Raw genomic sequence first — 57671 nt, 5'->3', positions numbered from 1 at the left:
TGGCCGGGGCGCACGCCGCAGGTGTTCACGATGGTGCCCACCCCAGTCATCACCGCACAACCGAACAGCGCCGCTTCCACCAGCGGGAAGTCGCGGTCGATCTTGACCATGGAGCGGCGCGAGATCACCGCATATTCCGCAAAGGCCGAGACCCCGCAATGATGATAGGCGTCGGTGCCATCGTCGCAATGCAGCCGCTGCGCACCGGACAGCAGCAGGCCGGCCCCATTGGCCGCCGCGCCGGGCGCGCAGAGCTGGGCGCGGCCTTCCGCGCATGGCAGGCAGTGACCGCAGGTGGGCAGGAAGCTCATCACCACATGATCGCCGGGGACAAGATCGGTGACGCCGGCCCCGGTTTCCACCACCACCGCGGAAGCCTCATGGCCCAGCACCATGGGGATCTGGCGCGGCCGATCGCCATTGATGACCGACAGGTCCGAATGGCACAGGCCCGCAGCCGCAATCTTGACCAGCACCTCGTCGGCGCCCGGCGGGTCTAGCTCAATGGTTTCGATGCGCAGGGGGCGGGTCTCGGCATAGGGCTTGGCAATGGGGGAGGCGTGAAGCACGGCGGCTTTGATGCGCATGGCGTCCTCGGGCTTTTGTTGGGGACGCGTGCCTCATCCCGCCAACGGCGCGGACGGAGATGGGGGCGTCCCGGTGCCGCCCAGTGATGCACTCCGCCGCGCCAGACGCAACCGAGCGAGCGGCGCGGAAGGCGCAGGCCATGCGTTCGGCGCATGCCCTGTTGCGCGGCGCGTCTGTTGTTCAAGCAGGCATGCCCTGCATCCATTCAGCGGCGGCATCCAGGAGTTGCGCCAGCACCTCTGTATCCCTGCAACCTGTTTTCGCAGGCACATGGAAGGCATGGTCCGCGTCCTGAGCCAAAACCAAATGCGCCCGCGACCCGAGCCCGCCCACCACGGGCTCGAGGAGATCACGTTGCGCCAATGCGTCCCGCGTCCCCTGCACGAACAGCATCGGCACCTGCACGTCCTCCAGATGGTCCGCGCGGGTGACTGCCGGCTTGCCGGCCAGATGCAGCGGGAAGGCGAAGAACACCAGCCCCCGGACGCCGGGCAGCGGGAGGAGCGCCTGCGCCTGCGAGGTCATGCGTCCGCCAAAGGACCGCCCGCCGGCAAACAGATGCAGAGCGTCGGCGCGGCCGGCCGCCGCGGCGACAGCGGCACGCACCGCCGCGTGGGCCACGGCCGGCGCATCGGGCCGCTTGGAGCCGCGCTCCATGAAGGGGAAGTTATAGCGCAGCGTGGCAATGCGGCGCTCGGCCAACCCTAGGGCGAGCGCGGTCATGGCCGGATGACCCATGCCAGCACCGGCGCCATGGGCGAGAACAAGGCAGGCACGCGCATCGGCAGGCCGCATCCAGAGCCCGGAAAGGGAGGATTGCCCTGTCATCGGAATCGTCACCGGCTCAGCGATGCTCATAGCCACACCTTTTTACTAAATGAGATCATTCAGACGCACCTGAATACCGCCCCACATGTGCCGCCTCCGGTCTCCGCACGGTCGCGCCACCCACCGGCCAGCTGATGCCACCTCTGCGTAGGACAAATGGACCGTGTGGCCGGGGGACGGCGGCGAATCTGTTCCATCCACCGCCTGTGCCGGATTGCCGCCGCCGGGCGATGCCGATGGGCACTGCATTCTGAGCGGGGGGCTGGACAAATGAGGACTTAAGGGCTTGAAATGTCTATTAGAGAGCCCCGGACAAGCTCCGCGGTCCTTGGTGGCGCTGGCGGTTGGTCGGTCGTGATCGGCTTCACAATCCCGCCTTCGTGATTTGGTTAAGGTCGCATCGTAAAGGGAATAGTCACCAAGTTTCGGCAACGTGCACACACAAGGCAGGGCCGACTGGCGCACGGCGGGGACGCACGGACACGAGCCGTAAGCGCGCCGCTTGAATCAGGCCGCAGTTCGTTTGAGTCACGAGGATCATGACGTATTCGGCTTGGATCGACGATGAGGATGACGTTTCGTTCGGGAGCGATCAGCCGGCTCACGTGCGGACTTTGCTGCCCATCATCGGGACGATTGCCGTCGGTCTGTGCGCCACTGCAGCGGCCGTGATGGTTGCGGCGATTGTGTTCAGCTGGAGCGGGCAAAAGGCCACCATCGCCGATCCCGCCCTGCCCGATACCCGCATGATCCGCGCCGAAGACCTGGCCGCCCTTGCGGAAGATATTCCGCCGGTGGATCTCAACGACATCGGTTCCTTCCGCTCTGCGGGCCTGGTGGCAGCGACGCCCAACGTGATCTTCGCGCCGGGGCTGGACGCCAAGCCCTCCGTTTTCCTGCGCACCGCCACCGCCGAGCCGTCCATCGCCGACGAGCCGCTGCCACGGGCGCCGACGGTGGAGATCGTGCGGGTCGTCCCGCTGCCCTCCGCCAATCCGCTGGGCGCCCGTCGCGGTCTGCCGCCGGATGAGTCGCTGCGCGCGACGCCGCCGGACGTTGCTCAATTGTCAGCGGCCCCGCCCCTGCCCAGTCGCAACCCGCTGTTGCAGGCAAAGCCGCAGGTGGCCAGCCTCGAGCCGGCGGACCGGCCGCTGGAGAAGGAACCCACGCCCGCGGGCCAAGCCCTGCTGCCCGGCCCGGGCGACCGCTTCGCGCTCTATGACATCAAGGGCCGCGTCGTCTACATGCCCAATGGCGACAAGATGGAAGCCCATTCCGGCTATGGCGAGATGTTCGACGACCCGCGCCATGTGGCCAAGAAGATGGTCGGCCCCACACCGCCCAACACCTATGACCTGACCATGCGCGAGGCCCGCTTCCATGGGGTGGAAGCGCTGCGCATGAAGCCTGTGGGCGGCAACCCGATGTATGGCCGCGACGGCTTCCTGACCCATCCCTACATGCTCGGACCGCGCGGCGATTCCAACGGCTGCGTCTCGTTCAGGGACTATGACAAGTTCCTGGCTGCCTATAAGCGCGGCGAGGTCACCCGCCTGGTGGTGGTGGCCAGCCTGCCCACAAAGCCGGAACCGGCCAACCCCCTGCTGTCCTGGCTGACCTCCGCCGCCGCACGCTGAGTGCTGCGGCGAGGCTGTTGGCGCAGATTAGTCCGCGCTGCCCATTTCCTCCAGGGCCCCAAGGGATTCGGGCAAGATCTGCCCGCCGTCGATCACCATCCCCTGCCCCGTCACATAGCCCGCCTCCTCGGAGGCGAAGAACAACGCCGCATTGGCGATATCCTCCACGCCGCCCAGGCGCTTGAAGGGGATCGAGGCCTCCATCTTGGCGATGTAGTCGGCACCCAGCCCATCCAGCCCTTCGGTGCGGATATTGCCCGGCATCACCGCGTTCATGGTGATGCCCCATGGCGCCAGTTCGATGGCGGCGGTGCGCATGAAGCCCAGTTGCGCAGCCTTGGATGCCCCATAATGTGACCATCCGGGGAAACCGGTCACCGGGCCGGTAATGGATGAGGTGAGCACGATCCGCCCCCAGCGGCGCGCCTTCATCGCCCCGAGCACCGCCTGCACCGACAGGAAGGTGCCCTTCATGTTGGTGTTCATCACCAGATCGAAGTCGGCCCCGGTCATGACGTCCAACTTGGCCGCCGGAAAGATGCCCGCATTGGCACACAGCACATCGATGCGGCCATAGCGCTCCAGTGCCGCCGCGGCGAAGGCCTGACAGTCTTCCACCTGCGTCACATCCGCGGAAAAGCCCGAGGCGTGCGGCCCGATTTCGCCGGCGACCCGCTCCGCATCCGCGAGCGAACGCGCCACCACCAACACATTCAGCCCCGCCGCGCCAAAGCGCTGGGCTATGCCGCGACCGATGCCCTTGCTGCCGCCGGTGACGATGACAGTGCGACCTGCGAGCGCTTTGAACATGCGCTTCTCCCCATGATCTGGATGGCATTACGCGCGATGGGCGGGACGCCGTCGCGGCAGGAGCGGCAAAAATTGCTGCGCCGCCGATGAAAGAATGCGGCGCAAAAAATATGTTGTAAAGCCCAACATTTGAGGCCTAACATCCAACATAGAACAACATAACTCCAACACTCATTTGTTTGGCGGCATGCGTCCTGTCCCCTCCGCCCGCGCGGTAGGCGAGGGCTGCGCCGTGCGAAACCGGTGAGCGATTGGAGCACGGCCATCCAGAACGACCGGCATCGACGAACGGCCGGACAGTGCCGTTCGCACGACCACTCCAGGGGATCGACCATGACCATTTCCAGACGGTCTTTGCTCAAAGGCATGGGGGCCGGTGGCCTCGCCATGGCCGGCGGCCCATTCGCCCTGTCCCGCAGCGCCTTCGCCGCCCGGGAGAAGGAACTGAACATCCTGTGCTGGGAGGGCTACAACGCCGCCCAGGTGCTGGACCCCTTCCGCAAGAAGACCGGCGCTACGGTCAAGGCGGAGAGCCTCACCAATGACCCCACAATGATCAACCGACTGCGGGCGGGCGAGATCAATGTGTGGGATCTGATCAACGTGAACAATCCCTGGGCCCGCAAGGTGATGTGGCCGGAAAAGCTGATCAAGCCGCTGCCCATCGCCGAGTTCGAGCCGTTCTTCGACAAGATGCTGCCCATGTTCAAATGGCCCTACAAATGGGCCATGAGCGATGACGGCAAGGAGCTTCTGGGCTCGTGCCAGCGCTTCGGGCCCTACTCCTTTGTGGTCAACACCAAGAAGATCGACCGCAAGACCGCGGAGACCACCGGCTGGGACCTGTTCAACGACCCCAAGCTTTCGGGCAAATACGGCATCCTGGAATCCGACGACTGGAACGTATTCAACATCTTTTTGGTGGCGGGGATCGACCCGTTCAAAGTCCACACGCCGGAGGACTTCGCCAAGTTCGAGGACACCGCCAAGCGCATCTTCAAGGGCGCCAAGCTCATCGGCGACATCGCCGCCATGAACCAGGCCCTGGTCTCCGGCGAGATCGACCTGCAATTCACCGGCGGCACCTATTCGGTCTCCGCGGCGCGCGCGGACGGCTACCCGGAATTACGCGGCATCACCCCGCTCAAGGGCCCTCTGCCCGGCGGCAAGGGCGGCGTCTCATGGATTGAAATCACCTCCACCGTGAACAATCCCAACCTGTCGCCGCTGGCGGTGGAGTTCCTCAAATACGTGCAGGCCCCGGACATCGCCCACACGGTCGCCTTCGCGGAAGGCACCTTCAATCCCGTGGCCCAGATGGGAAATCCCAAGTGCTTCGATCTGTTCACGAAAAAGGAGCTGGACGCCATCCAGTGGGACAGCCTGGATGAGGAGATGGCCCGTTCTGTCGAGTACGACATCGTGCCGGATTACGACAAGGCGCTGGACCTGATGAATGCCGCCAAGCGCGTGCGCGGCTAACGCGCCCGAACCGTCCGACATCGGCGCCGGCGGGCATCGCCCCCGGCGCCCCCGGGGCACCGCTTCATGCGGTCGAGAGATGTGACATGCTGCAGGACAAGGTGAAGCCGCCCATTCTTCAACTGGTCGGCGTGCGCAAGACGTTCAATGAGTTTGTCGCCGTCGAGCGCATCGATCTTGATGTGATGGACGGCGAGTTTCTCACCATCGTCGGCCCGTCCGGCTCGGGAAAGACCACCTTGCTGCGCATGCTCGCCGGCATGGATCAGCCCAGCGAGGGCAACATCACCTTGCACGGCGAACGCATCAACGATGTGCCGCCCAACAAGCGGCCCACCTGCCTGGTGTTCCAGTCGCTGGCGCTGTTTCCGCACAAGACCGTCGGCGACAACATCGGCTTCCCGCTCAAGATGCGCGGGGTGGACACCAAGACGCGCCGGGCGCGGGCACTGGAACTGATGGCCATGGTGCGCCTCCCGGCGAACTATCTCGACAAGAATGTCATGAAGTGCTCCGGCGGCGAGCGTCAACGGGTCGCGCTGGCGCGGGCGCTGGCCTATGACCCGGAAGTGCTGTTCTTCGACGAGCCGCTATCCGCCATTGACTACAAGCTCAAGAAGGTTCTGGAGAAGGAGCTGAAGGACCTCCACAAGGAGACCGGCAAGACCTTCATCTACATCACCCACTCGCTGGAAGAAGCCATGGTGATGTCAGACCGCATCGGCGTCATGCGCGCCGGCCGTCTGGTGCAGGTGGGCACGCCGGAGGAGATCTACAATCGGCCCGTGGATCGCTTCGTGTGCGAGTTCCTCGGCGAGGTGAACGTCATCGAAGTGGCAAAAGCGGCTGCGGACGCGCCGTGGCGGGGCTTGGACGTGCCCGGCATTTTTCAGGTCCGCCCGCCTGCGCCGGCCCCCCATGCGGACCACGCCTTCGTGGCGATCCGCCCGGAATCCCTGCGCTTCCTGGTGCCCGGAGAGACTGCGGAGAACCGCCTGCAAGGCATTGTCTATAACGAATACGCCCTCGGCTCGCGCATCCAGTATCAGGTGCGGGTGGGGGACAAGGTGATGCTGGTGGAGCTTCCCCGCTCCAAAGCCCTGCCCGCAAGCGCGGACCGCAGCGTGGTGGTGGGCTGGGACGCCGCCGACGCCATCACGGTGGAGGCCTGAGCCATGTCCGAGGCCTCGCTTCCCACCGCTCTGCTATCCGCGGCCCCGTCTGCGCGGGCGCGAACCGGGCGTTTCAACCTATCGGCGGGCGGTCGCTGCGCCCTGCCGGTCATTGTGCTGTTCGGGCTCGGATTTATTGCCCCGCTGGTTGCGATCTTCGCCTACTCCTTCGCGCAGCCCCGCACATTCTCGGTGTTTCGCTCCTTCACCTTGGTGAATTATGCGGACATTTTCAGCCTCTCCAACACCGTGTGGCTCTCATTCCTGTGGTCGCTGGGCCTGGCATTTGCCACATGCGCAGCGCTGGCGGTGATCGCCTATCCCATCGCCTATGGCCTCAACCGCGTGTTTGGACGCTGGTCGCCCCTGGTGTCGATCCTGTTCGTGTTTCCGTTGTTCGTGTCGGAAAACGTGCGGCTCTATGGCTGGGTGCTGTTCTTCATCAAGAATGGCGTGCTGGACGGTAGCCTGAAGGCCCTGGGCTTTGCCGGCGGGCCGCAGGTCCTCTACCAGCCGGCCATGATCCTGGCCGGGATGATCTATGTGTATCTGCCGTTCATGCTGTTTCCCATGACTTTGGGCCTCGCCATGGTGCCGCGCGACCTCATGGATGCCGCCCGCGATCTCGGCGCCAACCGCTGGCAGATCTGGCGCGAGGTGGAACTGCCGCTGGCCATGCCCGGCATCCTCATCGGCCTCCTGCTCACCTTCGTGCTGGGCATTGGCGCCGTGGCGGAAGCCAAGATCCTGGGCGGGCAATCGGTCATCGTCATTTCCCACGACATCGAGATCGCCTTCACCTATTCGCAGAACTGGCCGCTGGGATCGGCCTTGGCGGTGGTGGTGACCGTATTCATCGGCGCCCTCACCCTGGCGGTGTTCTCGCGCCTTGATCTCGACCGCCTGCTGGGACGTCGCTGAGCTATGGAACAGCACAAGGCCCGCACCCACTTCTTCATCTGGCTCTGGACCGCTTTGGTGGTGATCCTGCTCTATCTGCCCATCGCCTGCGGCGCCTTGGCCAGCCTGTCCAAAGGGCGCTATTTCGCCTTTCCGGTGCGTGCCTTCACCACCGAGTGGTGGGAACGGACCCTGGACTCCATCGAGATCGGCATGCTCGTGCGCAACTCCCTGGCCGTGGCCGCCCTGGTGACGGTGATTTCGGTGCTGCTCGCCTTCGGCGGCGCCCTGGCTTTTGCGCGCTACGACTGGCGGGGTCGGCGCCTGTTCCAGAAGCTGGTGATCCTGCCCATCTTCTTTCCCCAGCCGGTGCTGGGGCTGGCGCTGCTGTTATGGTTCAGCGCGCTGGGCGTGCAGACCTCCTGGATGACGGCGGTGCTCGCCCATCTGGTCTGGATCGTCCCGGTGGTGACGCTGATCATCGCCATCCAGGTCTACAGCTTCGATCCCGCCTTGGAAGAAGCCGCCTTCGATCTCGGCGCCAGCCGCTGGCAGGTGCTGCGCGAAGTCACTTTGCCGATCCTGTGGCCAGGCATCTGGTCGGGGGCGTTGTTTGCCTTCCTGCTGTCCTGGGGCAACTTCCCGCTGTCGCTTTACACCGCGGGCGCGGATTCCACCGTGCCGAAATGGCTCTACTCCAAGATGGTGGCAGGCTATAGCCCCATGGTCCCCGCGCTCGGCACCATGAGCACCCTGGGGGCCGCCACCGCGCTCCTGCTCGGCGGCGTCATCTTGTGGCTCTATCGGCGGCGGGCCGCGGCATGACCGCATCCCCCGCCCCCAGACGTGAGACGATGAAACGGTCCAAGACAGCGCGCCATGAGCGCATCCTCGCCGAGATGATGGCCAGCCCCACGCTGCGCGTGTCCGAACTGGCAGCGGAACTGGACGTCTCCACGGAGACCATCCGGCGCGACCTGCTGGAACTGGGCGAACGCGGCCTCATCAACCGCACCTATGGCGGCGCCGTGCGCCCGCTGGGCACCGAGCCCTCGGTGAGCGAACGCCATCGCATGATGGTGGAGGAGCGCGAGGCCATCGCCGCCGTTGCGGTGAAGATGCTGCGCCCCAATGAGGTGGTGGCCATCGGCGCCGGCGCCACAACCACCCATGTGGCCCGCCGCATGGCCGCCGAATGCCGCGACATCACCGTCATCACCCATTCCTTTTCGGTGGCCACGGTCCTGGCGCCCAACCCCACCATCTCGGTGCTCATGTGCCCCGGGCGCTATGATGGCCGCGAGGGCATGATCGTGGGCGCGGAGACCATCGAATTCCTGCAGTCCTACAATGCCAACTGGGCAATCCTGGGCGCCACCGGCATTACCGCCGAAGGCTTCTCCGACGCCTCCGCCGCAGCCGCCTCGGTCTATAAGGCCATGATGCACCGGGCGGTGCAGACCATGGTGGTGGCGGACCATTCCAAGTTCGATCAGCAGGCACTTGCCATCTGGGGACGCTGGCACGATGTGGGGCGGCTGGTCGCCGATGCCCTGCCGCCGGAGGCCATCGGCCGCGCCCTGCAGCGGGCGCGGGTCGAGGTCACCATCGCCCCGACGCGCGGCCGGTGAGGCCATGACAGGATCGCTCCACCGCACCGGCCCCCAGCCATGGCGTGAACCCGCGAACAAGGAGCGGACCCGTGCTCTATGACGGCGATTTCCTGACCGGCATCGAAAATGGCCTGCGGCAGGCATTGCCGCTGTGGGATGTGGCGCCGGGCACGCAGTTGCAACTGCTCACCATTTCGGAGAATGCCACCTTCAAGGCCAGCCAGACCGGCACCGGAGGCGACCTCGTCTTCCGGGTTCATCGGCCCGACTATCACACCCGCGCTGAAATTGAATCCGAGCTCGCCTGGATCGAGGCCCTGCGGGCGGCTGGGGACATTCGCACGCCCCGCCCCATCCCCCTGCGCGACGGTAGCCATATCGCCGATCTGAACCATGACGGCAGCATCCGCCACGTGGTGGCGTTCGAGTTCCTGCCCGGCCGCGAGCCGGCGGAAAGCGATGATCTGGCCGGCTGGTTTCACAAGCTGGGTGCCATTCACGCCGGCCTTCACACGCAAGCCCGGGCCTGGGCCCGGCCTGCGGGCTTTACCCGCAAGATCTGGGCCTATCACACCACGCTGGGCGCCACCCCCCTGTGGGGAGATTGGCGCGCCGGCCTTGGACTGACTAAAGACGGACGGGCAATCCTGGAGCGCACGGCACAGGTGCTGGAACGGGAACTGGCCGCCATCGGCACCAGTGACGATACGTTCGGGCTGATCCATGCGGACCTGCGGCTGGCCAACCTGCTGGTGGATGGCGACGCCCTGGCCCTGATCGATTTCGACGACTGCGGCTTTTCCTGGTTCCTCTACGATTTCGCCGCCGCCATCAGCTTTCTGGAGCACGAACCCTATGTGCCCGCGCTCATGGAGGCCTGGATCGCGGGCTATCGCACCCGTGCGCCTCTCTCTCAGGCGCAGGCGGAGCAACTGCCCGTCTTCATCATGCTGCGCCGCATGCTGCTGACCGCATGGGTCGCCTCCCACGCCGAGACGCCCACCGCCCAGAGCATGGGGGTGCCCTATACCCAGGGCACGGTCGCCCTCGCCCAAGCCTTCCTCGCCGCCCGCGCATGACGCGCCCCACGCCGCGCAGGCGGTCGGCAAAACCGGAACACAGTCGATGACCACCCAGCAGATCCTCTCCCTCAATGCCTTCCAGCCGGAGGAAGGCGTGGGGCTCGCGGACGACGTGGCCCGCCTGGTGGCCCGGCGGCAGCGGAGCTTCGGCGCTTCGTCCGTGCTGTTCTACCAGCAGCCACTGCACGTGGTCAGCGCGTCCGGCGCCATGATCCGCACCGCCGATGGGTCGGAGTATCTCGACCTTTATAACAACGTGCCGTCGGTGGGACATTGCCACCCCAAAGTGGTGGCCGCGGTGCAGGAGCAGGTGGCGCAGTTGAACTGCCACACCCGCTATCTGTTCGACAACGTGCACGACTATGCCGAGCGCCTGCTCGCCACCTTCCCGACCCCCCTGTCCAATCTGGCGCTCACGTGCACCGGCAGCGAAAGCAACGATCTGGCCCTGCGGATCGTCCGTCAGGCGACGGGCGGCGCCGGCTTCATCGTCACGGAAACCGCCTATCACGGCAACACCGCCGCCGTGACCGAGGTGTCACCCTCCTCCTACAAGCAGGGGACTCCGCCGCGCCACGTGCGGATGGTTCCGGCGCCGGATCCCCGCAACTTCCCCGGCGATCTTGGCGCCGGCTTTGCCGCCGCTGTGCGCGCGGCCATCGCCGGCCTGGAAGCGGACGGCATCCGCTTCGCGGGGCTGTTGGTGGACACGATTTTCTCCAGCGACGGCGTATTCGCCGATCCGCCGGGCTTCCTGAAGCCCGCGGTGGAGGCGGTGCATGCGGCGGGCGGACTATTCATTGCCGACGAGGTCCAGCCCGGCTTCGGCCGCACGGGGAGCGGCATGTGGGGCTTTGCCCGTCACGAGGTCGTGCCCGACGTGGTCACCATGGGCAAGCCCATGGGAAATGGCATTGCCATGGGCGGCGTGGTGACGCGGCCGGAGCTGCTGGCCGGCTATTGCGACGCTTTCGGCTACTTCAACACCTTCGGCGGAAACCCGGTCGCGGCAGCGGCGGGTCTCGCTGTGCTCGACGTGATTGCTGAGGACGGCTTGATCGACAACGCGGCGCAGGTTGGCGGGCACATCGCCGAACGGCTGGCCGCAGCCCGGGAGCGTTGCCCCGCCATTGGCGACGTGCGCGGCGCCGGTCTCTATCTCGGCGTTGAGATCGTCAGTGGGGATGCTCCCGATCCCGAAGGCGCAAAGCGTCTGATCAATGCGCTGCGCGACCGGCACATCCTGATTGGCGCCGCTGGAGCGCTGGGCCATGTCCTGAAAGTCCGCCCGCCGCTGTGCCTGACCTTGGAACAGGCGGATCGCTTCGTGGATACACTTGAGGATCTAATATCGGCCTGAATGCCCGGCGGAGGAGTCGCGCGCCGAATCCCCTTACCCTTCATCACAGCCCCGCCGAAAAGGCCCGGGCGCGCCCCATTTACGAGGGCAGGGCCATCGCAACTTGCACTACATGTAGCGGATCCCTGTTCGAACAGGATAAGCAGTCGTTGAATTCACCTCAGAAAAAATCAAACAGACTCATAATCTATACATTAATTTGATTAATGCAGATAAAGTGTGAATTATAGAAACTTGGACAGTATTCCCCGCATGCCCAGAACTTGCAAACCTGTCGAAATATAAGACACTCGAGCTCTGAGCTAATCATGCACGCAACACAAAGAGCCGACCAAAGCGTACCCATACGCCATTCGAATGAGGTACTCCACAAGACTTAAGTGGAGGCCTCACCACTCGCAACGACCACATTGTAACGGCCGCCCTCTCTCATCCAGATCAAGGACGAACGTCACATATTGGAAGAAGGCATGAAAAGTTGGTTATCTTTTCATAAAAAACAGACGCCACACAATTAAAACGGAACATAATACGAAAAATGCTCTGACTATTAATTCAATATTTCGCCCAACAAAAATGCCGTTATCTCTCAAAAATAAAAACAAAATAGATACCGCGACCGCACTACAAAATGCTGCGATAAAATAAATTACAACCATTCTAAAAAACGCCATAGCCAGTCCATTGTAAATTGAGATCGAACGAAATCACCAAACATTCGATCTTAAAAATAACGCTAATTCTATGGATCATAAATAGCCCGGTCAAGACAATCTGAACCTCACCGTTGGTGAATGGCGTGGTGAACATTACCAAACAACGGCAGATCCCTATCTTGCCTATTCTCGCGAAGGTCATTGAGCCTCCCCCAAGCTGGGAAAGATGACATTCGTCGTCACCGGGGGCGATCGGCCATTCACGACCAATGACTTCGGCAACTGCCCCCCCCCCAAACGCTGCGGCGAAGCCGGCCTTCCTCAACAGTCGGCGCCTGGACTCCGCTAGGCGGACGTGACGATCGCGGCCGAGAACGGCGGGACCAAGCACCAGTTCATGGCCGAGTCCGGTTCGGAGAGCCCAAAGCAGCCGGCGCTGTCCGCCCAGCGGTTGAATCGGAAGAAGTTGGCAGGCGTCGGAATGCCCCCCTGATCGAGCTGGGCAATCTTGACGGCATCCAGGATGTCGAGGACGCCGACCCAGCGGGCTTCCGCGAGGGCGAAGAGTGAACAGATTATCCTAACCTAGTGCCCAGGTTGGGATAAATCCGACCGTAAGTGTTTGATTTTTTTGACCTTCTAGAGGTCATGGTGCCCGGGGACGGAGTCGAACCGCCGACACTGCGATTTTCAGTCGCATGCTCTACCAACTGAGCTACCCGGGCATCCGCAGGAAGTCTTACGACCTCGGGGGAGCGGCGTGTGTATAGTCAGTTCGCGCAGGGCTGTCCATAGCCCGCTAATCGCCGAGGCGCTCCCCTGTGGATAGCCTCGCTCAGGTGTGGCGTGAGCGTGTCCGTTCAAGCCGGCGCCCGAAGGCGGAAAGCCCTGTAAGCCCGGCCGCACCGGTGCGAGAATTTTGCTTGCGTGCGGGCTCCCGGTGGGGCACCCCGAAACAGGCATCAGTTAAGGATGTAGGAGCGGTGGCGGAACGCAGACAGAAAATCGCTCTGGACAAGGGCGGGCAGCCCCTGGCCGGCGCGCCATCGCTTGCACCGGCCGATCCCGCGGACCTCGCCACCGGCTCCGGCGCTCCCGCTGCCAGCGCGGCGACCCTGGAACAGGCCCTGGGCGTGCAGGTGCGCGCCGTCCGCCGTCAACTGGACCTCACCGTCTCCGATCTCGCCAGCGCCGCCGGCATCTCCGTGGGTATGCTGTCGAAGATCGAGAACGGGCAGATCTCCCCCTCCCTCTCCACACTGCAGGCGGTGGCGCGGGCGCTCAATGTGCCGATCACCGCGCTGTTTTCCACCTTCGAGGAACGGCGGGATTGCTCTTATGTCCGCGCCGGTCAGGGGGTGGTGATCGAGCGGCGCGGCACCAAGGTGGGCCATCAGTATGAACTGCTGGGGCATGGCCTGGGCGGCGATATCGTGGTGGAGCCGTATCTCATCACCCTGACGGAGGAAGCGGTGCCCTACACAGGCTTCCGTCATGCGGGGGTGGAGTTCCTCTACATGCTCAGCGGCGAGGTGATCTATCGCCACGGCGACCGCACCTACCATCTACGGCCGGGAGATTCGCTGATGTTCGATTCCGGCTCAGCCCACGGCCCCGAGGATCTGGTGGTGCGGCCGATGACCTACCTCTCGGTCATCGTCTACAGCCGGGATCCGCGCTAAAGCGGTTTCCGGAGCAGTTCCAAAGCGGTCACGGGGCCTTGCGGCTCTTCCCGGACTCAGCCGCTTCCGCTAGACAGGATCCAGTTTCACAAGGTCACGGCCCTTCATGTTTGCGACCTATCTTGCAGGCTTTCCGGCCTTTCTTGGTTATTTTTCCATTTCCCTCATTCTCGTGGCCGCCTTCATCACCGCTTATTCCGCGACCACGCCGCACCATGAGTTCCGGCTCGTGCGGGCGGGCAATGGCGCGGCTGTACTCGCCTTGCTCGGCGCGCTGGTCGGCTTCGCGCTGCCGCTGAGGGCGGCCATGGGCGGCAGCCTGAACCTGGTGGACTTCTTCATCTGGGCGCTGATCGCGGCAGCGGCCCAGATCATCGCCTATTTCGGCGCCCGGATGATCATGCCGGACGTGTCGGAGCGCATCGCGCGCGGCGAGATGGCGGCCGGAACATGGCTCGGTGGCACGGCGGTGGTGGTGGGCATCCTGAATGCCGCCGCTATGACCTCGTAAGCTTCGGGCGGCACGCATGAAACGCTCTGACTTCATCGCCATCGGCGTCGTGTGCGGGGCCGCGGCGACAGCCCTCCTCTGGCACCGGCCAAATGACCCGGGGACACCCGCCGCACCGGAGGAGATGGTGTTCGCCGGCGGCTCCAGCGCGGTCGATGATTGCGTCGGGGCAGGCATCGGCAGGAACACCTGCGCCGCCGACTACCAGCGCGCGCTCGCGGCGCATCAAGCTCAGGCGCCGGTGTTCACCAGCGCCGAGGGCTGCCAGGTCGCCACCGACAGCACTTGCGAGGCCCGCCCCGCCGCCGCCGGATCGGGCGTCTCGGCTGGCGCTGTTTTCGTACCGGTCATGGCAGGCTTCGTGCTGTCCCCTCTCCGCGGCCAGACCGGCAGCGGCGCCTATGTCAGCACGCCGGTCTATGCATCTCGCACCACACGCGGCAGCTATCGGGCGCTTGCCGATCTGGGCCGGGACAAGGATGACCAATCGTCGGCCACCGGCGGCGCTGGCGGCGGTTGGAGCAGTAACGGAAAACGGCCGCGCCCCGCGACGCTCAGCCCCTACGCGCCATCTGCCGGTGCCAATGTGAAGACGTCGAGCGTGTCCCGCCATGGCTTCGGCAGCAGCGGTTTCGGCGGCGGCGGCTAGGAGCGGCAGATGCGGCGCCACCTCATCGAGGAACGCCCGCATTGGCGGGCGACGGCCGAGACGTTCGGCTTCCGCTTCGCCGACATGTACGGCACCAAATATTGGGACGAGTCGGCCATGATCGCCTTCACACTGGAGGAGATCGAGCGCCACATCGAGGACCCCTCCGGCGATCTGCATCAGATGTGCCTGGAACTCGCCGACCGGGCCGCGGCCGACGAGCGCCTGCTGGCGCGCCTCGGCATTCCCGGCGCCCATCATGCCTATGTCGCCGCCTCCTGGCGCAACCGCGCCCAGGAGCCCTCGCTCTACGGCCGCTTCGACCTCGCCTATAACGGCACCGGCCCCGCAAAGCTGCTGGAATACAATGCCGACACCCCCACCGGCCTCTATGAGGCGGCGGTGTTCCAATGGCTCTGGCTTGAGGATTGCGTACGCAGCGGCGCCCTGCCGCCAGGCACAGACCAGTTCAACTCCATCCAGGAGCATCTGGTGGAGCGCCTCTGCCTGATGCCGCAGACTTCCATCCTGCACGTGGCGGGCGCCGTGGACAATGTGGAGGATGGCGGCACGCTGAGCTATGTCGCCGATTGCGCCCTGCAGGCGGGCTTCCGGGTGAAGATGCTCGCCATGAGCGACATCGGCCTGGACGCGCAGGGGCGCTTCACCGATCTCGACGATCTGGTCATCGACCGCATGTTCAAGCTGCACCCGTGGGAATGGATGTTTGGGGAAGCCTATGGCGAGCACCTGGCCCAGTCTGACTGCGCGATGATGGAACCGCCGTGGAAGGCCATGCTCTCCACCAAAGCCATCCTGCCGCTGCTGTGGGAGATGTTCCCCGGCCACCCCAACCTGCTGCCCGCCTATTTCGAGGACGACCCGCGCGCGCAAGGCCTGCGCGATTATGCCCGCAAGCCGCTGTTCTCGCGAGAGGGCGAGAATGTCACGCTGGTGCGGCACGGCCGGACGGAAACCGTGGATGGCCCCCATGGCGCGGGCCGTTTCGTGGTGCAGGCGGCGACGCCCCTGTTCCAGACCCGGCACGGCCATGTGGTGATCGGCAGTTGGATCGTGGGAGATACACCCTGCGGCATCGGCCTGCGCGAGGACACCAGCGCCATCACCATGAACATGTCGCGCTTCATTCCCCACATCATCACGCCATAGGCGCTGGACGCGTGCCACGCCGGCAGGACCCTCGACGGCCTCCGCATGATTTTCTCCTAAAGAAAATTTTATTCTCATAATTGACGAGCAACCCAGACGGGGAGTACGACATCCCCATGGCCCTTCGGGGCGATGGAGAGGCGCCATGTGCGGCATTGTCGGCATATTCCTGAAAGACCCCGCGCTGGAGCCACAGCTCGGGCAGATGCTCGCGTCCATGCTGGGGGTGATGACCGATCGCGGGCCGGATAGCGCTGGCTTCGTGGTCTATGGCGCCGGCAAGGCGGACCATGTGAAGCTCTCGCTGCGGGCCACCGAGGGCTATGATTTCGCGGGCCTCGCCCGCAGCCTGTCGGTCATTGCCGGCGGCACGCCCGATCTTGCGGTGCGCTCCACCCATGCGGTCATCGAGATCCCCGCCACGGCGGAGGTGGCGGTGCGCGCGGCGCTGGCCAGCGACCATCCGGAGGTGGCGGTGGTGGGCTCGGGCGCCCGCATGGAAATCTTCAAGGAAGTGGGCCTGCCCAGCGACGTGGCCAGCCGCTTCGGCCTTTCCGGCATGAGCGGCACCCACGGCATCGGCCACACCCGCATGGCCACCGAAAGCGCGGTGACCACCGCCGGCGCGCATCCCTTCTCCACCGGCGCCGACCAGTGCCTGGTGCACAATGGCTCGCTTTCCAACCACAACGACCTGCGCCGCACGCTCAAGCGCGAGGGCCTGACCTTCGCCACCGAGAACGACAGCGAAGTGGCCGCCGGCTATCTCACCTGGCGCATGCGCCAGGGGGCATCGCTGGGCCAAGCGCTGGAAGCGGGCCTCAATGACCTCGACGGCTTCTACACCTTCGTGGTCGGCACCGAGAGCGGCTTCGGCGTCTTGCGCGATCCCATCGCCTGCAAGCCGGCGGTGATGGCCGAGACCGATCAATATGTGGCGTTCGGCTCGGAATACCGCGCTCTCGTGGATCTGCCCGGCATCGAAAACGCCCGGGTGTTCGAGCCCGAGCCCGCCACCGTCTATTTCTGGGACCGCGCCGCATGACCTCGCTTGCCACCGACATCACCTTCGACCTCGCCGGGGCGCCGCTGCGCGAGCTGAACGCGGCCCTGCACAAGACCGCCGGCGAGACCAATGCCCGCCGCTGGCAGGTGCTCAACCCCAACGGCCGCCATGCGGTGGCGGTCGGCATCAACGCGCCGCTGGAAATCGATGTGGCCGGCCACGTCGGCTATTATTGCGCCGGCATGAACCAGCAGGCCCGCGTCACCATCCATGGCAATGCCGGCGTCGGCGTCGCCGAGAACATGATGAGCGGCTTCGTGCATGTGAAGGGTGACGCCAGCCAGGCGGCCGGCGCCACCGCCCACGGCGGCATGCTGCTGATCGACGGCAATGCCTCCGCCCGCTGCGGCATCTCGATGAAGGGCATCGACATCATCGTGAAGGGCTCCATCGGCCACATGAGCGCGTTCATGGGCCAGGCCGGCAACCTCATCGTGTTCGGCGATGCCGGGGACGCGCTGGGCGACAGCCTCTATGAGGCCAAGCTCTTCGTGCGCGGCTCCGTGAAGAGCCTCGGGGCCGACTGCATCGAGAAAGAGCTGCGCGACGAGCACAAGGCGCTGCTGGCGGAAAAGCTCGCCGCCGCCGGCCTTGGGGGCACCGTCGATGTGTCGGAGTTCAAGCGCTACGGCTCGGCCCGGCGCCTCTATCATTTCCACATCGACAATGTCGATGCCTACTGAGGGGCCGAACACCATGACCACGCAGAACAACGTGCCCCGCACCCTGCCCCGTTTTTCCTCCACCTTCGATCCGCACACCTTGTCAGAGATCCGCCGCGCGGCGGCCACGGGCCTCTATGACATCCGCGGCGCCGGCACCAAGCGCAAGCTGCCGCACTTCGATGACCTCTTGTTCCTCGGCGCCTCGGTCTCGCGCTATCCGCTGGAAGGCTATCGGGAGAAGTGCGGCACCGACGTGGTGCTGGGCGCGCGCTTCGCCAAGAAGCCGATCCGTCTCAAGATCCCGATCACCATCGCCGGCATGAGCTTCGGCTCGCTCTCCGCCAATGCCAAGGAAGCCCTGGGGCGCGGCGCCACCGCCATGGGCACCTCCACCACCACCGGCGATGGCGGCATGACCCAGGAAGAGCGCCAGAGCTCGCAGACCCTGGTCTATCAGTATCTACCCTCGCGCTATGGCATGAACCCGGACGATCTGCGCAAGGCCGATGCCATCGAGATCGTCATCGGCCAGGGCGCCAAGCCCGGCGGCGGCGGCATGCTGCTGGGCCAGAAGATCACCGAGCGCGTCGCCGGCATGCGCACTCTGCCCGCCGGCATCGACCAGCGCTCCGCCTGCCGTCATCCCGACTGGACCGGCCCTGATGATCTGGAGATCAAGATCGAGGAGCTGCGTGAGCTGACCGATTGGGAAAAGCCCATCTATGTGAAGGTGGGCGCCTCGCGGCCCTATTACGACATCTCGCTGGCGGTGAAGTCCGGCGCCGACGTGGTGGTGCTGGACGGCATGCAGGGCGGCACCGCCGCCACCCAGGACGTGTTCATCGAGCATGTGGGCCTGCCCATCCTCGCCGCCATCCGCCCGGCGGTTCAGGCGCTGCAGGATCTGGGCATGCATCGCAAGGTGCAGCTCATCGTCTCCGGCGGCATCCGCAACGGCGCCGATGTGGCAAAAGCCCTGGCGCTGGGCGCGGACGCGGTCTCCATCGGCACCGCCGCACTGGTGGCGCTGGGCGACAATGACCCGGCCCATGAGGCGGAATATCAGGCCCTCGGCACCACCGCCGGCGCCTATGACGATTGGCACGAGGGCCGCGACCCGGCGGGCATCACCACCCAGGACCCGCTGCTCTCGGCCCGGCTCGATCCGGTGAAGGCCGGGCGCCGGCTGGCCAATTATCTGGCGGTGCTGACGCTCGAGGCGCAGACCATTGCCCGTGCCTGCGGCAAGAGCCACGTGCACAATCTGGAGCCGGAGGACCTGGTGGCCCTCACCATCGAGGCGGCCGCCATGGCCGGCGTGCCGCTGGCCGGCACCGAATGGATACCGGGCAAGGGCGGCGCCTACTGACCGCTCACCCCACCCGCGTCGCCTCCGGCGGCGCGGGCTTTGCATAAGCCGCTTCCAGACAACCTTTCCAGGGAACACAGACATGGCCCGGTCGCCGAAACAGGTGAAGGACACGGAAGGCCGCTCTGCCGCGGTCGCAGCCGACCTCGAAGCGCTCGCGCAGGAGCGCGGCATCAAGTATTTCCTCATTTCCTACGTGGACCTGTTCGGCGGCCTGCGCGCCAAGCTGGTGCCGGCCTCGGCCATCTCCGAGATGCAGAAGAACGGCGCGGGCTTTGCCGGCTTCGCCACCTGGCTGGACATGAGCCCGGCCGATCCCGATCTGTTCGCGGTGCCGGATCCCTCCTCGCTGATCCAGTTGCCCTGGAATCCGGAAGTGGGCTGGCTGGCCAGCGATCTGGTGATGGACGGCAAGCTGGTGGCCCAGGCGCCCCGCACCGTGCTGAAGACCCAGCTCGCCAAGGCCGAAGCCCTCGGCTACGAGATGAAGAGCGGGGTGGAGTGCGAGTACTTCCTCACCAATCCCGACGGCTCGGCCATCTTCGACGGCGCCGATACCGCGGTGAAGCCCTGCTATGATCAGTCGGCCCTGATGCGCCAGTATGCGATCATCAAGGAAATTTGCGACGCCATGCTCACCTTGGGCTGGGGCGCCTACCAGAACGACCATGAGGACGCCAACGGCCAGTTCGAGATGAACTGGAACTATGGCAATGCCCTCATCACCGCCGACCGGCATGTCTTCTTCAAATACATGGTCAAGACGCTGGCCGAGAAGCACGGCATGCGGGCCACCTTCATGCCCAAGCCCTTCATCAACCTCACCGGCTCGGGCTGCCATGTGCATGTGTCCATGTGGGGCAAGAACGGCAATGCCTTCTCCGATCCCAAGGGCGAGCTGGGCGTCTCGCAGCTCGGCTACCACTTCATCGGCGGCCTGATCCACAATGCCGACGCGCTCTGCGCCCTCACCAATCCCACGGTGAATTCCTACAAGCGCATCAATGCGCCGCGCACCGTCTCCGGCGCCACCTGGGCACCCAACACGGTGACCTATACCGGCAACAACCGCACCCACATGATCCGCATCCCCGACGCGGGCCGGTTCGAGTTCCGCCTCGCCGACGGCGCGGCCAATCCCTATCTGCTCCAGGCGGGCGTGCTGGCGGCGGGCCTCGACGGCATCGAGAACCAGCGCGATCCCGGCAAGCGGCTCGACATCAACATGTACACCGAGGGCCATAAGGTGCGCGGCGCCAAGCGCCTGCCGCTGAACCTGCTGGATGCCATGCGGGCGTTGGAGAAATCCCGCGTGCTGCGCGACGGGCTCGGTTCCGAACTGGTGGATGGCTATCTCAAGCTCAAGACCGAGGAATGGAATGCCTATTCCCGCCATCTCACCCAGTGGGAGCGGGACACCACGCTGGATATCTGAGGGCGACCTCGCCGCTCATCAGGCCCCCGGCATGCGCATGCCGGGGGCTTTTGTTTTTCAGGCTATTCCGGCGCCGGCGAGGACAAGGGCTTGTCCTTCTCCACGATGTAGGTGATGGCGAGGCGCACCTTCTCGCCCCCAACCTGGAAGGCATGGGGCACTTCGGGCGGGATCTGGAACCCCTCCCCGGCAGTCATGACCCGGTCCGGCTGCCCCTTCACTGAGAGCGTGCCGCCGCCCGCCACCAGAACGGTAGATTCAACGCCGGGATGGGTATGGCGCGCCACCTTCAGGCCGGCGTCGAACTCCGCCGTCATCAGGATGCAGACATATTTGTCGCCGGGATATTCCATCTTCTGGATGACGGTGCGCACGACCCCTGGCGTCTGCGCCACCGCATCCACACCGGACGCCACGATCCCCACCGCTGCGCAGACCGCGCAGGATACAAACCCTCGTCTGCTGAGCATGTCCCACTCCCTGTGTCCGCCGCTTGTCGCGGGCGACACGGCCCCGGCACTCACCCAGCCGAGACAGGTCTCGCGTGCGGTCGGTTGCTTCGTTGCGCGGGCCGCCGGCATCAAGACGCCAGGCTCCGCAACGGAACGCTAACCCGGTACCAAGGGACTGCCAAGCAGAAGGCGCGAGACGCCGTCGGCGGTTGCTACATGCCGGTGGCGGCGGAGGACGCAGGCTCCCGCTCCCCCTTCGGCGGGCTGCCGAACCGGACCTTATAGGCGCGCGAAAAATGGCTGGTGGAGACGAAGCCGCAGGCCATGGCCACCTGCGCCACCGGCAGCGCCGTCTGCTTGAGCAGCGCGCGGGCGCGGTCCAGCCGCACGGCGAGATAATGCGCCCCCAGCGTCTCCCCCAGATGGTCCGCGAACAGCCGCTCCAACTGGCGAACGGAGATGCCCGCCAGAGCCGCCAGTTCCTCACGCGTGGCGGGCTCCTCCAGCCGCGCTTCCATCTCCGCCAACACGGTGAGCACCTTGGCATTGCCGATGCCGAAGCGCTCGCGCGGCGCCATGCGCTGGGAGCCGGAGGCGGGGCGGGTCTGGGTGCGCAGGAACCATTCCGACACCGCATTGGCCAGAGCCGGGCCGTGATCGCGGGCGATCAGGTCCGCCATCATGTCCAGGGTGGCGATGCCACCGGCGCAGGTGACGCGGTCGCGGTCGATCTCATAGAGGGTGCGCGTCACCTCCAGATCGGGAAATTCCTCGGTGAAGGCCGGCAGATGCTCCCAATGTACGGTGCAGCGGTGCCCGGCCAATACGCCGGCCCGCGCCAGCGCATAGGGGCCGCCGGAAAGGCCCGCCAGCATCACCCCCTCATGGGCCAGCTTGCGCAGGAAGGTGAAGGTGGGCCGATGCCGGAAGCGGGTGGGATTGCCGCCGGCGCACACCACCAGCGCATCCAGCGCCATGGCATCGCCGATTTTGTGATCGGGCACGATGGCGACCCCATTGGACGCCCGCACCGCCTGCCCATCGATCGACACATGCCGCCAGCGATAAAGCTCGCGGCCCGACAAGACGTTGGCGGCGCGCAGCGGCTCGATGGCCGAGGCATAGGTCATCAGCGCAAAGTCGGGTAGCAAGAGAAAGCCATAGGTCTTCGGGGGACCTGCGGGCACGGGATTGGACACGTTTGCGCTCACCATCTGTTCTCGCCGCAATTCCGGACGCAAAACCGCTTCGCACTTTTTCTGGAATTGCGTGGATGTCGTCTTAAGGCAAAAAAGCGTCGCTTCCAGTCATGATGACACGGGCCGGATAAGCGATCCATAACCAACAGCGGCGCCGCACCGGTTCAGGTGGTCCCCGGCGCCCTTATCGGGATCGAAGATGCGCTATTCCGTCCTCAGCCTGCTGGCCAACGCCCTCACCGGGCAAAAGAGCTGGAAGCCCGCCTGGCGCGATGCCGCGCCCAAGCCCGCCTATGATGCCATCATCGTCGGCGGCGGCGGCCATGGCCTCGCCACCGCTTATTATCTCGCCAAGGAACACGGCATCCGCAATGTGGCGGTGCTGGAGAAGGGCTGGATCGGCTCCGGCAATGCCGGGCGCAACACCACGATCATCCGCTCCAACTACCTGCTGCCGGGCAATGAGCCGTTCTACGAATGGTCCATGAAGCTGTGGGAAGGGCTGGAACAGGACGTCAATTACAATTCCATGGTCAGCCAGCGCGGCGTGCTGAACCTCTATCATTCCGACGCCCAGCGCGACGCCTATGCCCGGCGCGCCAATGCCATGCGCATGAACGGCGCCGATAGCGAACTGCTCGATCAGGACGGCGTGCGCGCCATGTATCCGTTCATGGATTTTGAGAACGCCCGCTTCCCCATCAAGGGCGGCCTTCTCCAGCGCCGCGGCGGCACCGCCCGACATGACGCGGTGGTGTGGGGCTATGCCCGCGCCGCCGACCAGCTGGGCGTGGACATCGTGCAGAATTGCGAAGTCACCGGCTTCATCCGCGACGCGCAAGGCGCGGTGGTGGGGGTGGAGAGCAATCGCGGCCCGATCCGCGCCGGCAAGGTGGGCCTGGCGGTGGCCGGCTCCACCTCGCGCCTGACCAAGATGCTGGACATGCGCCTGCCCATCGAGAGCCATGTGCTCCAGGCCTTCGTCTCCGAAGGGCTGAAGCCGCTCATCGACGGTGTCGTCACCTTCGGCGCCGGGCATTTCTACATCAGCCAGTCGGACAAGGGCGGGCTCGTCTTCGGCGGCGACATCGACGGCTATAATTCCTACGCCCAGCGCGGCAACCTGCCGGTGGTGGAAGACGTCTGCGAGAGCGGCATGGCGCTGATGCCGCGCATCGGCCGGGTGCGGATGCTGCGCTCCTGGGGTGGCATCATGGACATGTCCATGGATGGCTCGCCCATCATCGACAAGACGCCCATTCCCGGCCTCTACCTGAACGCCGGCTGGTGCTACGGCGGCTTCAAGGCGACCCCGGCCTCCGGCTGGTGCTTCGCCTGGACGCTCGCCAAGGACGCCCCCCACGCCTTCAACGCCGCGTTCAAGCTCGATCGCTTCCGCACCGGACATCTCATTGACGAGAAGGGGGTCGGCGCTCAGCCGAACCTTCACTGAGGCTCACATGCGCATTCCCTGTCCCTATTGCGGGCTCCGCGACGCCCAGGAATTCGCCTATCTCGGCGATGCCACGGTGACCCGGCCCGATCCCGCCGCCCCCGGCGCGGAAGACGCCTTCCACGATTATGTGTATCTGCGCGACAATCCCGCCGGTGCCCATAAGGAATATTGGTATCACGGCGCCGGCTGCCGCTCCTGGCTGGTGGTCGCCCGCGATACCCGCACCCATGAGATCACCGGCGCCGAACCGGCGCGGGCGGTGGCGTCATGAGCCGCCTGTCCTCCGGCGGCCGCATCGACCGGTCGCGTCCCCTTAGCTTCACCTTCGACGGCAAGGCCTATCAGGGTTTTGCGGGCGATACGCTCGCCTCGGCGCTGCTGGCCAATAACGTGCGGCTGGTGGGCCGCTCGTTCAAATATCACCGCCCGCGCGGCATCTTCGCCGCCGGCTCCGAGGAGCCGAACGCGCTGGTGGAACTGCGCGCCGGCAAGCGCCGCGAGCCCAACACCCGCGCCACCACGGTAGAGCTGTTCGACGGCCTGGTGGCGCAAAGCCAGAATCGCTGGCCCTCGCTGGATTTCGATATTCTGTCCATCAACGGCGCCCTGTCGCCGCTGCTGAGCGCCGGCTTCTACTACAAGACCTTCATGTGGCCGGCGGCCTTCTGGGAGAAGCTGTACGAGCCCATCATCCGCCGCGCCGCCGGTCTCGGCCGCGCCGCCGAGGGCAATGATCCAGATACGTACGAGAAGGCCCACGCCTTCTGTGACGTGCTGGTGATCGGCGCCGGCGCCGCCGGCCTCACCGCCGCCCTGAATGCCGCGCGCTCCGGGGCGCGGGTGATCCTGGCCGACGAGGACTTCACTTTGGGCGGCCGCCTGCTCAGCGAGCGGGACGCCATCGACGATTCCCCCGCCAGCGACTTTGTGGCCAAGGCCACTGCGGAGCTGGAAAGCCTGCCGAACGTGCGCATCATGACCCGCACCAATGTGTTCGGGGTCTATGACGGCGGCACCTATGCGGCGCTGGAAAAGGTCAGCGATCATCTGCGCCTGCCGGCTCCGTTCACGCCGCGCCAGCGCTTCTGGAAGATCATCGCCAAGCGGGCGGTGCTGGCGGCGGGCGCGTTCGATCGGCCCATCGTGTTCGGTGGCAACGACCGGCCGGGCGTGATGTCGGCCCAGGCTTTGCGGACCTACGCGGTGCGCTACGGCGTGGCACCCGGCGCGGGCACCATCCTATTCGCCAACAATGACTATGCCTGGTCCGCCGCCCTCGATGCGGCGGATGCGGGGATCGGGCTCTCGGCCATCGTCGATGTGCGGCGCGCGGTGGACCCCGCCCTGGAGGCCCGCGCCAAGGCCCGCGGCACGCGGGTGATACTGGGTGGCGAAGTGATGGCCACCTCCGGCAAGGTGTTGTCCGCAGTGATCGTGCGCACCGGCGGGCGGGAGGAGAGCCTCCCGGCGGAAGTGCTCGCCATCTCCGGCGGCACGACGCCCAATCTCCACCTCACCAGCCATTTCGGCAGCCGCCCGACCTATGATGAGGGCCTCGCGGCCTTCCTCCCCGGCACGCCGCCGCCCGGCCTCAGCGTGGCCGGCGCCGCCGCCGGGCGCTTTTCGCTGGCCGATGTTCTGGCGGACGGTGCGCAAGCGGGCGCCACTGCGGCCACGGATGCCGGCTTCACCGCCGTCTCCGCCCCCACGCCCAAGGCATCGGACACGCCCACCGGCATTTCCGCCTTCTGGCATGTGAGCGGAACGCGGGGCCTCGCCTTTGTGGACTTCCAGAATGACGTCACCGTCAAGGACGTTACCCTGGCCCACCGGGAGGGCTATCGCTCGGTGGAACTGCTGAAGCGCTACACCACGCTCGGCATGGCCACCGACCAGGGCAAGAACTCCAACATGGCCGGCCTCGCCATCATGGCGGAGCTGACCGGACAGGGCATCGGCGCCACCGGCACCACCTTGTTCCGCCCGCCCTATAGCCCGGTGGCCATCGCCGCCATCGCCGGCCACCATCGCGGCAAGGACTTCCGCCCCACCCGCCCCACCCCGACCCATGCGTGGGCGCAGGAGCAGGGCGCGGTGTTCGTGGAAGCCGGCCAATGGCTGCGGGCGCAATACTTTCCGCAGCCCGGCGAGAGCGACTGGCTCGAAAGCGTGGTGCGGGAGGTGAATGCCACCCGCTCCGCCGTGGGCCTGATCGACGTCTCCACCTTCGGCAAGATCGACGTGCAGGGGCCGGACGCGGGTGCCTTCCTCGACCGGGTCTATATCAACACCTTCTCCACTTTGGCGGTGGGCAAGGCACGCTATGGCGTGATGCTGCGCGAAGACGGCATGGTGATGGACGACGGCACCACCGCCCGTCTGGCCGAAAACCATTTCATCATGACCACCACCACGGCCAATGCCGCCAAGGTCTACCAGCATCTGGAATTCTGCCTCCAGGTGCTGTGGCCGGAGTTGGACGTTCAGCTGGCGTCGGTCAGCGAGCAATGGGCGCAGATCTCCATTTCCGGCCCCCGCTCCCGCGACGTGCTGGCCCAAGTGGTGGATGCCCCGCTCGACGTCTCCAACGCCGGCCTGCCCTATATGGGCGCGGTGCAGGGCACGGTAATGGGCGGGGTCAAGGCGCGCATCTTCCGGCTCTCGTTTGCCGGTGAGCTGGGCTACGAGATCGCGGTGCCCGCCAGCCATGGCGAGGCGCTGACCCGGACGCTGATGGCGGCGGGCGCCCCGTTCGGCATCACCCCCTATGGCACCGAAGCCCTGGCGGTGATGCGGGTGGAGAAGGGCCATGTCTCCGGCAGCGAGCTGAACGGGCAGACCACCGCCCGCGACCTCGGCCTCGGGCGCATGGCCTCCACCAAGAAGGACTATATCGGCCGTGTTCTCTCCGGACGGCCCGCCATGGTCGATCCCGAGCGCCCGATCCTCGCCGGCTTCAAGCCGGTGGATACGACCAAGCGCATTCGGGCCGGCGCCCACTTCGTCGGTCTCGGCAAGCCGGGCACCGTGGAGCATGACGAAGGCTATATGACCGCGGCGATCTTCTCGCCCACCCTCGGCCACTGGATCGGCCTCGGCCTCATCCAGCGCGGCACCGAGCGCCATGGCGAGCGGGTGCGCGCCTATGATCCGGTGCGCGGCGAGGATATCGAAGTGGAAATCTGCGATCCCGGTTTCGTGGATCCGAAGGGGGAGCGGCTCCGTGGCTGATGTGTTGGAATTTCTCCCCGTCACCCGCTTGGTGCCCGCCGGGCGCCATGGCCGGGCCGACGGCGCCGCGGGCGTCACCGCCCGCCTGATCGCCGATACCGCGGCGGCCACCGTCGTCGCCCGCCGGGGCATCACCCCCGATGGGGCAGCGCTCGCCCTCTCGCTGCCGGCGGGGCCGAAGGCGGTCTTCGCCGAAGGCCTCACCGTGATCGGCACCGGGCCGGGCCGCTGGCTCGCCGTGGCCGACGCCATCAGCGGCGATGGGCTGCAGCACCAGTTGGCCGGGGCGCTGGGCACCCAAGCCGCGCTCACCGACCAGAGCGACGCCCTGCTGATCTTCGAGATCAGCGGCCCGCAGGTCCGCGAGGCGCTGGCCACCCTGTGCACGATCGATCTGGATCCGATCGCCTTCGCGCCGGGCGATGCGGCGACCACCTCGATGGCCTTCGTGGGCGTGACCCTGTGGCAGACCGACGCCGCGCCGGTCTATCGCTGCGCCGTCGCCCGCTCGTTCGCGGCCGCATTCCTGCGGGCGCTTACCGCCGGGGCGTTGCAATATGGCTTCGACCTGGAGGGCACCGGGCGAGGTTGATCGCGGCGCGGCGCGCGCGGCGTAGATCAACAAGCGCGAGCCGTGCCGTATCCGCCCCCTGCGGGCGCGGGCACGCTCGCCTCCCTTGTCTTCATCGCGGATCGCTTGCATCTACCGCGCGGCCACGGCAGCGCGGGCATGCAGCGGCGCATCTCATAGCGGACCCACACCCATGACCACGCCCACCCAGCAATTCATCCTCACCCTCTCCTGCCCCAATCGCCCCGGCATCGTCGCCGGGGTCTCCACCTTCCTGTTCGAGAAGGGCTGCAACATCCTGGAGGCGCAGCAGTTCGACGATACGGAGAGCGGCCGCTTTTTCATGCGCGTGGTGTTCAACGTGGTGGAGGGTGACGCCCGCGAGGCGGAGATCCGCGCCGCCTTCGGCGCGGTCGCGCAAGCATTCGGCCTCACCTGGACCTTGCGCGACAAGGCCGAGAAGCGCCGGGTGCTGCTGCTGGCCTCCAAGTTCGACCATTGCCTGGCGGACCTGCTCTATCGCTGGCGCATCGGCGAGATCCCCATGGAGATCGTCGGCATCGTCTCCAACCATCCGCTGTCGACTTATGCCCATCTGGATTTCGACGGCATCCCCTTCCATCATTTGCCGGTCACCAAGGACAGCAAGATGGAGCAGGAGGCGGAGGTGTGGCGCATCTTCCAGGCCTCCGGCGCGGAAGTGGCGGTGCTGGCGCGCTACATGCAGGTGCTGTCGGATGGGCTCACGGCCAAGCTATCCGGCCGCTGCATCAACATCCACCACTCGTTCCTGCCCGGCTTCAAGGGTGCCAAGCCCTATCACCAGGCCCATGTGCGCGGCGTGAAACTGATGGGCGCCACCGCCCATTACGTAACGTCCGACCTGGATGAAGGCCCGATCATCGAGCAGGATGTGGAGCGCATCAGCCACCAGGACAGCCCGGACGATCTGGTCCGCAAGGGCCGCGACATCGAGCGCCGGGTGCTGGCCCGGGCGCTGGCCTGGCATCTCCAGGATCGGGTGATCCTGAACGGCCACAAGACCGTCGTCTTTCGCGACTGACACCGCTTCGGGCCGGCGGGCCCCGCAGCGGGGCGCGGACGGGACAAAAGCGCACATGCAAAAACGGGGTCGCCTTGGCGACCCCGTTCGCGTTTGAGCGGACTCAGGCCGGAGGATTGGCGCGGGACACGTGCTCGCGCAATTCCATCAGCGATGCGAAGCGCACCACCCCATCGGGCAATTCCGCCTGAATCGAGCCGTCGGAATAAAGCGTATAGGCCATGCCGCCGACGATGCCGGATTTCAGCACCGTGGGCTCAGGGGCCAGCCGCGGCGGCGGTGCGCCATAAGGGCGCTGCGCGGGCTGCTCGGGCTCGCTATAAGCGGGCGCGGACGCCTCGACCGGCGCGGGCTCAGGCGCGTAGGGCTCTGGGGCCGGCGGCTCGGCGGCGGGGAGATCCGGCGTACTCCGCTCCGGAGCGGGCGGGGGCGCTGGGCGTTCGGCGGCGGGCCGCCCCAACGACATCCGATCCAGAAGCGAGCGGGGGCGCGGCACCGGCGGAGATGCCTCTCCCTCCCCTGCGCGCGGCAGGATGCGACCACGGCGCTCAACCACCGGCACGTCGTCCTCGACGCGCGGTGCGGAAGGTGCCGGAGGCGGCACTGGGGACGTGGCCAAGACTGTTCCTTGCGCACGAAGGCGATCGCCGAAGGACAGGCTGCGCGGGCGCGGCGCGGGGACATCCACGGGCGTCGGCGCAGGCGCAGGCGGCACCGCGGGCTCCCGCGCGGGCTCGGGCGGCGCAGGCTCTGCTGCCACCGGGGGACGCTCCGTGAAGAAGGGCTCCGGCGCGACCGCTTGCGATACCGCCAGCATCGCAGCGTCGGAAACATCAGACATCGCCGACGGCTCGGCCCGCGCGATGGATGCGCCGCCCGCCTGCACCAGCAGGCGCAACTGCTCCACCTCGCGCAGGACGAAGGCCACTGCGATGATGAGGGCGCCGCCGGTAAAGCCGATCGCCCCCGTCCCAATCAGCGCATTGCCGATCGTCGAAACGAAAATGACGCTGCCAAAGACGATGGTCAAAAGACCGATCACCAGCGTGAAACCGCCAAGAGCAACCAGAAACCGCCACATATTCGCACTCCACGCCCGGTTCCTCAGCCACGGGCCGGGAAACCTTAATGCCGCATGTCCAAAGAAATCAGGCAAGACTCAGTTGTCCGACTTCTCCTCCCGCCCTATCTAGGTCGCAGTTCGGGCTGCCCGGCGGCCCTCAGGGTCGCTCGCGCTTCACCGAACTCCCAGCCGGATCGAACGCGGAGACGCCACATGTCCTTCACGCTGCCCGACCTGCCTTATTCCTACGACGCCCTCGCGCCCTATATGTCGCGTGAAACCCTTGAGTACCACCACGACAAGCATCACCTTGCTTATGTCAATAATGGCAACAATCTCCTAAAGGGAACCGAATTCGAAGGAAAATCCCTCGAGGAGATCGTCAAGGGGTCGTATGGCAAGAATGCGGGCCTGTTCAACAATGCTGGCCAGCATTTCAACCACCTGCACTTCTGGCATTGGCTCAAGCCCAATGGCGGCGGGGCTGTTCCCGGTGAGCTGGAAAAGAAGCTCGTCGAGGATTTCGGCTCGGTCGAGAAATTCAAGGAAGACTTCGTCGCCGCGGGCGTCGGCCAGTTCGGCTCCGGCTGGGCTTGGCTCACCCTTCAGGACGGCAAGCTGGTGGTGACCAAGACCCCGAACGGCGAAAACCCGCTGGTTCATGGCGGAACGCCCCTGCTCGGCGTGGATGTGTGGGAGCACTCCTACTACATCGACTATCGCAATCGCCGCCCCGACTATCTGAAGGCGTTTGTGGAGCACCTCGTGAACTGGGAATATGTGGCCGAGCTGTACAGCAAAGCCGCCTAATTTCATCGCAAGCCATAGATTTTAAGGCCGGAGCAGCTTATGCTGTTTCGGCCTTTTTTCGTTTAGGAAAGCAGAATTTCTTGCGGAAGCTCCAGCTTAGGCGGTGTTAACTATAGTGCAAGCTCCGCACAAGGAGTATGCGGCATGGTAAATTCTGCTTGCTGAAAAAGCATTCGAGACCCGCTACCGCGCTGCAATGCATAATTTTCTTGCATTTCGCATCGCCCCTATGGAATCAATCTTATCTCACGTTTATGTGAACGACAGGCGGCCTCTGAATGCCGCGTGGCGGACATGTTTATCCGGGCTCATGCGTCTCGTTCGAGTTGGATTTCGTCTCCATGCGCAAAGCTGTTCCTGACCGTCACCCCCCTCACACCGTAGTCGATACGGTTGCGCTGCTGTTCCTGGCCGTCATCAGCCTCGTGGCTGTCCTGACCTTCAAGGATTACGGACTGGGATGGGATGACTTCACTCATTCCCAATACGGAAACCTGCTGCTGAAATATTTCAAGTCGGACTTCACCGACCAGCGCGTGTTTTCGTTCGTCAATTTGTATTACTATGGCGGCGGCTTCGACATGATGGCCGCGGCCATCGCCAAGATGCTGCCGGCGGACGTGTTCGACATCCGCCGCCTGCTGGGCGCCGCCTTCGGCATCGTCGGGCTGGCCATAGTCTGGCGCACGGGGCGCCGCCTCTCCGGGCCGGTGGGCGGCCTCGCCGCCATGGCGCTGCTGGCGATCTGCCCGCTGTATTACGGGCATATGTTCATGAACGCGAAGGATGCGCCCTTCGCCGTGGCCATGGCCGCCCTGATCTACAGCCTGATCCGCGCCTTCGATGAATATCCCTCCCCCTCCCCCAAGACCGTTGCCTGGTTTGGTTTGTGCCTTGGCCTGACCCTGGGAACCCGCATTCTCGGCGTGCTCGCCGGCAGCTACTGCATGGCCGCGGCTGTCTTCCTGCTGGCCACCGAAGCGCGGCACGATGGCCTTGCGCCCGCCCTCAAGCGCATGACCCGCTTTGTGGTGCTGCTGATGCTCGGCATGCCGCTGGCCTATTTCGTGATCGGCGCCATCTGGCCCTGGGCGGTGATGGAGCCGCTCAACCCGGTGCGGGCCTTGAACTATTATTCGCACTTCTGGGAAGTGCCGTGGAGCGAGATGTTCGACGGTCGCCCCGTCATGGTGCCGGACATGCCCCGCACCTATGTGCCGACCCTTTTCGCCATCCAGATGCCGGAACTGTTCCTCGGCCTGAGCGTGGCGGGTGCGGCCGGTGCGGTGGTTGCGGCCCTGTTCGGGAGCGATGTACCGTCGCGGCGGGCGCGGCTGGTGCTGGTGCTGGCGGCAGCCACCGTTCCGATCCTGGTCACCGTGATCATGCGCCCGGTGATGTACAACGGCATTCGTCACTTCGTGTTCGTCACCCCGGCGCTCGCCCTGCTTGGTGGCATGGCGGCGGCCTGGATCTATCAGCGCCTGGCACACACCCCTCTTGTGGCGCGCGGCGCAGCTGTGGCGGCGCTCATCGTTGGCTTCGTCATGCCGGTGAAGGAATTCGCCACCCTGCACCCCTACCAGTACACCTATTACAACCATCTGGTGGGCGGTGTCCGCGGGGCGGATGAGAACTTCATGCTGGACTATTGGGGTCTGGCCTTCAAGCAGGCCGCGGCCCAGCTGGACGAGTATGTGGACATCCACCGCCTGTCCCTGCCCCAGGGCCGCAAGTATCGTGTGGCGGTTTGCGGACCGCACCATGCCGCTGCGGTGGAGTTGGGACCGCGCTTCGAGACCACCTATGACACCGTGGGCGCGGACTTCGCCCTCATGCTCGGCGAGTTCTATTGCGCGAATGTCCAGGCCCCGATCATTGGCCGCGTGGAGCGCGAAGGCGTGACCTACGCCAAGGTCTATGACGTGCGCGGCCGCCACTTCCCAAGCGTGTTCGCGGGCGGAAAGTAGCCCGCGCGGCGGGAGAGCCGTCGTTCCGGAATAGCGTTTGACGAAGAGCCGGGTGGCAGCACTCGGCTCTTTTTTTGTCGCCTCGCCGAAGCCCCCAACATGATGACGTGTGGCGCGTGGCCCCCGGAGGCCATACAGGCGGCACGGGAGAAAGTCGTGACGCCCCAGCCACAAAAAACGCCGCGCAGCCCCAGGGGCCGCACGGCGTTGGTCCAAGGCATAATGGCAGCGATCGCCCGGCCGCCTTGCAGCGAGCCGGGCGTGTCAGCCTGCGTCAGACCCTCACTTGGCTTTAAGGAAGTCCGTCACTTCCAGCAGCACGAACTCATTGTCGTCCGCCTTCTGCGGCGAGCGGCCGGCGGAGTAAGGCAGGTTGTTGTCGTTGCCGACGACGATGTGCCGGTCATCCACCATCACCACGTTCTCAATGGTGAAGAACGGGAAATCCAGCATGCCGTCCTTGCCGCCCTGCTGGGCCTTGCCGTTCGGATCCTTGATGGCCAGCAGGTCGATATAGCCGACCTTGCGCATCTGCTTGCCGGCGGTCTCGGGCGTGAACTCCACCTTGTAGACCCGCTTGAACTTCGACGGGCGATCAAAGCAGGTCGCTTCCACTTTGCCCTCAGGGCATGCCGACGCGCGACCGCCCTCGAAATCATCCCGCTCGATGATCAATCCGGTGGTGGCATCGACCATGTTGAAATCGCCGATGGAGTTCCCGGCCTGGGCCAGCGGATATTTCCAGAAGCGGCCGGTCCAGTCCTTTTTCGCCAGGTCGAATTCCAGCACCCGCAGCACTTCAACGCCGTTGTCCATCTCCTTCTGCCCGGTCGCGGGGTCCAGAAGCGGGCCTTCCAGCAGCGCGTAGAGCTTGGTCTTGTCAGCAGAGAGCGCCATGCCCTCGTAGCCCTTCGAGCGGCCGGCCTCGAACGCCACCTTGCGCGAGGGATTGGCCGGCGTGGTGATGGCCGGATGGTCGGGTGAGCGGATCACCTTGCCGTCGGCCTTGGTCTGGTGGACGCCCTTCACCTTGCCGGCCAGATCCGTCTCCACCAGGAACGGTCCGAACTCCTCGCCGAACCACAAGCTGTCGCCCACCTTCTGGATCGACTCGATGTCGAAGTCGGAGCCGGTGAGGTAGCGCTTGGGCGTACCTTCCAGCACGATGGGGAACGGCACCTTCTTGTCCGGATCGCTGAGGAAGATGGTCTCGCGGCGCTCGATCTTGCCGGCCTTGAAGTCCATGGCGAGGCGATGGACCATCAGCATGGCGTCGGGCGAGTTCGCCTTGCTGCCGAAACCATTGTCGGTGATCACCAGGAACGTGCCATTGCCTTCGTTGACGATGCCGGAGAAGCCCTGCACCGCCTGACCTTCGAACGGCAGGGAAATACCGGTGGTGCGCGGCGCTTCCTTGGCCGAGAGAACGCTGGCGCCGGGCTCGGAGCCGGGCTTGTCGTTGCGGGTGCGGTCCGGGCTGGTGAACTTCGCCGAGACCTTCAGGTCCGTCGGCGCGTCGGCGGGCGGCGCCACGAACGTGGCGGCGGGCAGAACGACCTGCCCCTCAAGGGTTGCCGTATAGGCCGGCACAGTCTCTTGCGCCCGCACCTGAAGTGCACCGAACGCGGTGCCGGCTAACAGCAATGCGGAATAAATCGAAAGCTTGTGCATGAGGATGCCCTTCCAGGATGGGTGGGCTCTTCTTGCGGTTTCAGATGTCAGGGAGGAGACAGGCCTGCGACAAGGGGATGACGCAAGGAGAGACTGCGGTAGCGGAGGCTGGATGCGACTTTCGGCAGCGGCAGTGCCGATGCGTCAGAACCACTTCAGGCGCTTGAACAGCCGCACCAATCCCAGCCCGATGCAGATGAACATGATGGTGATGACCCAAAAAGCCGCGGGGTCGGTGTTGCCTGGGATGCCGCCCACATTCATCCCCAGCATGCCGGAAATCAGCGTCAACGGAGCGAACACGACGGTCACTGCGGCCAGCACCAGCATGGACTGGTTCATCTGCTCCGCCCGCCGGTCCACGATCTGCTCGCGGATGAGGATGGAGCGCTCACGCACGGTGTCCAGCTCCTCGGAGAAGCGCGAGACGCGATCCGCCGCATCCCGCAGCCGGTTGCGGTCCTTCGGGCCGATCCACGGATCGTCCTCCAGCGAAAAATGGTTGAGCGCCTCCCGCTGGGGGGAGATGTTCCGCCTCAGCTTCATGGCCATGCGGCGCAGGATCAGCACACGGGGCAGGACATCTCCGGGCGGAAGGCGCTGGGCATCGTCCTCCAGTTCGTCGGCTTCTTCCATCAGGGTGGTGACCACGAGGTCCAGACGCTCCACAAACCGTGTGGCCACATCCGAGACCATCTCCCCCTGGGTCCGGGCGCAGCGGCGCCGGCCGAGCGAGTCGATGTAATCCGCCAAAGCGGAGATTGGCTGATACTGAACCGAAATCACCCGCTCGGCGTCCACCCACAGCGTCAGCGAGACCATTTCCTCGGGCAGCGCATTGGGTAGCAGGTTCACCGCGCGCATGATCAGCAGGGCGCCCTCTTCCATGACCTCGCAGCGCGGTCGCGAATGGGTTTCCATAAGCTGCTCAAGCACGTGGCTATCGATACCACTTTCGCTATGAAGCCACGTGTCCGACCTATTGGGGAGTCGACGGAAGTGCAGCCAGATGAACCCTCCCTCGCCGGCGCATGCGGTGCGGGCCTCCTCCGGCGGGAGGCGGACAGCGGCCCCCTTGCCGTCGAACCGCCACGCATCCATCAATCCGTCAGTACTCAAATGCTTCACGGATGGCTTTCCCCCAGGCGCAGCCGCATTCAGTGACACGGCTGCGTAACATTAGGAAGAATGCCCTTAGGGCGTCTCCCGCCCTAAGATAGCACCACTGGCGCCATTGCCGCGTCAGGCCAGCGCATCAAGGATGCGGACCCAGCTGCGCGTGCCTTTGTGAAAACACGTCACGTCATACTTTTCATTGGGCGAATGCACCCGGTCGTCATCCAGACCGAAGCCGATCAGCAGCGTGTCCATGCCCAGCACCGCCTTGAACTGGCCGACGATGGGGATGGAACCGCCCGAGCCGATGGCGACGGGGGCCTTGCCCCATTCCGCCGTCAGCGCTGCCTCGGCCTTGGCCAGGTCCGGGCTGTCCGGCGGCACCAGGAAGGCCCGGCTGCCTTCGCTCTTGGCGAAGTGCGCGGAACAGTCCGCCGGCAAACGCGCCGTGACGAAGGCCCTCAACGCCGCCGCGATCTTCTCAGGATCCTGATCGGCCACCAGGCGAACGGAAATCTTGGCGCTGGCGGTGGCGGGAATGATGGTCTTGCTGCCCTGCCCGGTATAGCCGCCATAGATGCCATTGACCTCGAAGGTCGGGCGCGACTGGATCTGCTCGATCAGCATGCGGTCAGCTTCCCCCGCCGCCACCGACAGGCCCACGGGCTTGAGGAACGCATCGGCGCTCAGGTCCAACGCCTTCCAGGCGGCACGCACCTCCTCCGGCATCTCGCGCACATCATCGTAGAAGCCGGGAATGGTGACGCGGCCGGTATCGTCATGCACCGCCGCCAGAATGCGCGCGAGCACATGGATCGGATTGCGCGCCGCGCCGCCGAACAGGCCCGAATGCAGGTCGCGGTCGGCACCCGTAATGGTCACCTCGGTGTGGAGGATGCCGCGAAGTGAGGTGGTGATGGATGGGGTCTGGGGATCCCACATGCCGGTATCGCACACCAGGGCCACATCGGCGGCCAGTTCGCCGGCATTGGCGCTCAGGAACGCCGGCAGGCTGGGAGAGCCGCATTCCTCCTCCCCTTCCAGGAGCACGGTCACATCTACCGGGAGCTTTCCGGTGACCGCTTTGAGCGCGCGCAACGCTTCCAGGAAGGTGAACACTTGGCCTTTGTCGTCGCACGCCCCACGGGCGAAGATGCGCCGCTTGCCATCGCTGCCGGTGGCGATGCGGGGCTCGAACGGCGGGCTGTCCCACAGGTTCAGCGGATCGACGGGCTGCACGTCATAATGGCCATAGAACAACACCCGCCGGGCGGCGCCGGTGTCCGTGCGCCCCACCACCACCGGATGGCCGGTGGTGTCGCGCACCTGGGAGGAGAGACCCAAGTCCGTCAGTGTGGCAGCGGCGAACTCGGCCGCGCGCCGACAGTCCGCCGCATAGGCGGGATCGGTGGAAATGCTGGGAATACGCAGGAAATCACAGAGGCGGTCCAAGGACGCATCCAGCTGCGCGTCCACCTGTCCCAGCACATCATCCAACGAAGCCATCTCTTGCTCTCCAGACTATGCCGGGCGCGATGCCCGGTGCGCTCCTTGGCGACTCGCCTCGCATGCTGGGCCGCGACGCCGCCACAGGCAAGGACGGCAAGCCAAGCGCTGGGAACACCCTTCGGCAAGGGCGCCGGTCGCAAGGGAAGGCGTTCACCGCACGCGACCGTCTCAACAAAGAGCATGGCCGACGCCCCGGGTCCGCTGAAGCGCATCATGCCGTCAGACGCAAAAAGGGCCACACGCCCGTTGGCATGCGGCCCTTTCAAAAAATGTCTGACGCTCAGTTGGCGACAGCGCCCTGCGCGGCGGCATCGGCAGCGCGCGCGGCTACGGCCGGCTTGTTCAGGCGGCGGGAGCGTTGCAGCACCGATCCGATGCGACGATAGAGCAGCCGAGGTAGCAGCGGCATGCCGACGGCAGCCTCATAGCCGGCGCGACCAGCCACACGGGCCAGAAGATTCGGCGCACCGTCCACCACCAGCACCGCCGGGATGGCATCGGCAGCTTCGCGAAATGGATTTTCAGGAACCTGCTCGGCATCATTGGCCTGCATGACGAGCACGTCATAGCCGCGGGCGCCCGGCTCCAGGTCGCTGACGGAGGAGAGTTCGGTGACGGAACCGACACCGAGGGCCGTGAGGCCGACGCGCGTCATCTCGCGACGCTCGGGATCGGAATCGATTATGAGAATGCGGGCTGTGGGTAACACCTTCATGGGGCGCTCCTGAGAGGAACTCGCCAGCCATCTCGGGCCGACGCTGAGTTGAGCAGCTCCAGCCGAACGCAACCCCGCAATCACGTCCGACTCGCGGAAAATCATACCGGGGCTTGATCGACCAATCAACCGCAAAGGACTGACGGCCCCCCGGAACCGTCAGCGACTAATGCTGCCCAGGATACCGCGCAATATGGCTTTTCCGAGTTGTGTGCCCACTTGGGACGCCAGGGATCGGGCAACCTGTCGCACCACGACCTCCGTTGTGGACATGCGCGTGGTCCCGCCGGTGCGCGGCACACGGGGCGTGGACGGCGGGCGTTCCGGCACCTCCTCCGGTGCCTGCGAGCGACCACCCCAGGGGCCTTTCGGCGCCGAGGTTTCCGCCGTCGGGGACGCCGTGCGCCGTTGCAGCCGCTCGAAAGCCGACTCCCGGTCCTGAGTTTCGTCATAGACCCGACTCACCGGACTCTGCGCCATGACCTGCGCGCGCTCGGCGGGCGTGATCGGGCCGACCCGAGCTACCGGCGGCGCGATCAAGGTCCGCTCCACCATGGAGGGCGTGCCCGCGCCTTCCAGCAGCGACACCAGAGCCTCGCCCTTGCCCATTTCGCTGATCACCCGCGCCGTATCCAGGTTTGGATTGGGGCGAAAGGTCTCGGCCGCGGCGCGGACCGCCTTCTGGTCGCGCGGCGTAAAGGCGCGCAGCGCGTGCTGCACCCGATTGCCCAATTGTGAGAGCACCCGATCCGGGACATCCAGCGGGTTCTGGGTGACGAAGTAGACTCCCACGCCCTTGGAGCGGATCAGCCGGACCACCTGTTCCACCTTTTCCAGCAGGGCTTTAGGGGCGGCATCGAACAGCAGGTGCGCCTCGTCGAAGAAGAACACCAGCTTGGGCTTGTCCAGATCCCCCACCTCGGGCAGTTGCTCGAACAGCTCCGACAACAGCCACAGCAGAAACGTGGCGTAGAGGCGTGGGCTGGCCATCAGGCTGTCCGCCGCCAGCACGGAGATGGTGCCGTAGCCGGAGCGATCCACCCGCATCAGGTCCGCAATCTGGAGCGCCGGCTCGCCGAAAAACTTCTCCGCGCCCTGGTTTTCCAGCACCAGCAACTGACGCTGGATGGCTCCCACCGTGGCGGAGGAGACATTGCCATATTGGGTGGTGAGCTTGCTGGCATTCTCCGCCACGAAGGCCAAGGTGGCGCGCAAATCCTTCAGGTCCAGCAATAGCAGGCCCTGCTCGTCGGCAATGCGGAACGCGATGTTCAGCACGCCTTCCTGAACGGCGTTGAGATCCATCAGCCGCGCCAGCAGCAGCGGCCCCATCTCGGACACCGTCGCCCGCACCGGGTGGCCCTTTTCGCCGAACAGATCCCAGAAGATCACCGGGAAGCTGTCCGGCTGGTAGGTGATGCCCACCTCGGCCGCCCGCTTCAGCAAGAAGTCCTTGGGCTCGCCCTGCATGGCGATGCCGGCCAGATCCCCCTTCACGTCGGCCGCGAACACCGGAACGCCAGCGCGGGACAGGCCCTCCGCCAGCACCTGAAGCGTCACCGTCTTGCCGGTGCCGGTGGCGCCAGTGATGAGGCCGTGCCGATTGGCGAGGCGCAAGGCCAGACACTCGTCCTTGCCAGCGCCGACAGGGCCACTGTGTCCGACAAACACCGTTCCCGTCTGTTCCGGTGTTGTCATGGCCTGTCTCTCCGGGCTGTCGTCAAGGGATCATCCTTTTCGCCTGATCGTGCATCATGGGGCAAGGGCCGACTCCGGCCCCGCCCCGGGACGCGGGGTGGCGCACGCGCGCTGCAATCAGGCTGGCCGCAGGCCAGGGAGACTGTCATGGACGCACTCGTCGCCCGGCTGATGGACCGCATCGGCCTCAGTGAACCGCAAGCGCGCGGTGCGCTCGTCATCGTGCTGACATTCCTGGAACAGGAGGCGCCGCCGGACCTGCTGGCGCGCCTCTTGGCCCACATGCCCGGCGCCCGCGATCTCATGGGCGCCCGAGCGGACAACCCGCCCGTCCCGGAGGGGACGCGCCACTTCGGCGGCGTCGCCCGCCTCATGCGGGTCGCCGATCGGATGATGGCCCTCGGCCTCACCATGACCCAGGTCCAGGCCACGGTGCGCGACGTGCTGGACTTCGCCCGCCAGGAAGCCGGCCCGGCAACGGTGGACGGGATCGTGATCGCCATCCCCGGCTTGCGCCAGGTCCTGTGATCGAGCCACAGGACCTGGCATCGCGGGCGCCATCCGCACCCCGGACGATGCCTGTCACGTCGCCAGGACGGATGGCAGTTGCCAATCCCCAGCCTGCGACTTGCGCTTTCTGGCGGTTGGCGGCATCGATCCCCTGGAGTGCGGGAGGTCACCGGCGGTGAAAGGCCACATCCGGCGGCTCCAACCAGAGAGGCCAACGCGCCAATGATCGCAAACCATCCCGCCCGCACGTTGGACGCGCGCGGCCGGCTCATGCCCCTGGGCACGCGCACGCTCATCATGGGCATCGTCAATGTCACGCCGGACTCGTTTTCCGACGGGGGCGTAAGCGCCGCGCCGCAGGATGCCCGCGCCAATGCCCAGCGCTTGGTGGCGGAAGGGGCGGACATTCTCGACATCGGCGGTGAATCCACCCGGCCCGGCCACACCCCCATCAGCGCGGACGAAGAATGGGCGCGCCTGGAGCCGATCCTGGCCGGGCTGGTGGAGGAACTGGGCGTGCCCATCTCCATCGATACCTACAAGGCGCAGGTCGCCCGGCGCGCGCTGTCGGCGGGGGTGGCGATCGTGAACGATATCTGGGGCTTCTCCCGCGACCCGGACATGGCGTCGGTGGTTTCGGACAGCCGCGCCGCGGCCGTGCTCATGCACAATCGCGAGACCATCGATCCGTCGCTCGACATCATCGCGGAGATGTCCGGCTTCTTCGAGCGCGCGCTGGAAACCGCCACCCGCGCTGGGATCCCCCTCGACCGCCTGGTGCTCGATCCCGGCATCGGCTTCGGCAAGACCTTCGAGCAGAATCTCGCGGCCATCGCGCGGATCGGCGAGTTGCGCCAGTTCGGCCTGCCCTTGCTTCTGGGCACATCGCGCAAATCGCTGATCGGAAAGGTCATCGAAACTCTGCCGACGGAGCGGCTGCCCGGCACCATTGCCTCCAACGTGATCGGCATTCTGGCCGGTGTGGAGATCATCCGCGTCCATGACGTGGCGGCCCATGTGCAGGCCACCCGCGTCACCCAAGCGATCCTGGCGGCGGGATGACCACCGCTTATCTCTGCCTCGGCGGCAATGTGGGGGATGTGCGCGCGACCCTCGACCGCGCCGTCGCGCGGCTGACCCAAAGCGAGCAAATGCTTCTCGCGCGCTCCCGGCTCTACCGCACGCCCCCCTGGGGTCCGGTGGACCAACCGGCCTATCTAAATCAGGTGATCGCCGTGGACAGTCCCGGCTCCGCCCGCGACCTCTTGGCTCTGGCCCTGGATGTGGAGCGCGAGTTGGGGCGCGACCGCGCACAAGAGGAACGCTTCGGCCCCCGCCGCATCGACATCGATATCCTCGCCTTTGGGGATACCTGTGTCGATGAGCCGGATCTTCAGCTTCCCCATCCTCGCCTGCTGCAGCGGGCCTTCGCCTTGGTGCCGCTCCTGGATATCGCCCCGGATATCACCATCAGCGGCATCCGCGCACGAGATGCCCTCGCCGGACTGGACGCCGACGGCATAATCGCCGAGCCCTGACCGCCGCTCTGTCCCGTCGACCGACATGAAAAAGGCCCCGCAGGGGGATGCGGGGCCGCAGGTGATGAGATGCTGAAAGCGCCGGTTCAGCCGAGATCGGTGCTCCAGGTATCCACCTGGCGCTTCACCTCATCCTTGGCGATGCCGTAGCGCTCCTGGAGTTTGCCTTCCAGAACCTCTCGGTTTCCCTTGATTTCCACCAGATCGTCGTCCGTCAGCTTGCCCCACTGAGCCTTCACATTGCCGGTAAGCTGCTTCCAATTGCCTTCGATGCGATCCCAATTCATGCGCCATGCTCCTGTGTCAGGCTGTTTCAGAAGAACAACGGACCAGGGCCGAGGGGGTTCCCATGGCCGCGGCACACGGGCACCCTGGAATACACCGCACCCGTGATTCCCTCGGACGGAACACCACCCCATGATGTGGCGCCCATGACCTCGCCGCGGCCGCCCACCGGCACGGATCGTCCCCCGCTCGCCGACGCCGATGCGGCCCTCGCCGCTCAGGTGGCAAAGGGGGAGCGCGCCGCTTTGGCGCGGGCCATCACGCTGATCGAATCCCGCCGCCCCGACCATCGCACCCGGGCCGAAGCGGTCCTTCAGAGCCTTTTGCCGCGAACGGGCGGCGCGTTTCGGGTCGGCATCACCGGCGTGCCGGGGGTGGGAAAATCCACCACCATCGATGCCCTGGGCAGCTATCTCACCGCGCAGGGACATAAAGTGGCGGTGTTGGCGGTGGACCCGTCCTCCACCCGTACCGGCGGCTCGATCCTGGGCGACAAGACGCGCATGGCGCGATTGGCCGTGGACCCCAACGCCTTCATCCGCCCGTCGCCTTCGGGCGGCACATTGGGGGGGACCGCGGCCAAGACCCGCGAGACCATGCTGCTGTGCGAGGCTGCCGGCTTCGACGTGGTGCTGGTGGAAACCGTGGGCGTGGGGCAATCGGAAACCGCCGTGGCCGACCTCACCGACACCTTCCTGGTTCTGATGCTGCCCGGCGCGGGAGATGAACTCCAAGGCATCAAGAAAGGTGTCCTGGAACTGGCGGACATCGTTGCCGTCAACAAATCCGACGGCGACAATGTCGCCCGCGCCCGGATCGCCGCCGGCGAGTATCGCGCCGCGTTGCATCTGCTGGGGCCGCGCCAGCCGTTCTGGTCGCCGCCGGTGCTGACCTATTCGGCCATGACGGAAGCCGGCATTGCCGAGGTGTGGGCGCAGGTGGTGCTGCATCGCCAGAAGGCGGAGGCGGCCGGCGCCTTCGCGGCCACCCGCCGCGCCCAGCAGGTGCGCTGGATGTGGACGCTGCTGAACGAACGGGTGGGACAGAAGGTGCGGACCGATCCGCACATCCGCGCCCGGCTCCCGGACCTGGAATCCCGGGTCGCTGCGGGAACACTCGCCCCCACCCTTGCGGCCAATGAGATTGCCGCGATGCTGGGCTTGTGATGTTCAAGGCCGTCATCCCATCCGCCCCACGCATGCGAGTGTGCCCATGAGCCCGCGCGGTCCGCTGCTGGTATTGGGTTTCGGCCCTTTCCCCGGCATGCCCGCGAACCCCTCCGCCGGCCTGGCCCGGCGGCTGGGTCGGATGCGGCGGCCGGCCTTGGCCGATGTCAGGCTCTGCGTCGAAATTCTGCCCACCACTTGGCAGGCGGTCGCGCAGGCACCGGCCTTGATCACGCGTCTCCACCCCTCGGCCATCCTCATGCTCGGTGTCGCCGGACGACGGCGAAAGGTGTGCGTGGAGGTCCGATCCGTGAACACCGCCGCCGACGCACCGGATGCGCGCCGCCGCCACCCGACGGGACGAGCCATCGTGACGGGTGACCCGCACATCTTCCGAACCAGCGCCAACGCTCCGCGCCTGCGGGCCGCGCTGCACCGGGTGCCGGCGGCCTTGTCACGCGATGCCGGGCGCTATTTGTGCAATGCGCTGTATTTCCAGGTGCTGCGGACCCTGGCCATGGACCCGACGCCGGTGCCGGCAGTGTTCGTCCATATTCCACGGGGACCGCGTCATGGCAGGCCGGCTTTCGAGCAGCGGCTGACCGGCGCCATGGGCGATCTGCTCGTCGCCCTCGCCGCCCAGCGGCCCACCGGGCCTGCCGCCTCCCCACAAGAGGGAGCGGCGCACCCGTGACCATCTATCTGCCCATCGCGGAACTGCCGGTGGCGATCTTCGCTCTGTTCGCCATGGGCATCGCGGTTGGGTTCGTCTCCGGCATGTTCGGGGTCGGCGGCGGGTTCCTGATGACGCCGCTGTTGATCTTCATCGGCGTGCCGCCGGCGGTGGCCGTGGCCAGCGTTTCCACCCACATGGCCGCGTCATCCTTTTCAGGGGCCTTGTCCTATCTGCGCAAGGGCATGGTGGACCTGTCCTTGTCCGCGGTGCTGCTGGCGGGCGGCCTGGTGGGCACAGGCGCTGGGGTTGCGACCTTCACTTTGCTGCGGGCCATCGGCCAGGTGGATCTGGTGATCGGCGTGTCCTACGTGACCCTGCTCAGCACCCTGGGCGTCCTGATGCTGAGCGAGAGCATTCGCGCCATGGCTCGGATCCGCACCGGTCAGGCGGCAACCGTGCGCCGGCCAGGAACCCGCGCGCGTTTCCTGCGCCTGCCATTCAAAATACGATTCCGGCGCTCGCGCATCTTCGTATCGGTGCTGCCGGTGGTGGGGCTCGGCTTCGTGGTCGGTTTCATCGGCGCCTTGCTGGGGGTGGGCGGCGGCTTCATTCTGGTGCCCGCCCTCATCTATCTGCTGCGCGTGCCCACGCAGACCGCCATCGGCACCGCGCTGGTGCTGACCTTGGTCACCATGAGCGTGGCCACAGTGCTGCAAGCCACCGTGAACGGAACCGTGGATGCGGTGCTGGCGCTGATCCTGATGGTCGGCGGCACCATGGGGGCCCAATTCGGTGCCCGTGCCGGCCAGGGGATGAAAGCCGAGCATCTGCGGCTACTGCTGGGGCTCCTGGTGCTCAGCGTCGGCCTGCGGGTGGGCTATGATCTCACCCGTACCCCGGACGACATCTATGCCGTCACCGTGCAGGAGCAGCGCGGCTTGCAACGGCCGGCGGAGCAACGCCGATGACCCGCGCGGGGCGAACCGTCCATGGCATCCTCCTGGTCCTGGCCCTGCTCTTTGGTGCGGCTCCTGCGGCGGCCGAGCGACTGGTGATTTCGGCCTCGCAGCCCGATGTCCGCATCACCTCCAATTTCACGGGCGCGGAACTGGTGCTGTTCGGGGTCGCGGAGGGGACCAGTTCCGGTCCCTATGATGTGGCCATCACGGTTCGCGGACCGCAGGAGACCGCGGTCACCTGGCGCAAATCCCATATTCTCGGGATCTGGCTGAACACCGACAGCCGGACCTTCTTGGATACCCCCTCCTACCTTGTGGTCGCGACAAATCGCCCCGCAACAGCCATTGCATCGGCGGAGATTCTGCGGCGGGAGCAAATCGGGCTGGCGCGCAACATCCTTATTCAGCGGGTGGGACCGGATTTCGCCGATGTGGTCCCCGACGATTCCTTTCGCGCCGCCTTCCTGCGCATCAAGGCCAGCGAAGGGCTCTATGAGGAGCAGCCGGAGGGGGTGCGCTTCCTCTCGGACACCGCCTTCCGCGCCACCTTCGCGCTGCCCGGCCGGGCCCGCCCCGGCCGTTACGAGGTCTCGGCGAAGTTGTTCCGCGACGGGGCGATGCAGGCGCAGGCCCACACCACCTTCACCATCCAGAAGGCCGGGTTCGAAGCCAGCCTTGCGGAGTTTGCGGAGCGTGACGGGCTGCTTTATGGCCTGGCGGTGGCCTGCGGCGCCCTGCTGGTCGGCTTTGCGGCAAACCTGCTGTTTCGGCGGGACTGAAACACAATGCAAAAGCCATCAAAAAAACAGGTAGTATCCTCGTACGGCTCGGTTATCTTGTAGGCGTTACAAACAACCTATTTTTGTCTCAATTCTAAGATTCTCCCGCTCTGACGCGGTTTTTCGAACGAGAGTGCAAAAATTTCCCTTGCAGCTAATGCGTATACAAGTTGTATAGCTTGGCATCGGAACACGTGTTTTCCAGCGCGGGACCGCGCTTCATAGCTTCGGGTGCCAAGCCCTGACCGGCGCCCGTTGAGGCGGGACGGTGCCCTTTTCGGGCGCCGTCCCGACTTTATCCGTTCAGTGCGGGCCTTCCGACGTCTATCCTTGAGAGATGAAGCCCGCCTGCGAGGTGCAGGAGGCATTCGACTTCGCGCCGGGATCGACCGCCGCGCCCTACTCATCTCCCGCATCCCATGCGCAGGAATGAATAGGCACGGGGCGGCTTTCCAGGCATATGGAACGCGGCGGCTCGGCGGGGACCACATGACCTCCAGCAATGTCTTTATCTCGATCGACGGCGGCATTGCGCGGCTGGTGCTGTCCAATCCGGAGCGGCGCAACGCCATCTCCACCGCCATGTGGCGGGCGCTGGCGGCGTTTGCGGCTGATGCGGCCGGGCTGAGCGATATCCGGGTGGTGATCATCCGCGGCGAAGGCACGCTGGCCTTTTCCGGCGGTGCCGACATTTCCGATTTCGACGCAGCACGGGCGGATGCCTCCGGCGCGCAATCCTATGACGAACTGGTGGAGGCGGCCTGTTCCGCCATCCAGGCCCTGCCCTACCCGACCCTGGCGCTGATCCATGGCGCTTGCGTGGGTGCGGGCGCCGCGCTCACCGCGTGCTGCGATCTGCGGGTGATGGCGGACGATGCATTCTTCGCCGTACCGGCCGCACGCCTCGGCCTCGGCTATGATCCGCGCGGCGTGGCGCGGCTGGTCCGCGGGTTCGGCGCCCAGGCGGCGCGGCTGATGCTGTTCACCGCCGAACGCCTGACCGCGGAGCGCGCCTTTGCCCTGGGAGCGGTGGACCTGCTGACCTCCGCCGCGGACGTGGATGCGGCCACGGAGCGCCTCGCCCTGCGCATGGCGGAAAACGCACCGCTCACCTTGCGGGCCGCCAAGGTGTCGGTGCGGGCCGCCGAGGGCGCCGGGGGCGGAGCGTTTGCCGAGGCCCGCCGCCTCACCGCGCTCGCCAACGCCAGCGCCGATTATCGCGAGGGCCGGCTGGCCTTTTCCGAGAAGCGCGGGCCGCGCTTCACCGGCAACTGAGGGGGTCTTTGCCCCGGTTGACGGCATTGGGCGGACCTTGCCGCATGCCAGTTGTGCACAGGTCTCGCGTCCGGTTGGACAGCGCGCAATGGTGCGGATATGGTCCGCGCCCGACGCGATGGGGCGTAGCCAAGTGGTAAGGCAGGGGATTTTGATTCCCCCATTCCCAGGTTCGAATCCTGGCGCCCCAGCCATCCGTCCATCATAAGTTCCCCGAAATTCCCCTCAATCGGACACCGTGTCTTACGCCACCCGGCGCAAAGCGAAGGCGGTGCCGTCGGTGGAGGCCACCTGGCCCATGCGGAACATGGCCGCCAGTACATCGGCCACCGCGGCGCGCACCTTGGGGGCGGGCTTGAAGGTGGCGGCGATGGCGGCGGCGTCCAGGGGACCGGCCGCCTGCATCAGCACCCCCATCACCGCAATGGTCTGCTCGCGGTCGGTCTTGGGGAAGGCCAGGCGCCCACCGGATGCCGCCTCGGGGGCATCGTCGCCGAGATCGGCTTCCAGTTGCTTGGCCTTGTCCTTTTCGGAGCCGAAGCGGGGGATCTGGTAGTCCGGCCGCAGCCAGCGCACCAGGCCGCGCTTTTCCTCCGCCGCCCGCGCCTTGTTGAGGGCGACGAGGCGGGCGAGCACCTCCTCTTCGGGCAGATCGGCGGGCCAGCCATAGGCGTCGGCCACGGCGGCATCGATCTGGTCGTGCAGGTCCTTCAGGATCAGCACCAGCCCATCGTCGAAGATGCGGCGTTCCTTGGGGTCGAGATCGGCGGGCGCGGCCCCGGCGCGCAGGCGCTCCAGCACATTATAGAGGCCGGTGAGGGTGAGATGGTCATGGGCCGCCAGCACCCGCTTGCGATGAGCGTCGAGTTCTTCGGCGAGATCGCGGATGACGGACTTCTGGGCCTCGGTGGCGGCTGGGAAGGGGAAGGGGTCGAAGCAACGGGATTTCACATAGACGGGGCGATCTTCAAGTAGCCCCCCCGATCGTGCAGCCCAAATCCCGTGAATTTGCGACATCAGAACGCCAAGTAAATAGGCGCCATCCGATGAAAATATTATAATTTTGTTGTCAGGAATAATCGATATGCTCAAAAATTCAAACACATGATGCTTCGCCGTTTCAACGGTCGCAACGTATCTGGATAGATTAGACAGCGCCGGACGCATTTCGCGTCTCGGCTCACCAAATACCCACCAATTGTCGCGATAAGACGCCCGGTTGTTAGCGTCCCGCTCTGGCTTCACCGTCCGTAGCAGATATTGATAGACCTCCGGGTAGCGCGCGCGGACGGCGTCGGCCTCCAGGCCGAACAGGTCGATGACCATCACGCCGCGCGAGCGCGCGGCCAGATCGCGGCCGTTGCGATAGGCGCGAATGTGGTTTTCCAGTCCGGGCCGGCGCCCCAGCCCCAGTTCGGCAGCCTGCTCCGGCGTGACGATGAAGCCGGCGCCGTGCAGTTTCACGCCGGGCGAGCTTAGCCCTTCATTGGCCAGCAACGGCACCGCCGTGGTCACATCCACTCCGACCGTCAGGTCCGAATGGATCTTGCCCATCCGCTCCGAGAACCCGATCACCGGCGCGTCGGTGTCGATGCCCTCCTCGCTCGACACCTCCCGCAGCAGGCCCTCGCGGGCGCCGGGGGCGGCCACGGTCATGGCGATGCGCACCGCCGCGCTGTCGCGGGCGGCCTTGGTCCAGGGATGGTCGGGAATGGCCATCACCAAGGACAGCGGCTTCTTGGCATTGAGATAGCGCTCCATCACCCGGCGCTGGAATACCTGGCTGATGGAATTGGTGGTGACGAAGCCGAACCGCCGCAGAATTGTGCCTTTGCGCAGCAGCAGATCGGCGGCGCGGTCCCACCAGTACATGACGAAATCCGCGCTCTCATTCATATGCGGATGCGCTGCCCATAGCGCCTGCGCCTTGGCATCCCCCAGCCGCGAGCGCAGATTGGCGCCGCCGATGAAGGGCGGATTGCCGACGATGAATTCCGCCTTCGGCCATTCCGGCACCCGCGCGTTGGGATAGGCCTCGGCGCCGTCCACGAACTGGGGCACCGGGTAGCCGTCCCAGGTCAGCACCGCGTCGCGGGCCTGGATGTTCTTGAACGCGCGCAGGATCGGCTCGCTGGGCTGGCCGCCCCGCGTGCGCACATGCCATTGCAGATGGCCGATCCACAGCACCAGTTCGGCGATGGCCGCCGCGCGGGGATTCAGCTCCAGCCCAAGGAACTGGTGCGGGTCCACGGTGTGGCCCTCCAGGCCCACCAGCGCCTCCTGGCCGCCGAGATCAGCCAGGGCTTCGAGCACCTCGCCCTCCAGGCGCTTCATCAGTTCCAGCGCCACATAGAGGAAATTGCCGGTGCCGCAGGCGGGATCGAGCACCCGGGTCTCGCACAATTTGTCGTGGAAGGCCTTCACGGTGGCGGCGGCATCCTTGCCCCGCCCGGCGGTCTTCTGCCGCTCGGCGGTGGAGAGCACCTGCGCCCATTCCGCCCGCAGCGGATCGAGAATGGTGGCGATCACGAGCCGCTCCACATAAGCGCGCGGGGTGTAATGGGCGCCCAGGCGCCGGCGCTCCACCGGGTCCAGCGCCTGCTCCAGCAGGGTGCCGAAAATGGCCGGCTCCACGTCGCGCCAGTCGAACTCCGCCGCCGCCCGCAGTTCGCCGATGGCCGCCTTGTCCAGCGGCAGGGCACGGCGGTTCTTGAAGAACTCGCCATTGAAGCGGCGCACCTTCTGCTGGATCGTGGCGGTGAAGCCGCCCTCGTCCATGGCCCGCCACAGATCCTCCAGCATGCCGGGGAAGATGGCCGGCTTGGCCTCGCAGTCGCGCAGCAGGGTCTTGAAGCTGTTCTGCGGCAGCAGCTCCACATCCTCGGCGAACATGGTGAACAACAGGCGCATGAGGAACATGGCCACGCCCTCGGCGGGCTGGCCGGCCTCCTCCAGGGCTTTCGAGACCTTGGCGAGACGCTCGGCGATGGCCCGCGTCACCCGCGCCGCATGGCGGGAGGGGTCCAGCGCCATGGGATCGGTCCAGATCGCCTTGAGGCGCGCCTGCACATGAGGATCGCGCAGATCCTCCAGATAGATGCGGAACGAGTTGCGATCCGGGAACTGGTCGTAGGCTTTGCCGTCGCGGCGGAAATTGGCATAGACCTCGATGCAGTGGCCCACGTCGCACACCAGCACGAACGGCGGCGGCTCATGGGCGGCGGGCAACAGCCGCACATAGTCTTCCGCCTGGCGCCGGGCATTCATCATCAGCACGTCCCAGGCCCGGTCGGCGCCGCGCCGGCCACGGGTCTTGGTGGCGCTGTCGGCGGGGGCGTCCGCCAATTTCTTGGCGCCGGAAAAGCGCGATTGCTTGGCCTCCAGGATGAAGCAGTCGCGCTTGTAGAGATCGATGCGCTTGGACGAGACGGTGCCGTCGCGGCCGGTCTCCTTCACCGCCCGCTCGAACACATAGTCATTGGATTCGGTGGAGGCATTGGCCGGGTCCGGTCGCGGCAGGTCCAGCACCGCGCACAATTCGGGCAGGAACAGCGCGTAATTGGCCCGCTCCTGCCCGCCCTCGCGCCCCTGCCACCGCGCGATGAACGCCTCGACCGCCGCACTCATGCCCACACTCCCGCCCAGGGGGCGACAGTAGGGGAAGTGTTCCGCATCCGGCAACAGGGGCGCGGTGTCATGCCCGGATCACAGCCGCAGGCGCATCAGGACGTTGCGCTCACGGAGCGCGGATGAGGGGGCAGAACTTGTAGGTCTCGCCGGTGAGGTTCGACGCCAACGGGACACAGGCCCCATCGGATCGCACGAGCGAGACCTCCTTGAGCACGCCATCGGTGGTGGCCGCGGGCACCGATCCGGCCTCAAGCGCATAGATCGGCCCCTGGTGGGCCTGGATCAGCTGGCGCGCCTTTGTCACCAGGCCGTTCGTCTGCGAGGGGCGCAGGATGTTGCTGTAGACGCTCACCCAGCGAACGCCCCTGTCGAAGAACGGGATGATATGCGCGATCGGCTCCGTCGAGGTCAGCACCACCAGCGCATCCGGAGGCAGGGTGGTGGGCGCCACTTCGATATACCGCCCCCCGGCAAAGGCACTGTGCCCCCAATCGAGCGGCTTAGTGGAGGCAACGCATCCCACCGCCGCAACCACCGCCAGTGCCGCGACCACCATGCGGTTCGCAACCATCTCGCGCAGCAGGAGGATGATCAGAATCCCGGACAGTAATTCCAGCGGAATGAGGTAACGATAGATGGAGAACATGCCCAGCCAGATCACATAGGCCACGGGCAGAATGATCAGCAGCGCCATGGCGCCCCGGCGCGGATCGCCGCTGCTGCGATCCACCGGCGCCGTACCGGCGCCCGCGCGTACGCGGCGCCATACAGAGAGCGCCAGGATCACCACCAACAGCGTCAGCATCAGCGCCACGCGGATGTCGCTGAAATCATATTCCGCGACCAGCCCGCCTTGCGACCGGCTGACGGCCCATTTGAACGGGAACAACAGCCAATCGCTCGGGCCATGGGGCAGGAACCGCTCGTCGCGGACATTGACCGCTTCCCACCAGGGCGACTTGAACACGCCGTTGTAGAGCGGGAAGAGCGGATTGGCGAAGGTGCGCCACATGTACAGCCAGTACCAGCCGGCCGTGAGCACCGCGCCGGCCACGCCGCCGAGGCCCATGGCGCCCAGCGCCCCCGGCCATACCCGCAGGGGCAGCACCACCACCGCCGCCGCCATGGCGATGCAATAGATCGCCATGGTTATTTTGACGCCGACGGCGATACCCGCGAGAAACCCCGCCAGGAGAAACAGCAGGAGCTGTCCCCGGCGATGGTCGGGCCAATCCACACCGACCACGAATGCCAGCAGCGCGAACAGCAGCGGAACCGTGGCGGGCAGATCGCCCGTATTGGCCCCGATCAGCGGGGCGGAGCCGGCGCCGGTGGCCCCGATCACCACCGCCAAGGCCGTCAATGCCGCACGCTCTGCGACCGACGCCCGCGTCGATCGTCCGAACAGATGCCAGGCCAGAAGCGTGATCGCCAACAGGTTCAGGGCATGCACCGCGCCCATGACGAAGGCGATGAGGCGCGGCTGGTCATTGCAGCACACCACCAGCGCGTAGAACGGAAAATCCAAAATGGGATTGAGAAAGCTCTGCAATTGCGCGGGAGCGACATCATACAAGGCGCGATTGTTCAAAAACGAGAACGGGACATACAGATGATAATTCTGCAGATCCCAAGACAAATCTCGCCCGAGATGAATACTGTATAGACCACAACCGATGACGAAAATGATGAGGAGGGTACAAACTGCAAGCCGCTTCATTTGTGACCGTCCGCAATCAAGTCAATAAGAAGGCGTCACCGGCCCGCCCGGAGCGTTTCTATCTGAGATCTGCCCCGGAAGATCAAGATGCGTCCTTGGTACCGGATGCCTGGCCCGATCCACCGGCAGCCTGCCTCCGCATCCTGCCGCAGGATCGACCAACGCACTCGCCGGTCCGCACCCGCCGGTCCACAGTCAACGCTCCAAGGACGCTCCCGCCCGTTCAAGCCACATTCGGCCGGTCCGGCGCGGACCAGGCAGATGAGCCTAACGCGATGACCGCACGGGGCGAAACGCATACAGGTTGGAACTCAGAATTCCGAGCCGCAACCCCGTATGCCCCACCTGCCAATCGGCGCCTGAATCGAGCGCGCTCACGAGGTGGGCACGGTTCATCAGGATCAGGTTCTCGCTCTGAGCCCATTTGTCCTTGCCAAGGGCGCGGCAGGACGCGGCGAACGACCCATCCCACCAATGCAGAAAAGGGATGGCGGTGTGATGTTCCACCGGGAAGTACCGATGCGGCACTGTGATGAAAACCGCCTTGCCCACTCGGCTGAGTTCGGACACGAAAAACTTCTGAGCCTGGGGGCTGCCCACATGCTCCAGCACCGCGTTTGCCGCAACGATGTCGAACTGGCCGTCCGCGAACGGCAGCGGCTGGCCGGCTTCGATCTGGACATAAGCGATCTGCGGAAACTCACGCTGGAACTCACTCGCATCGCCGATGCCGCATGCGGTGATGTTTTGCTGATGCGGAAATCGACGCTCCAGCACATTCGCACCATCGCTCAAGACGTCGGAAACACCAACGTCCAGAATTTTGCTCTGCTCACCGGGACGACAGAGGCGCAAGAAATCGTCGTATATATTATCCCGCGCCTTGATCAGAATTTTCTCGGAAAAACTCTTCGGAGCAACGACTTCATAGTATTTGTTATCGACCACCTGCCCCATATTAAAGTCGCTCCCCTTTTAACATCGCGCGGCGTGGCGCACAGCGCCAAGTTTTGGAACCACGGTGCCTCTCGGTTGCGGAGCGCAAGGCTTGCTCTGCAACCGTCGGATCATGCGTCAACACTTCGCCCCCGCCGTCGAGCGGTCAGCGCTTGAACGGAAAATTCGGGCGCGCCGCGCTCTTTTGGCCCACCGCGTCATAGCCCAGGAAGCAGAGACGCTTCAATTCGCGGCGACCGCGGGTGACGGTATCCAGAATGAGACCGGAGAACAGTGAGATGATCGCGGCCAGCATCAGGCCAACCGACAGGATGGCGGTGGGAAACCGCGGCACCAGTCCGGTTTCGAGAAACTCGTAGAACACCGGGATGGACAGCGCGATGGAGATGAACGCCAGCACCGCCGAGATCAGCGCGAAGAATGCGAGGGGCCGCTCTTCCTTACAGAGCAAGGTGATCAGGCGCAGGATGCGCCAGCCGTCATGGAAGGTCCGCAGCTTGCTTTCAGAGCCGGTGGGCCGCTCCTTATAGGGCGTCGAGATCTCGTTCATCGAAATCCCGAGTTCCAGGGCATGCACCAGCAGTTCGGTCTCGATTTCAAAGCCGGTCGACAATGCGGGAAACGACTTCACGAAGCGGCGGGACAGCGCCTTGTATCCGGAAAGCATGTCCTTGGACGCCGTGCCGAACACATAGCGCACCGACCCGGACAGCACCGCATTGCCAAACCGATGCCCCGGCCGATAGGCCTCCACCGAGGTGTCCACCCGGGCGCAATTGACCAGATCGCACGGGCCGGCACACAGCTCCGCCACCAGAGCGGGGGCCGAGGCGGCATCATAGGTGTCGTCGCCATCGACCATGATGTAGATGTCGGCATCGACGTCCGCAAACATGCGGCGCATCACGTGCCCTTTGCCCCGCAACCGTTCCAGCCGGACAATCGCACCCGCGCGCGCAGCGATGTCGCCAGTGCCGTCAGTGGAATTGTTGTCATAGACGTAGACATCGGCATCGGGCAGGTATTTGCGAAAATCCGATACGACTTTCGCAATGGTGGTTGCCTCATTTAAACAGGGAATGAGAACGGCGACGCGCTGCGGTTCGATGGTCGATACGGTCATGGCGAGATCAATTCTGTTTAAGTTTGAGGCGTGAATCCGGACTTCTCAATAGGAACGACGCAAAAGCATTGGTCATGTAGCCTGACCTTCAGCCTCCAGCCGGGAATGGCTCCTTGCGTCAAAGAGAAGGGGGACACGCTCCCTCCAATGCTGTTTTGGCGATCAGGACGCGGCCTCGACGTGTCAGGATCGGCGCTCCGGCGCCAACTCTGGGATCACATGCGAGAGCCGATCTCCCAGCGTGCGGTAGGAATACTCTGCCTGGATGAAGGCCACCCCATCCCTCACCCGCTGCGCCGTCGCTTCGGGATTGCGGTTGGTGTCCAGCACCGCCTGCGCAAACGCCTCGGCGGTGTCGGTCACGGCGATGAATGCGGTGGCATTGGGAATGCCCTGCACGCCCACCGAGGTGGTGACCAGGGGCGTCGCCCGCGCCAGCGCCTCAATGACCTTGCCCTTCATCCCGCCGCCATAGCGCAGCGGCGCCACCGAGGCCCCCACCTCCCCATAGAGGCGCAGGAGATCCTCGTCGGAAATCCGGCCCAGCAGCGTGACCCCGTCGCACACCGCCGAACAGACATCGTCGGGCGGATACGAACCGACGACCACCAGATGATAGCGTGGATCCGCCTGCCGGATGAGCGGCAGCACGTCGGCGATGAACCACTTCACCGCATCGACGTTCGGCAGGTGGCGGAAGCCACCGACGAACATCAGCTTGAAGGGATCGCGCCGGGCCAGGGCCGCGGCGTCGAAGGGGATGATTTCGTCATCGGAGAAAATGTTCAGCGGGATGGCGATGCCGGCGTGCTCAGGACCGATCTCCGCCCGGATGACATCGATCTCGTCCTGGCTGGGATACATGTAGAGATCCACGGTGCGGCAGAGGGTCAGCTCCTGGTTCTTGACCTCGGCAATGTCCTGCAGAAGTTTCGGATCGCCAGTGACCTTGTACTCAAGCTCCATGCGCTTGTAATGCAGATCAATTCCGTAATAGAGAACCTTGCCTTTGAATGACGCCTTGATGTCGTCGATATATTTCATCGAAATATGCGGCCGACTGAGCAGGATGTAATCCAGGTCTTCTCCGGCCATATCCATCCACGGCTTAAACCGATCCAAATATTCCATGCCATAGATCACCTCGACGCCCATCTCCTGGAGATGCGGCACGTACTGGGGATCGTAATGCATGTTGTCCGGCCAGAAGGTCACGTGGAAGCCACGGTCCAGCAGCAGCCGGATATAATGGTAGACCGATCGCGATCCCGCATCCCGGTCCCACTGCGGCACATAATGGTCGATGATCACGATATGCGGCTTGCGGCCGGAGCGGTCGCGAGCCGTGAACACATGCTCGCCATTGGCGAAATGGTCGGCTTCGAGCACGCTTTTCCAGCGCTCGAACAACTTCGCCATGTTGCGCACCTGGTAGGCCTTTATGCCCACGCTGATGTCGCGACCGTGGCTGCGGCCCTCGTGGTGGATCAATTCGGAACGGGGCTGATAGATCACCTTGCGACCGCTCTGGCGGACCCGGAACGCAAGATCCGCATCCTCGCAATAAGCCGGCTTATAGAGGGGATCAAACCCGTTGAGCTCACGCCAGACCGTCATGGGCAGGGCGATGGAGGCCCCGGAGCAGAAATCGACCTCTTTCAGGTAATTGAACTCAGGCTGGAGCGCATCGGCGTTGCGACCGAAGTTCCACGCCGAGCCATCGCGCCAGAAAATACCGCCGGCCTCCTGGAGCGTCCCGTTCCAGTTCAGCAACTTGGACCCGGCCATGCCCACGCGAGGATCGGCGCGCAGGGCATCGACGAGGCCCTCGAGCCATCCCGACAGGATCACCGTGTCATTGTTGAGCAGGACCAGGACATCGCCTGACGCCGTCTGGGCGGCGGCATTGCAGTTGCCCAGGAAGCCCAGGTTCACGCTATGGCGGACCTCGCGGACGACGCCGCCAATGGCCGAAATGGCGACCTCGGTTCCGTCGGTGGAGCAATCATCAGCGACGATGATCTCATAATTCAGCCCACAGTCCTGCTCGAGCAGCGAGACGATGCAGACCAGAGTGTCGAGCAGATTGTTGTAGACGGGCACCAGCACGGAAACGTCCGGCTTGGCGCCGAAGCGGGCAGCCCGGCTCTGCGACAGTTCGATGGCCCGCTTCTGCAACCGGCGGAAATCCGCGGTCTCGGTAAAGGGCCGCCGACTGCGCTGCTGCCGGGCGATGACCGCGAAGAGATAGCTGTAGAGCAGTTGCTGCTCCAGCCGTTCGGTCCGCACCAGATAGTCGTTCACACCTTGGCCCATGGCGTAGCCGCGGACCACCGCCGGCGGCCAAGCGACGTCATCTTCGCCATCATCCGTGACGTCGTCGTCGGGATGAACCGGCTCATAGACCACACTGAGCAGATCCAATGGCGTGCGACCGGCGCGGGTGAAGATCCCGCACACCGACACCACATCCGCCTGGGCGGTGAGGGTGAAGGCCTTGCCGGAGCTATTGCGACCGCCGTTGCGCAGGAAATGCTCCAGCGCGGTGATGCCCGGCGCCTGCGCCCTGGGGAAGGCTTCGAGATACAGCGTGGTGCTGAACAAGGGATTGGGATCTCGCCCTTCGTCCGCACCCGTGGTCACATAATGAACCAGAGGGTTGATGCGCTCCGCCAGCACATCGGGATAGCGCGAAAGATACCAGTCGTTATCGAAATAGGGGTGAGGCGACCGCCCCTCGCGCCATCCCCACACCAGATAATGCACCAGCGGATGAATGCCCGCGTCCCGCACCGCCGGGTTCTCACTGAGATAGAACTTGGCATCGAACAGCGGGTGCGGCGACAGGTCGAACAGGGCCGGGTCCGTGGCATAGGCCCAAAGAACCGAAGCGCCCGCGCCCGGATTCGCCCCTTGGCTGCGCAGCCGCTCCAGGTCGATGAGCGGGTGTACCGGACGCCCCTCACGCTCGCCGCTGGACAGGAAGTGAGACAAAGCGTCAACATTCGCCGCCGCCACGTCGGGATTGAGCCGCGCATAGTGGTGCGGGTCGAAGAAAGGATGCGGCGACAGCGCACCGCGAGTCTTCGCCCGAATGTAGGAAGACAGCGGCCCGGCGCCTTCATTCTCCTGCGGATACTGGAGCGCGAACCAGGCCGAGTGGAAGAAGGGATGGGGATCGCGGCCCTCACTCAGGCCATGCGAACGGAAATGCGCCAGTGCGTCGCGCGGGGCGATGCCGGGCGTGCGTGCCGCATACCATTCGGCATGGAACAGGCCCAGTCGCTCCATGCTGCGCCAGATCGGACGGCGAAAGCGCCGCCCATCCTTGCGCACCGGCGGAGCCGCAGCCAGCAGCAGCGACCGCACGGCGATCGACGCCAGGCGACGATCATTGGCGATGCGCGCGCGCAACGCGCTGAGTTCCGCTTCCTCGGACAGGCGCACGGCCTCGGCCTTGATCCGCGCCGTGAGCGCTGCCTTCTCGGCGACCAGGTCGGCCTTCTCGGCCTCGACCTCGCGCACATGCTTGCGGAGGGCTTCATCCTCCTCGTGCAGGCCGGAGGCCCAGACCCGGACCTTGGTGTTCTCGGTCCACAGATCATCCTGCGGCGCGATCATGATCGAGTGGGCAAACACCCGCTGGCGGATGGGCGTATCGCTGCAGAATGCGACGAGATACTCCGGATCGGTGAACTGGCCGGCCGCCGCCTCGATGCTCACACTGTCCGACTCGCCATAGCGGGCGATATAGCCGGCATAGTCGCTTGCGGTATCGGGCCGATCCAGCGGTGCCAACATGGACACGACGCCGATACGCTCGCCCAGCATCTCCACATGGGGGAACTCGGCGC

The 57671-nt window shown here is 65.4% G+C and carries 49 protein-coding genes and 2 tRNA genes (2 of these 51 cut by a window edge); 32 read left to right on the top strand and 19 right to left on the bottom strand.

The annotated features are described in order from the left end of the window. Positions 1-587 carry the 5' portion of a zinc-dependent alcohol dehydrogenase family protein gene (locus tag AAG816_RS00505; RefSeq protein ID WP_341987331.1) on the bottom strand. It extends 541 nt beyond the left edge of the window, so 587 of the gene's 1128 nt are visible here — the first part of the coding sequence; its start codon is at positions 585-587; the stop codon falls past the left edge of the window. A gap of 181 nt (positions 588-768) precedes the next feature. Then, complete coding sequence (locus AAG816_RS00500; RefSeq protein ID WP_341987330.1) at positions 769-1446, bottom strand: alpha/beta family hydrolase; 678 nt, start codon at positions 1444-1446, stop codon at positions 769-771. Between the two features lie 509 nt (positions 1447-1955). Between AAG816_RS00500 and AAG816_RS00495 the strand changes: the two genes are divergently transcribed. Then, entirely contained in the window at positions 1956-3053 is a 1098-nt protein-coding gene (locus AAG816_RS00495; RefSeq protein WP_341987328.1) for a tlde1 domain-containing protein, read from the top strand. A gap of 27 nt (positions 3054-3080) precedes the next feature. Here the strand turns inward: AAG816_RS00495 and fabG are convergent, their stop codons facing one another. Then, positions 3081-3863, bottom strand: coding sequence for a 3-oxoacyl-ACP reductase FabG (gene fabG / locus AAG816_RS00490; protein ID WP_341987326.1), 783 nt, complete (start codon positions 3861-3863; stop codon positions 3081-3083). Between the two features lie 333 nt (positions 3864-4196). Here fabG and AAG816_RS00485 point away from each other — a divergent pair, with 333 nt between their 5' ends. From AAG816_RS00485 to AAG816_RS00455, 7 genes are all read left to right on the top strand, one after another. Next, on the top strand, positions 4197-5345 hold the full coding sequence (locus tag AAG816_RS00485) for a PotD/PotF family extracellular solute-binding protein (protein ID WP_341987324.1): 1149 nt from the start codon (positions 4197-4199) through the stop codon (positions 5343-5345). Between the two features lie 86 nt (positions 5346-5431). Next, positions 5432-6517, top strand: a complete 1086-nt coding sequence (locus AAG816_RS00480) for an ABC transporter ATP-binding protein (protein ID WP_341987323.1) — start codon at positions 5432-5434, stop codon at positions 6515-6517. A gap of 3 nt (positions 6518-6520) precedes the next feature. Next, positions 6521-7438 (top strand): ABC transporter permease, encoded by a 918-nt coding sequence (locus AAG816_RS00475; RefSeq protein ID WP_341987322.1) that lies wholly within the window; start codon positions 6521-6523, stop codon positions 7436-7438. Between the two features lie 3 nt (positions 7439-7441). After that, a complete protein-coding gene (locus AAG816_RS00470; protein WP_341987321.1) occupies positions 7442-8242 on the top strand; it encodes an ABC transporter permease in 801 nt (266 codons plus the stop codon). Positions 8243-8271: 29 nt separating this feature from the next. Further along, entirely contained in the window at positions 8272-9048 is a 777-nt protein-coding gene (locus AAG816_RS00465; protein ID WP_341987320.1) for a DeoR/GlpR family DNA-binding transcription regulator, read from the top strand. A 71-nt stretch (positions 9049-9119) separates the two neighbouring features. After that, positions 9120-10109 (top strand): phosphotransferase, encoded by a 990-nt coding sequence (locus tag AAG816_RS00460; protein WP_341987318.1) that lies wholly within the window; start codon positions 9120-9122, stop codon positions 10107-10109. A 46-nt stretch (positions 10110-10155) separates the two neighbouring features. Further along, positions 10156-11472, top strand: coding sequence for an aspartate aminotransferase family protein (locus AAG816_RS00455; RefSeq protein WP_341987316.1), 1317 nt, complete (start codon positions 10156-10158; stop codon positions 11470-11472). Between the two features lie 660 nt (positions 11473-12132). Here AAG816_RS00455 and AAG816_RS00450 read toward each other — a convergent pair. Both AAG816_RS00450 and AAG816_RS00445 read right to left on the bottom strand, forming a co-directional pair. Continuing rightward, entirely contained in the window at positions 12133-12453 is a 321-nt protein-coding gene (locus tag AAG816_RS00450) for a hypothetical protein (protein ID WP_341987314.1), read from the bottom strand. 324 nt (positions 12454-12777) lie between these two features. Beyond that, positions 12778-12853 (bottom strand) — tRNA-Phe (locus AAG816_RS00445). 306 nt (positions 12854-13159) lie between these two features. On the opposite strand from AAG816_RS00445, the gene AAG816_RS00440 reads away from it, so the two are divergent. The 8 genes from AAG816_RS00440 to glnT all read left to right on the top strand — a co-directional run bounded on the left by AAG816_RS00440 (position 13160) and on the right by glnT (position 20675). Beyond that, a complete protein-coding gene (locus AAG816_RS00440; RefSeq protein ID WP_341987550.1) occupies positions 13160-13810 on the top strand; it encodes an XRE family transcriptional regulator in 651 nt (216 codons plus the stop codon). A 106-nt stretch (positions 13811-13916) separates the two neighbouring features. Next, complete coding sequence (locus tag AAG816_RS00435) at positions 13917-14321, top strand: DUF350 domain-containing protein (RefSeq protein ID WP_341987313.1); 405 nt, start codon at positions 13917-13919, stop codon at positions 14319-14321. 16 nt (positions 14322-14337) lie between these two features. After that, complete coding sequence (locus tag AAG816_RS00430) at positions 14338-14970, top strand: DUF1190 domain-containing protein (protein WP_341987311.1); 633 nt, start codon at positions 14338-14340, stop codon at positions 14968-14970. Between the two features lie 9 nt (positions 14971-14979). Next, entirely contained in the window at positions 14980-16140 is a 1161-nt protein-coding gene (locus AAG816_RS00425; RefSeq protein ID WP_341987310.1) for a glutathionylspermidine synthase family protein, read from the top strand. Between the two features lie 145 nt (positions 16141-16285). Continuing rightward, positions 16286-17185: a glutamine amidotransferase family protein gene (locus AAG816_RS00420; RefSeq protein ID WP_341987309.1), complete on the top strand. Its 900-nt coding sequence runs from the start codon at positions 16286-16288 to the stop codon at positions 17183-17185. After that, on the top strand, positions 17182-17889 hold the full coding sequence (locus tag AAG816_RS00415) for a protein glxC (protein ID WP_341987308.1): 708 nt from the start codon (positions 17182-17184) through the stop codon (positions 17887-17889). Before AAG816_RS00420 ends, AAG816_RS00415 begins: the two co-directional genes overlap by 4 nt. 13 nt (positions 17890-17902) lie before the next feature. Beyond that, positions 17903-19240 carry an FMN-binding glutamate synthase family protein gene (locus AAG816_RS00410; protein ID WP_341987307.1) on the top strand — a complete coding sequence of 446 codons (1338 nt, stop codon included), beginning with the start codon at positions 17903-17905 and terminating at the stop codon, positions 19238-19240. A gap of 82 nt (positions 19241-19322) precedes the next feature. Continuing rightward, complete coding sequence (glnT, locus tag AAG816_RS00405) at positions 19323-20675, top strand: type III glutamate--ammonia ligase (protein WP_341987306.1); 1353 nt, start codon at positions 19323-19325, stop codon at positions 20673-20675. Between the two features lie 62 nt (positions 20676-20737). Here glnT and AAG816_RS00400 read toward each other — a convergent pair whose 3' ends face one another. Together AAG816_RS00400 and AAG816_RS00395 are read right to left on the bottom strand one after the other, a co-directional pair. Continuing rightward, complete coding sequence (locus AAG816_RS00400) at positions 20738-21145, bottom strand: cupin domain-containing protein (RefSeq protein WP_341987305.1); 408 nt, start codon at positions 21143-21145, stop codon at positions 20738-20740. A 194-nt stretch (positions 21146-21339) separates the two neighbouring features. Further along, complete coding sequence (locus tag AAG816_RS00395; RefSeq protein WP_341987304.1) at positions 21340-22341, bottom strand: GlxA family transcriptional regulator; 1002 nt, start codon at positions 22339-22341, stop codon at positions 21340-21342. Positions 22342-22525: 184 nt separating this feature from the next. On the opposite strand from AAG816_RS00395, the gene AAG816_RS00390 reads away from it, so the two are divergent. From AAG816_RS00390 to purU, 5 genes are all read left to right on the top strand, one after another. Further along, a complete protein-coding gene (locus tag AAG816_RS00390; RefSeq protein ID WP_341987303.1) occupies positions 22526-23779 on the top strand; it encodes a sarcosine oxidase subunit beta family protein in 1254 nt (417 codons plus the stop codon). Between the two features lie 7 nt (positions 23780-23786). Further along, positions 23787-24053 (top strand): sarcosine oxidase subunit delta, encoded by a 267-nt coding sequence (locus AAG816_RS00385; protein WP_341987302.1) that lies wholly within the window; start codon positions 23787-23789, stop codon positions 24051-24053. Continuing rightward, positions 24050-27013 carry a sarcosine oxidase subunit alpha family protein gene (locus AAG816_RS00380; RefSeq protein WP_341987301.1) on the top strand — a complete coding sequence of 988 codons (2964 nt, stop codon included), beginning with the start codon at positions 24050-24052 and terminating at the stop codon, positions 27011-27013. The genes AAG816_RS00385 and AAG816_RS00380 overlap by 4 nt, the downstream gene beginning before the upstream one ends. Further along, positions 27006-27605 carry a sarcosine oxidase subunit gamma family protein gene (locus tag AAG816_RS00375; protein WP_341987300.1) on the top strand — a complete coding sequence of 200 codons (600 nt, stop codon included), beginning with the start codon at positions 27006-27008 and terminating at the stop codon, positions 27603-27605. Before AAG816_RS00380 ends, AAG816_RS00375 begins: the two co-directional genes overlap by 8 nt. 172 nt (positions 27606-27777) lie before the next feature. Continuing rightward, positions 27778-28647, top strand: coding sequence for a formyltetrahydrofolate deformylase (gene purU / locus AAG816_RS00370; protein ID WP_341987299.1), 870 nt, complete (start codon positions 27778-27780; stop codon positions 28645-28647). A 103-nt stretch (positions 28648-28750) separates the two neighbouring features. Here purU and AAG816_RS00365 read toward each other — a convergent pair whose 3' ends face one another. Further along, a complete protein-coding gene (locus AAG816_RS00365; protein WP_341987298.1) occupies positions 28751-29728 on the bottom strand; it encodes a hypothetical protein in 978 nt (325 codons plus the stop codon). Positions 29729-29923: 195 nt separating this feature from the next. On the opposite strand from AAG816_RS00365, the gene AAG816_RS00360 reads away from it, so the two are divergent. Both AAG816_RS00360 and AAG816_RS00355 read left to right on the top strand, forming a co-directional pair. Further along, positions 29924-30520: a superoxide dismutase gene (locus AAG816_RS00360; protein ID WP_341987296.1), complete on the top strand. Its 597-nt coding sequence runs from the start codon at positions 29924-29926 to the stop codon at positions 30518-30520. 341 nt (positions 30521-30861) lie between these two features. Continuing rightward, positions 30862-32490: a glycosyltransferase family 39 protein gene (locus tag AAG816_RS00355; protein ID WP_341987295.1), complete on the top strand. Its 1629-nt coding sequence runs from the start codon at positions 30862-30864 to the stop codon at positions 32488-32490. A gap of 282 nt (positions 32491-32772) precedes the next feature. On the opposite strand, the gene AAG816_RS00350 is transcribed toward AAG816_RS00355, so the two are convergent. The 5 genes from AAG816_RS00350 to AAG816_RS00330 form a co-directional block, all read right to left on the bottom strand. After that, complete coding sequence (locus AAG816_RS00350) at positions 32773-34161, bottom strand: esterase-like activity of phytase family protein (protein ID WP_341987294.1); 1389 nt, start codon at positions 34159-34161, stop codon at positions 32773-32775. Between the two features lie 144 nt (positions 34162-34305). Next, positions 34306-35262 carry a zinc transporter ZntB gene (locus tag AAG816_RS00345; protein ID WP_341987548.1) on the bottom strand — a complete coding sequence of 319 codons (957 nt, stop codon included), beginning with the start codon at positions 35260-35262 and terminating at the stop codon, positions 34306-34308. A 141-nt stretch (positions 35263-35403) separates the two neighbouring features. Continuing rightward, positions 35404-36783 (bottom strand): dipeptidase, encoded by a 1380-nt coding sequence (locus AAG816_RS00340; protein WP_341987293.1) that lies wholly within the window; start codon positions 36781-36783, stop codon positions 35404-35406. A gap of 283 nt (positions 36784-37066) precedes the next feature. Continuing rightward, on the bottom strand, positions 37067-37501 hold the full coding sequence (locus AAG816_RS00335; protein WP_341987292.1) for a hypothetical protein: 435 nt from the start codon (positions 37499-37501) through the stop codon (positions 37067-37069). A 159-nt stretch (positions 37502-37660) separates the two neighbouring features. Beyond that, entirely contained in the window at positions 37661-39199 is a 1539-nt protein-coding gene (locus tag AAG816_RS00330) for a helicase HerA-like domain-containing protein (RefSeq protein WP_341987290.1), read from the bottom strand. A 147-nt stretch (positions 39200-39346) separates the two neighbouring features. Here AAG816_RS00330 and AAG816_RS00325 point away from each other — a divergent pair, with 147 nt between their 5' ends. From AAG816_RS00325 to folK, 3 genes are all read left to right on the top strand, one after another. Then, positions 39347-39727, top strand: coding sequence for a hypothetical protein (locus AAG816_RS00325; RefSeq protein ID WP_341987288.1), 381 nt, complete (start codon positions 39347-39349; stop codon positions 39725-39727). A 252-nt stretch (positions 39728-39979) separates the two neighbouring features. Then, positions 39980-40771 carry a dihydropteroate synthase gene (folP, locus tag AAG816_RS00320; protein WP_341987286.1) on the top strand — a complete coding sequence of 264 codons (792 nt, stop codon included), beginning with the start codon at positions 39980-39982 and terminating at the stop codon, positions 40769-40771. Then, entirely contained in the window at positions 40768-41247 is a 480-nt protein-coding gene (folK, locus tag AAG816_RS00315; protein WP_341987284.1) for a 2-amino-4-hydroxy-6-hydroxymethyldihydropteridine diphosphokinase, read from the top strand. The genes folP and folK overlap by 4 nt, the downstream gene beginning before the upstream one ends. 86 nt (positions 41248-41333) lie before the next feature. Here the strand turns inward: folK and AAG816_RS00310 are convergent, their stop codons facing one another. Then, entirely contained in the window at positions 41334-41534 is a 201-nt protein-coding gene (locus AAG816_RS00310) for a CsbD family protein (RefSeq protein WP_341987282.1), read from the bottom strand. 144 nt (positions 41535-41678) lie between these two features. Here AAG816_RS00310 and meaB point away from each other — a divergent pair, with 144 nt between their 5' ends. The 6 genes from meaB (at position 41679) to AAG816_RS00280 (ending at position 46581) form a co-directional block, all read left to right on the top strand. After that, positions 41679-42698, top strand: a complete 1020-nt coding sequence (gene meaB, locus AAG816_RS00305; protein WP_341987280.1) for a methylmalonyl Co-A mutase-associated GTPase MeaB — start codon at positions 41679-41681, stop codon at positions 42696-42698. A gap of 46 nt (positions 42699-42744) precedes the next feature. Next, entirely contained in the window at positions 42745-43392 is a 648-nt protein-coding gene (locus AAG816_RS00300; RefSeq protein ID WP_341987278.1) for a peptidase C15, read from the top strand. After that, the gene (locus tag AAG816_RS00295) at positions 43389-44342 is read left to right on the top strand and encodes a sulfite exporter TauE/SafE family protein (protein ID WP_341987276.1); all 954 of its coding nucleotides are present in this window, start codon (positions 43389-43391) and stop codon (positions 44340-44342) included. Before AAG816_RS00300 ends, AAG816_RS00295 begins: the two co-directional genes overlap by 4 nt. Beyond that, positions 44339-45112 carry a TIGR02186 family protein gene (locus tag AAG816_RS00290; RefSeq protein ID WP_341987275.1) on the top strand — a complete coding sequence of 258 codons (774 nt, stop codon included), beginning with the start codon at positions 44339-44341 and terminating at the stop codon, positions 45110-45112. The genes AAG816_RS00295 and AAG816_RS00290 overlap by 4 nt, the downstream gene beginning before the upstream one ends. A 489-nt stretch (positions 45113-45601) precedes the next feature. Then, positions 45602-46387, top strand: a complete 786-nt coding sequence (locus AAG816_RS00285; RefSeq protein WP_341987274.1) for an enoyl-CoA hydratase-related protein — start codon at positions 45602-45604, stop codon at positions 46385-46387. A gap of 119 nt (positions 46388-46506) precedes the next feature. After that, positions 46507-46581 (top strand) — tRNA-Gln (locus AAG816_RS00280). A gap of 49 nt (positions 46582-46630) precedes the next feature. On the opposite strand, the gene AAG816_RS00275 is transcribed toward AAG816_RS00280, so the two are convergent. The 5 genes from AAG816_RS00275 to AAG816_RS00255 form a co-directional block, all read right to left on the bottom strand. Next, entirely contained in the window at positions 46631-50014 is a 3384-nt protein-coding gene (locus tag AAG816_RS00275; RefSeq protein WP_341987272.1) for a DNA methyltransferase, read from the bottom strand. A 109-nt stretch (positions 50015-50123) separates the two neighbouring features. Beyond that, on the bottom strand, positions 50124-51593 hold the full coding sequence (locus AAG816_RS00270) for a hypothetical protein (protein WP_341987271.1): 1470 nt from the start codon (positions 51591-51593) through the stop codon (positions 50124-50126). 411 nt (positions 51594-52004) lie between these two features. Beyond that, complete coding sequence (locus AAG816_RS00265; RefSeq protein ID WP_341987270.1) at positions 52005-52694, bottom strand: class I SAM-dependent methyltransferase; 690 nt, start codon at positions 52692-52694, stop codon at positions 52005-52007. 145 nt (positions 52695-52839) lie between these two features. Then, complete coding sequence (locus tag AAG816_RS00260; protein ID WP_341987269.1) at positions 52840-53817, bottom strand: glycosyltransferase family 2 protein; 978 nt, start codon at positions 53815-53817, stop codon at positions 52840-52842. A 183-nt stretch (positions 53818-54000) separates the two neighbouring features. Then, positions 54001-57671, bottom strand: the 3' portion of a protein-coding gene (locus AAG816_RS00255) for a methyltransferase domain-containing protein (protein ID WP_341987268.1). It continues 499 nt past the right edge of the window; 3671 of the gene's 4170 nt are visible here — the last part of the coding sequence; its start codon lies off the right edge, out of view — the gene reads right to left on this strand; its stop codon occupies positions 54001-54003.

Source organism: Azorhizobium sp. AG788, assembly GCF_943371865.1.
Taxonomy (GTDB): domain Bacteria; phylum Pseudomonadota; class Alphaproteobacteria; order Rhizobiales; family Xanthobacteraceae; genus Azorhizobium.
The sequence above is the reverse complement of the archived record's forward strand: the minus strand, read 5'-3'. Positions and strand labels throughout refer to the sequence as shown.

Excerpts from the sequence above, each read along its gene's own strand:
- AAG816_RS00500 (WP_341987330.1), bottom strand. The coding sequence starts at position 1,446 with ATGAGCATCGCTGAGCCGGTGACGATTCCGATGACAGGGCAATCCTCC.
- AAG816_RS00495 (WP_341987328.1), top strand. The coding sequence starts at position 1,956 with ATGACGTATTCGGCTTGGATCGACGATGAGGATGACGTTTCGTTCGGG.
- fabG (WP_341987326.1), bottom strand. The coding sequence starts at position 3,863 with ATGTTCAAAGCGCTCGCAGGTCGCACTGTCATCGTCACCGGCGGCAGC.
- AAG816_RS00485 (WP_341987324.1), top strand. The coding sequence starts at position 4,197 with ATGACCATTTCCAGACGGTCTTTGCTCAAAGGCATGGGGGCCGGTGGC.
- AAG816_RS00480 (WP_341987323.1), top strand. The coding sequence starts at position 5,432 with ATGCTGCAGGACAAGGTGAAGCCGCCCATTCTTCAACTGGTCGGCGTG.
- AAG816_RS00475 (WP_341987322.1), top strand. The coding sequence starts at position 6,521 with ATGTCCGAGGCCTCGCTTCCCACCGCTCTGCTATCCGCGGCCCCGTCT.
- AAG816_RS00470 (WP_341987321.1), top strand. The coding sequence starts at position 7,442 with ATGGAACAGCACAAGGCCCGCACCCACTTCTTCATCTGGCTCTGGACC.
- AAG816_RS00465 (WP_341987320.1), top strand. The coding sequence starts at position 8,272 with ATGAAACGGTCCAAGACAGCGCGCCATGAGCGCATCCTCGCCGAGATG.
- AAG816_RS00455 (WP_341987316.1), top strand. The coding sequence starts at position 10,156 with ATGACCACCCAGCAGATCCTCTCCCTCAATGCCTTCCAGCCGGAGGAA.
- AAG816_RS00435 (WP_341987313.1), top strand. The coding sequence starts at position 13,917 with ATGTTTGCGACCTATCTTGCAGGCTTTCCGGCCTTTCTTGGTTATTTT.
- AAG816_RS00430 (WP_341987311.1), top strand. The coding sequence starts at position 14,338 with ATGAAACGCTCTGACTTCATCGCCATCGGCGTCGTGTGCGGGGCCGCG.
- AAG816_RS00425 (WP_341987310.1), top strand. The coding sequence starts at position 14,980 with ATGCGGCGCCACCTCATCGAGGAACGCCCGCATTGGCGGGCGACGGCC.
- AAG816_RS00420 (WP_341987309.1), top strand. The coding sequence starts at position 16,286 with ATGTGCGGCATTGTCGGCATATTCCTGAAAGACCCCGCGCTGGAGCCA.
- AAG816_RS00415 (WP_341987308.1), top strand. The coding sequence starts at position 17,182 with ATGACCTCGCTTGCCACCGACATCACCTTCGACCTCGCCGGGGCGCCG.
- AAG816_RS00410 (WP_341987307.1), top strand. The coding sequence starts at position 17,903 with ATGACCACGCAGAACAACGTGCCCCGCACCCTGCCCCGTTTTTCCTCC.
- glnT (WP_341987306.1), top strand. The coding sequence starts at position 19,323 with ATGGCCCGGTCGCCGAAACAGGTGAAGGACACGGAAGGCCGCTCTGCC.
- AAG816_RS00400 (WP_341987305.1), bottom strand. The coding sequence starts at position 21,145 with ATGCTCAGCAGACGAGGGTTTGTATCCTGCGCGGTCTGCGCAGCGGTG.
- AAG816_RS00395 (WP_341987304.1), bottom strand. The coding sequence starts at position 22,341 with ATGGTGAGCGCAAACGTGTCCAATCCCGTGCCCGCAGGTCCCCCGAAG.
- AAG816_RS00390 (WP_341987303.1), top strand. The coding sequence starts at position 22,526 with ATGCGCTATTCCGTCCTCAGCCTGCTGGCCAACGCCCTCACCGGGCAA.
- AAG816_RS00385 (WP_341987302.1), top strand. The coding sequence starts at position 23,787 with ATGCGCATTCCCTGTCCCTATTGCGGGCTCCGCGACGCCCAGGAATTC.
- AAG816_RS00380 (WP_341987301.1), top strand. The coding sequence starts at position 24,050 with ATGAGCCGCCTGTCCTCCGGCGGCCGCATCGACCGGTCGCGTCCCCTT.
- purU (WP_341987299.1), top strand. The coding sequence starts at position 27,778 with ATGACCACGCCCACCCAGCAATTCATCCTCACCCTCTCCTGCCCCAAT.
- AAG816_RS00365 (WP_341987298.1), bottom strand. The coding sequence starts at position 29,728 with ATGTGGCGGTTTCTGGTTGCTCTTGGCGGTTTCACGCTGGTGATCGGT.
- AAG816_RS00360 (WP_341987296.1), top strand. The coding sequence starts at position 29,924 with ATGTCCTTCACGCTGCCCGACCTGCCTTATTCCTACGACGCCCTCGCG.
- AAG816_RS00355 (WP_341987295.1), top strand. The coding sequence starts at position 30,862 with ATGCGCAAAGCTGTTCCTGACCGTCACCCCCCTCACACCGTAGTCGAT.
- AAG816_RS00350 (WP_341987294.1), bottom strand. The coding sequence starts at position 34,161 with ATGCACAAGCTTTCGATTTATTCCGCATTGCTGTTAGCCGGCACCGCG.
- AAG816_RS00345 (WP_341987548.1), bottom strand. The coding sequence starts at position 35,262 with ATGGATGCGTGGCGGTTCGACGGCAAGGGGGCCGCTGTCCGCCTCCCG.
- AAG816_RS00340 (WP_341987293.1), bottom strand. The coding sequence starts at position 36,783 with ATGGCTTCGTTGGATGATGTGCTGGGACAGGTGGACGCGCAGCTGGAT.
- AAG816_RS00335 (WP_341987292.1), bottom strand. The coding sequence starts at position 37,501 with ATGAAGGTGTTACCCACAGCCCGCATTCTCATAATCGATTCCGATCCC.
- AAG816_RS00330 (WP_341987290.1), bottom strand. The coding sequence starts at position 39,199 with ATGACAACACCGGAACAGACGGGAACGGTGTTTGTCGGACACAGTGGC.
- AAG816_RS00325 (WP_341987288.1), top strand. The coding sequence starts at position 39,347 with ATGGACGCACTCGTCGCCCGGCTGATGGACCGCATCGGCCTCAGTGAA.
- folP (WP_341987286.1), top strand. The coding sequence starts at position 39,980 with ATGCCCCTGGGCACGCGCACGCTCATCATGGGCATCGTCAATGTCACG.
- folK (WP_341987284.1), top strand. The coding sequence starts at position 40,768 with ATGACCACCGCTTATCTCTGCCTCGGCGGCAATGTGGGGGATGTGCGC.
- AAG816_RS00310 (WP_341987282.1), bottom strand. The coding sequence starts at position 41,534 with ATGAATTGGGATCGCATCGAAGGCAATTGGAAGCAGCTTACCGGCAAT.
- meaB (WP_341987280.1), top strand. The coding sequence starts at position 41,679 with ATGACCTCGCCGCGGCCGCCCACCGGCACGGATCGTCCCCCGCTCGCC.
- AAG816_RS00300 (WP_341987278.1), top strand. The coding sequence starts at position 42,745 with ATGAGCCCGCGCGGTCCGCTGCTGGTATTGGGTTTCGGCCCTTTCCCC.
- AAG816_RS00290 (WP_341987275.1), top strand. The coding sequence starts at position 44,339 with ATGACCCGCGCGGGGCGAACCGTCCATGGCATCCTCCTGGTCCTGGCC.
- AAG816_RS00285 (WP_341987274.1), top strand. The coding sequence starts at position 45,602 with ATGACCTCCAGCAATGTCTTTATCTCGATCGACGGCGGCATTGCGCGG.
- AAG816_RS00275 (WP_341987272.1), bottom strand. The coding sequence starts at position 50,014 with ATGAGTGCGGCGGTCGAGGCGTTCATCGCGCGGTGGCAGGGGCGCGAG.
- AAG816_RS00265 (WP_341987270.1), bottom strand. The coding sequence starts at position 52,694 with ATGGGGCAGGTGGTCGATAACAAATACTATGAAGTCGTTGCTCCGAAG.
- AAG816_RS00260 (WP_341987269.1), bottom strand. The coding sequence starts at position 53,817 with ATGACCGTATCGACCATCGAACCGCAGCGCGTCGCCGTTCTCATTCCC.